Source organism: Lactobacillus gallinarum DSM 10532 = JCM 2011, assembly GCF_001434975.1.
Lineage (GTDB): Bacteria > Bacillota > Bacilli > Lactobacillales > Lactobacillaceae > Lactobacillus > Lactobacillus gallinarum.
This window is the reverse complement of the sequence record NZ_AZEL01000050.1, coordinates 28008-85678: the sequence shown is the minus strand read 5'-3', so window position 1 is coordinate 85678 and position 57671 is coordinate 28008. Positions and strand designations below refer to the sequence as shown.

The window sequence follows — 57671 nt, the reverse complement described above, 5'->3', positions numbered from 1 at the left end:
TTTGTTTTTGAATTATTGTTGGTTCGGTTTTATGCTCTTTGAGCAATATTTGTTTTATTTTTTCTTGATACATTATTGTGTTAATTGTCCATACTTCTGTTTATATTGACTAATGGTTCCGTTATACGCGTACATTGTAATGCCTTTTTCTAAGCCAGAAACATCCTTTACGCGTCCGTTAGTTGTATAACGCCAAAATGAATACTTTAATTTATTGGGCGCTTTTTTATCCGTCGACATAAATAACGTTGCTGAATCAAAGTAATGGCGATACTTTTTATCAAGCTCCACCATTACCGTTTTACCTCGTTGCTGCAACATCTGGGTAAATTTACTCATTGATTTCAAATACTTTTTGCTAAGTCCAGCTACCGGAATAATTAAAATAGGTAAGCTGCCTGTATTATTCCCTACTTGGTTAAAAAAGTAACGATAATGCTGCAAGGCAGTTGATTCATTACTATATGAGATTTCACTACCAAAAGCGAGCTGTGTACCCAAAATTTGATCTCGATAGGATAAATAATTTTCATCAAAATAAGATCTGCCTTGTGTTGCCTTCAAATAGACAAATGAAATGCCATTAGACTGTAACTTATGCAGATCTACATAATCTATGTCCTGATTCAGTTCGATCCCGATCGGACTAGAATTAGAATCCGGTGGCAGTGTTGTTTGCTTTTTAAAATTAAAAAAGCCAATCAAAAGAAATGCAATTGCTAAAATTAATAAAGTCAAGATTGCAGGTAAAGTATATTTATGATGATACCTTTTCATGACTTTTCCTCCCGCTAATATTTTAACCAAAAATGCGAATCATACCAACCCTTGATATTTCATGTGCTAAAATAATTTATATATTAACTTTTTTAAGGATGGTGAAAATGTGAAAAGACAAATTTCTTTTGGACAAGCTCTCGCCACAGTAATTGGTTCAGTTATCGGAGCCGGAGTTTTCTTTAAAATTGGAACAATTACGGCCCAAACTGGCAGTAGTTCAACCACAATTTTTGTATGGATATTAGCCGGAATAATTTCGATTGCGTCGGGACTAACAATTTCTGAAATTGCAGCGAGCTTAAAAATTAATGGTGCGATTAAATATTTGGATTATACCTATGGCCGCGTCTGGGGCTTTTTATTTGGCTGGGCACAAATGATTGTTTATTTCCCCGCACAAATTGGAGCATTGAGCTCGATTTTTGGTGTTCAATTTGTTTCACTATTTGGCATTAATGCCAAATATGCCAATCTAATAGCAATCTTTCTTGTATTATTTTTACTAGCTATTAACCTAATTGGCACAAAATTTTCCAGCAAAATGCAGTCAGTTATCACCATCTTAAAAGTGATTCCAATTGTTTTGATTATCATTTGGGGATTCTTCAATCAAAATAAAATTGCAGCTCCCATCTTTCCATTAACAGTTGGAAATAATATTTCTTTTCCTAATGCCATCAGTCAAGGATTACTATCTGCCCTTTTTGCTTTTGAAGGTTGGATCGTTGTCACCAACTTGGCCAATGAGGTCAAAAATCCTGAGAAAGATTTATCCCGTGCAATCATTTTGGGTTTGTCTGCCATTACTTTAATTTATGTTTTAATAAATTATACTTTTTTAACGGTCTTGCCAATTCATGACTTAGTAAACAATAATAATGCTGCCTTTGAGGCTTCGATGAAATTATTCGGTCAATTCGGCGGTAAATTAGTGACTATAGGTATTCTGATCTCCGTTTACGGTGCAGTTAATGCCTTCATGTTAACGGGGATGCGTACACCATATATTCTGGCTCAAGATAATCTTTTACCATTTTCAAATAAAATTGGTAAAGCTAACATTCACACTGGCGTGCCGGTCATGGGAGCATTGATTGTAGATGCAATTGCAATCGTGATGATTTTACTAGGTAACTTCACAGTCTTGACAGATATGCTGGTTTTCGTCATGTGGACCTTTAATACCATGTTAGCTATTGCCGTCATTATTTTAAGAAAACGTGAACCCGAATTACGGCGGCCATTTAAAGTTCCGTGGTACCCAATTATTCCAATCATTTCAATCCTAGGTGGTATCTTTATCGTAGTTTCCACTATTATTAATCAATTCATTTTATCAATCATCGGAATCGGATTAACTTTATTGGGTTTGCCAATCTACTTTTATATGCAAAAACAAAATAAGGAAGAACTTTAACGGTTCTTCCTTATTTTTTATTTATTCACATATTTTTGAATAACTTCAGGCTTTAATACTCCAACATAAGGGATGTTTCTGTACATGTTCAAGAAGTCCAAACCATAACCTACTACAAATTCATTACCAACTTTTGAACCGTAGTATTCAAGGTCAACGTCAACATTTCTGCGAGCTTCCTTATTAAGCATTGCACAACACTTAACGCTCTTCGCACCACGTTTTTTGATTAAATCCTTCATAAACTTCAAGGTCAAACCAGTATCGACAATATCTTCCACAATCAAGACGTCACGATCTTTAACATCTGTGGCTAAATCTGTCACGATCTTGACCTTACCAGTCGATTCAAAACCATCACCGTAACTAGAAACATCGATAAAATCTAATTGATGAGCGACATCCATCTGACGAGTCAAATCTGTTAAGAAATAAATAGCACCCTTTAAAGCACCAACTACTAATGGCTTCTTACCTGCATAATCTTCAGTTAGTTGCTTACCTAAACGGACACACATTTCATGAATGTCATCTTCAGAAAATAATTTATGATCAATAATATCGTTGATATTGTCGGCTTTAACCAATTTACCTACCCCTCAATCCAATTTATGTTTAAAACTCTTATTATTAAGAAATTATAACATCTTTGTACAAAAAAAGCGTCTTAAATGACGCTTCTTCTGAATAGTTTCTATTTCTTACTATTTTCTGTTTTTTCTTTGGCTTTACCTTTAGCATTAATTGGAGCCACGATAAACCAACGCATAAATCCTTGCTCAATACTATCAAGCGTAAATTTATAACCTTCTAGTTCAATCGTTTCACCCTTCTTAAGGTTAGGATAATGTTCCATCATATAACCACCAATAGTAATGATGTCACTATCTTGAAACGCCTTCAGATCTATATGGAAGTAACGTTCAAAGTCATACAAAGTAGTCTTACCAGAAACATGGACATTACCTTCTTTATCTTTGATGATGTAATCATCAGAAACATCATCAATTTCATCTTTTACAGAACCAAAGAGCTCTTCGTAAATATCCTTATCAGTAACAATACCACTTGTACCACCGTATTCATCAACAACCAAAACAATTGGAGTGTGCTTAGAAATCATCAAGTGCAAAATATATTGAATTGGCATTGATTCAGGAACAGTAATGATTGTTCTGATAATTCTAGTTACTGGAACACTGCTATCAACTTGGCTTTGTTGGACAATATCGTAAGCATAGACATATCCTACTACATCATCCTTATCATTATCCCTAACTACTGGAAAACGGCTGTAACCCTCTTCTAAGTATTTTTTAAGGGCATATTCGATAATATCAGTAGAATCAAGGACTGATAAACGTGTTCTATCAGTCATGATATCTTTAGCTACTTTATCGTTTAATTCGAAGGCCCGTTCCATGTATGTGAGGTCTTCTTTATCAAGCGAACCACCATGCACCGCATTACGTGACAACTTAATAATTTCGGATTGAGAATAAACCTCATTTTCTTCATCAGCTGGGGCAAAACCCATTAATTTCAGAATTCCATTAGAACTAGTATTAAGCAGCCATACAAATGGATAAACAACCGTGTGGAAAATGTGAAGTGGTGTAACAATTGCCATCATCATCTCTACAGGTTTATCAATAGCAATATTCTTAGGAACGACTTCAGTTAATACAACTTCCAAATAGGTTAAAAGAATCACACCCAAAATCGCACTCACTGACTTAATAAGCGATTCATTCATTGGAGTTAAATGAAATGCATCCGCTAAAATAACAGCAAATGTATCAGCTGAGAACCAACCTAAAACTACTCCGACAAGAGTAGTACCTACTTGCGTGGTTGAAAGATACTCATTCAAATTATGCGTCATGTGAAGCGCACGTTGTAGTTTCTTTTTATTGCCCTGACCCTTAGCCAGCATATCTTCAAGTTTACTAGGTCTGGTTTGTACTAAAGCAAACTCTGCAGCAACAAAGAATGCAGCAACAACAAAAATTAACAAAGTTGCAACTAAATTAGTTGCGATCTGAGCTGGACTCAAAGCATTATCACCTTTTTTATAACTTAATTACTAAAACCTATTTTACCATTTATTAACTATAATAGTTCAGTTTTGCACAAGTGAAATTGGTTTATTTTGTTAACTTATAAATTTTGTCAAAAGGCACACGTGCTGGAATAAATTTCGGATCATTAATTTCCGCATTTTTATCGATATAACCGATTGCAATAGCCATACCGACTGCTTCATCTTCAGGAATCTTAGCGTATTTTCTAACAAGATCTGGATAAGAAACCATTGAGTGAGCTGGCATAATCCCCAATCCGCGGTTAATAGCTAAAAGCATGATACTCTGTGCAAAGATACCCAAATCAAATACTGACCAAGCTGGTGATTTCTTAGGTACTGTTAAGAAAATAATAGCTGGGGCATTAAACATTGTTTTGTTAGCATGTGAAAATAATTGCAACTTGTTTCTAAAGAAAAAACTTTGAGATGCACCCATAGTAACCATGTTTCTACTTGGGAAAACATCCCAATCAAGTGACAACATTGAAGCAAAATCTTCATCTGGCTTAATATCATTATCATTATTTTCAATTGAAGCTTGTTTAAATTTCTCTAAGGGATCCCCTACTAACACATATGCTCTCCAAGGCTGTGAATTAAGCAATGAGGGTGATTGTTGTGCCTTTTTAATTATTTCGGCAATCGCATTTTCAGGAACTTTTCTATTAGTAAATTTCCGAGTTACATGTTCTTTTTGAAAAACTTCTTTAAAATCCATTGTTATTCTACCCTTCTAAAAAATTATTCTGTTTCATTCATGCATATTATAGTTTAACCGGTCTAGGTTATCTTTACTCTTTTTTGCCCTCAGCTTTTTTTCTTTGAGCTTCAATTTCTTTTAAGTGGGCACTCATTGCTAAATCATTTTTCCTCATAGCTATAAAAGCAGTAATGGTCAGCTCTAATCCGCCTACACAGATTAGTAGCAAACCAACTGGAAATAAATATAATGCTCCTTTAGGAATAAACGAGGCCTTAATTACCCAACACAAAATTCCAATCAGCATCAAAATAATTCCTATAAGCACCGCTTTTGTATTTGGTCGATATCTTTTCATTATTTCTCCTCATCTTTTCTCTGCTTCTATCTTAACAAAAAAATCCTAGCTTCACCTTAGAAGCTAGGATTTAAAACTACTTTTTTATTAGTCTTATTAAGATTTTATTTGAGAGGGAAAATGACTAATTAAATTCAATAGTTTGTACTTTTTGGGAATGCTTAACAGCACCCTTTTCAATTGGAGTAACTGACTTTACAAGATCCATGTTGGTATAAACTACGATACAACTGTCATCGTAGCCTTTGTCAGTGATCATTTGGAAATCCATTGTGGCTAAAGGCTGACCCTTTTCAACTTTATCGCCTTGGTTAACACTAACTGTAAATGGAGCACCTTTTAATTCAACTGTATCAAGACCTAAGTGAATTAAGATTTCTAATCCATTATTTGTCTTGATTCCAATGGCGTGTTTAGTTGGAAAGAGTGTAGAAATAGTACCGTCAACTGGTGCATAAATTTGATTATCTTGTGGTTTAATTGCAAAACCATCACCCAGCATCTTGGTTGAGAAAACATCATCTTTTACATCAGTAATTGGCATAATGTCGCCATCAACCACTGCATCTACTTCCATACCTTTATTCTTCTTAAAGAAATTAAACATAATTTAAACCTCTAGATTTCTAAAATTCAAGTAACAATATCAACATAAAGCATAGTACCGATAAAACGGCCGCTACCAGTGAGATAGCAATTACTACTGGACTAATATTATCTTGTGTCTTTTTTAAAGTTTTGGCTTTATACATTCCCAAGATGGCTAAAACACCACAGAGCAAGTTGCCAACCAAAATTTGACCAATGAGTTGACTTACCATCAAAAAGCGATAAGTTTGTCGATTAATCAAAAATTGCTTTTTATTTAGCAGCAAATAGTAGCCGAGAACAAAGTCAACGATTGCAATAATAGTAACGATTGCCACAGCTGGCTGCTTAATAACGATCATTTTGATCGATTGATCCGACGCACCGCTACGTAACGCTATCAATGCCCAGAATAACAGCGGAGCAATGAATAGGATGTACGAATACCAAGTAAGAATCTTTTTAGTATCCAAATTCATGCTTCTGGTCATTCGATCAAAAAAGTTTTCAACTTTTTGTTTACTAATTGCCCACATTGACTTCTACATCCTCTCCTTGGCTCTGTTGCCAAGCCACATATTCACTAACAAGCAAATCAATCAAATAATATGCTGGAGTAAAGGCTACTTTGCCACTCTTATAATCGGCATCATCAGTAAAGGCAATTGTTGGGAAATAAATATTATGCTGAACAATTGAAGCTAATTTATTCTGTTTCATATTAGTAAATGAAACATATCTAAATTTATCGTTTACCAATTCAAGCTTGGTAATTTCTTCATTAATTGTCTCATTATCACCCGTAAATGAAATTACGAATAAGATATCGCCTTTTTTAGCAAAGCGGCTAACCGCCTTTAATTCATCAAGAGCTGACGGTAAAACTGTTGCATGCTTGCCAACTATAAATAGTTCGTGAGCTAGATACTGTGCAATCAGCTCCTGCTGCCAACCAGTTGAATAGATGTAGACTGTACTAGCATCGTCTAGATCATGATATAAGCTATCAAAATCACGTTGCTTAAAATACTTCAAAACGTCATCATTTACTCGACTGAGTTCTCTTGCAAAATTATTTTCAATTTTGATTGGCTTTTGCTTTGATTCAGCCAATTCTGCTAAATCAAATTTCAATTCGCTGTAGCCAGTTAAGCCTAACTTTTTACATAAACGAAATATTGCTGATTCAGATACATAGAGCTTCTTCGCTAATCTTGCAAGGCTTAACTTACTACAGTCTTTCGGATTATTTAAAACAAATTGAATTATCTGTTTTTCAGAATCGTTTAGTTTATTACTATTTTCATAGACCATCGATCTTAAATTTGCCATATTTACCTGTGTCCTTATCAATATATAATTTATATATTAATAATACCACAAGCGCTTACAGTTATAATAATTGTTTCATCTGATCAACAACTTGATCGGCATCCAATCCAACAACAATGTCAATTTCGTTGTTGTCCTTGTGTTGAACTTCATATGAATCTGCGATCTTCTTGAATTCAGAATCTGGAGCAACTTTCTTAGTGTCAAAGACGTGAGTTCTTACTCTAGTTGAGCAAGCAATTACATCCTTAATGTTTTCGCCACCACCAAGAAGGTCAACGATACCTGTAGCTCTCTCAATGTATGGATTATCTTGTTCAGTTGAAACCTTAGCGTCACTGCCGCTTTGTTGCATCAATTGAGTCATTTCGTCCAAAACTTGAGGAACGTCAAGACCAACAATAACTTGTAATGCTTTACCGTGGTGAACAACGTTAACGGCCTTGTTGGCCTTAAATTGTGAGTCTGGAGCAACCTTGCTTGGATCAGCAACAGATACACGTAATCTAGTAGCACATGATGACAATTCAGTAATGTTTGAAGCACCACCTAATAAGTCAAGGTATGCAGTAGCTCTTGCGATGTAAGGGTCGTTTGCATCCTTACCTGCTGCTTTAGCAGCCATCTTTTGCTTGTATTCTTTCTTGTTGATAAGTTTAACGTCTTCGTCATCAGCTTCACGACCTGGAGTGATGTAGTTAAACTTCTCAATCATGATCTTAAATACGAAGTAAGTAATAATACCGAAGATAATACCAACGATAAATTGCATTACATATGTATGCCAGTGGTTTTCCCAAAGTGGTAACCAGTTCATTGATGCAATACCAATGGCACCGTCTGACATGAAACCTCTTAAACCAAAGGCCCACATTACAGTGTTCATAGTAGCTGACAATACTGAGTAAATTACCCAAAGTACAGGAGCTGCAAACAAGTAAGTAAAGTCGATAGGTTCAGTAATACCAGCTAATACTGAGGTTAAAGCAGCTGGGATAAGCAAAGCTGAAGTTTGCTTCTTCTTGTTCTTCTTAGCAGTTGCGTAGAAGGCAAGACAGATAAATGGTACTAAGAATACCTTTTCGTTACCGTAAAGTTGGAATCCTTCAACTGAAGCGATTTGTGAAAGTGGTTTAGTACTTGCAGCGTATTCAGCAAGGTGCTTCAACCAGTATGGTTGCAAACCGCCGGCAACAACGGCTGGACCGAATTGGAATGGAATGTATACCAAGTGGTGAAGACCAGTAGGAATCAATACACGGTTCAAGAATTGGTAAATCCAAACACCGATAAATCCACTATCTACGATGAAGTGTTGCATGCTGGTGATACCCATTTGAACTTTTGGCCAGCCCCAGCAAGTAATGAGTGCTAAAGGAATCATTACAAAGAATGCTAAAGCGTAGACATAAGTTGAACCTTGGAAAGTACCAAGCCAGTCAGGCAACTTCTTGTCGAAGTACTTGTTGTGTAACCATACAACGATCAAAGCAACAACCAAGGCACCTAAGATACTAGTGTCAAGAGTCTTGATACCAGCAATGTTAGTTAAACCGTGGTTAGTAGCGTTAGCAACAATTTGAATCTTGTCAAAGTTAGGAATGCCAAATGCTGCACCCCAGTGGGTAAGCATTGCACCGATGAAGTAGTTGTAAGTCAAGTAAGCAATAACTGCTTCCATGGCTGCTCTACCTCTAGCCTTATTAGCTAAACCGATAGGCAAACCTACAGTAAACAAAATACCTTCTTGGTTGAAGACTGTCCAACCACCAGCTGAAATTGTGTCCCAAACTGAGTTCCATGCCGTCCCTGGATTAGCAATTGAGCCAAACAGAGTTGGGTTATTGAATAAACTTCCTAGAGCTACAACAATACCCGCAAACGAGAACAGCATAACTGGGACGAACATTGCGGCCCCAAACCGCTGAAACTTTTGCATCATAATAATTTACCCCTGAAAGAAAAAATCAAACTAAATCAATTGTTTCTTGTATTACACCTAATCTATTTCACCAAATCTAACTAGTTGCAAGGTGCTCATACAACTAGATCTTATCTAAATATTTCTCCTCTAGATAATTGATTAAGATAGAAAATCTAAGTGATATCAAATTCAGATTTATCTCTATCTCAGCAGCTAGCTTACATTCTTATTTATACCATAGTTTTTCTTTTATGTAAGCGTTTTTAAAAAAGCTGAAAAGCTGTTTCAAGGTATTAAAATAATATTTCATCGCCTGAAATATATTTCAGATATTTTTTTAGCATATTTAATCAAATGAAATATTTTTGTGCCCTTTATAGCGTATGTTCAAGCAAAAAGTTTACATGCCAATTTAGTTTGTCAAGAAATATGCTATTTATTTTATTATTTATATACATATTAAATGTATGCAAAATATTTCATTTTCATACGCTTCATGTTTAGGTATAATGAAAGCGATTACCAAAAATAAGGAGCTCTTTATGGCAATTAAATTTATTGCATTAGATACAGATGGAACTTTGCTTGATTCAAACGGTAAAATCTTACCTAGCACGAAAGAAGCAGTTAAAAAGGCATTAGATCAAGGAATTAAAGTCGCATTATGCTCTGGTCGTCCTATCGCAGGTTTAAAACATTTTATGGATGAATTAGGCATAGTTGGGCCTGATCAATATGCAATCACTCTAAATGGTGCAATTACTATAACTGCAGATGGTCAAGTTATGACTGAAGATTTGGTTTCAAACAAGTTTTATCGCAAAATGTACGATTTCGGTAAGAAACATCACATTCCATTCAATGTCGTATCTCCTGATTCAAAGATCATTACTGGAGATCATGACGTTGATTTGATGATCTACACACAAGCTTACGAAAATTCTGCTACATTATATATTCGCCAGCCGGATGAATTGCCTGCTGATTTTGAAATAGCTAAGGGATGCTTTGTAGGCAAAGAACAATTAATTGATCAATGGGAAGAAAAAATTAGCCAAGAATTTGAAAAGGATTTATATGTAGTTCGCGCTGATTCATGTTTTCTTGAATTATTGCATCCTGGCGTCAGCAAAGATAACGGCTTAAAGGAATTAACTGAAAAATTAGGAATTAAGCCAGATGAAGTAATGGCAATTGGTGATGAGCGTAACGACTTAACGATGTTTGAATTTGCAGGAACAGCGGTCTGCATGGGTAACGGCAGTCCAGTCGCTAAAGAACACGCTGATTATGTTACTGCTTCAAATGATGAAGATGGTATTAGTAAGGCTTTTGAAAAATTCTTATAAACGAAAAAACTGGACTTAGCATATGCTAAATCCTGTTTTTTTATATTATTCTAGCCTAACAAGCGCTCAATATTTTCATATATGACTAATTTTCTCTTGCCCGTCATCATCCAAATCGCAATAGCTACTGGAACTACAATTGAAACAAGCGAGCTGACCCAATCACTAAGAGTGCCTGACCAAACCTGTGCTTTAATTCCACCATTAACTGCATAATTCAAAAAATCAACGCCAAAGTGATACAGCATCGGTAACCACAATTTGCCAGTATATAAATATAGGATAGCTAGAACTAAGCCCAACGCTGCGGCATAGATTACTTGGTTCAAGGTCGCCGCAAAATCCTGACCGCCTAAATTAGTAAAATGCAACAAGCCAAAGACAACCGCACTAACAATCACAGTGATCTGAACTCGATATTTACTGTTAGCAAAGCCAACTATCAAAGCTAAGATCGTCAAATAGCGGTTGGTTTCTTCAAAGACACCTGCTTCTAAGGCTCTACAAAACGATGCCCAAGTTGGTTTCAACGGATCAAAATCTGGTTTGAATAAGATTTCTACTAGATTATTTCCTTTTTCGCAAAACTCTGCCCAGAAGGCAAAGACAATACAGAATAGAAGTAATAAGATAAATGTCACATTCGACCAGTTACTAGACTTATGCCATTTTAAATCAGGATTGAAGCTAAAGCCCCAACATTTTGCAATCAGCATTGCTGCTAAAAATGCAGCTACTCCAGCCATCAAACCGAAAGAAATCAAGACGTTAATCCTTTGCGGCTTTAATTCAATCGCTGTCGATGACAAGAGCACCATGTCAAAGTATCAAGCTGCAATTAAGCGGCCAAACCAATTTTGCATTTGCCCTATCGCTACCACTGCGACTGGTAAGTCCATTACTAGCAAAATAAGTCCAAATAAAACGATAATGCCTAATTTAAAACTGACATAACACAAAATATTGTGAAAAAGTATGTACCACGTCACCGATAAAATTGCAGGCATGATTATAATTGCTAACCAGCGAGTGACTGCTGACTTCTTTTTTAACCAATTAAAAGCTAAAACCAGCACTGGTAAAATACTAACCACAATACATAGTCCTGCTGTAGCTAGATGTACTTAAAATTGCCATACACCACCCAAAGCAGGATGACGATAGCTATTTCCCATCTGAAGTAAATATTCCACTTTCTTAAGTTCATTTTCTTTCTCCTTTATCTCAAGATTATTATCTAGCTTTCTAGTAAAGGCAGAAATATAACTTCAAATCCGGTTAATTTTTAGTCAAATTCGGTAACTATTTTGTTTCAAATTATAAGTGTTTATCATACCTTTCATCACATAGGTATAGCGACGAGAAAACTTGATTACATCCCCATTAGGAAAGCTAATCTCCTTTTTCTTTAAATTGATTTGTGCAATATTTTTCGGATTTACCAAATATGATTGTGATACTTTCTTTAAAAACTCATTTTGCTGATCAATGTTCTTAATATCGCCTGCAAACTCGGCAGTGCCATCATTACGCACCAAACACAGCTTGTGTGGTGCCCTGGTTGTTGAAATATGATAGATATCATCAATATTAACGTTGCGAATGATCCTGCCTAAACGATAAGAAAACGTCATCTTCTTGCTAAAATTAGCCTTAGCTAAATTATTTACAGCATCCCGTACCGTCTCATTCAATCGCTGCTGCAAATCAGAATTACTTTTGTTGATATAGTCAATCGACCCGATACGCCGTTGATAGGTCAACTCCATGTATTCGTCATAAGCAGTTACAAAAACAATTTGTGCTCGCTGATCTAACTTTGTAATTTCTTCAGCTAGATCCACACCGTTTATATCGTCCTGGTTATCGCCTAATTCAATATCTAAAAAATAGATTCCGCCGTCTAAGGGATGTTCATTTAGATAGTTCAAGACCTCATTTGCATTTTGAGCAGTCGTACCGATTTCAAGTTCAACTTCTTCGGGCTGCATCATTGCCGCAATTCCCAATTTCAAAGCTAAATTACTTGCTTGCGCAAGATCATCATCACAAATAATCACTTTATATTTCATTTCTATTCCTAGTCAATTACCATAGTAAAATTAAACCAATTATCTTTTTCACTATATTCAATAAACATGTTGTCATATTGATCATTTATTGCTTGAACATTAGCTAATTGCTCGCTTTCTTCAATAGCATTATCAAAGGCGATGCCAATAATCCGCACTAAATCAAACAATTTCACGTTTTTAGGTAAAACTTTAATCTCTTTTTCGCATTCAAAAGAATACTTGATTCCTAATTCATTAGCTTGGGCTAGTTTATTCACAACCAAACTTTTAAGTGCATCATTATGTAAGTGATTCAAATTTTAAAAATGCCAACTATTTTCATCATTAATCTGTTTTTCCGTATACTGTGCCAATTCTTGAACTAATTTTTGATCATGATTATTCACAGCTACTGTCCGCATCGTTGCTAGTAATTTCAAATAATCATGCTTAAATCTGCGCAAACGATCTTCACTATCTTCTAAATCATGTAAATAGAGCTTAAAGTTGCGCTGTTCCTGCTTTTTTAACAATTTTTTCTGTAGCTGTACACTTGCAATATAGACTGCCACAATAAATAGAGACTGCATTTCCATGATCAAAATCCCAAAAATTTCAGCTGGTAATTTGATTTCTGGCACTCGCATAATATTGACAATTAATGCGCAAGCATAAAGATAGACTACTAGCCAGTCAGCAATCCGGCGATTTTCATTAGTTAAAAATTGATGAATCTGATAACGCCATTTTTTCAAAATTAGATACAAAATAGTTAAAACTACCGGATAAAACAAGAAAGCAAAAATTATTGGCAAATAGGAAAAAACATAATTGCTCATTAAATAAGTTAAGATTAAAACCGAGTGAATTAAGGTAATTGCTGCAACAGTTAACAACTTACCTGCTCGTTTGTAAAAGTAACAGTAATAAAGAGCAATAGTTGTAACGGGACTGATAATATTGCTCCATTCTGAGATATACTCTGCAATTACTTGATTGCAAATAAAAACGACCAATGCAAATATTAAATCTCGCTTTTTAAATTTGACATTAGTAATAGCGTAAAAAAATATTAGCTCTAGTACTACAAGAACTACCGCTCCTGTGTAATAACCTAGATCGTATGATGAAATATTTATTTCCCTTTTCCTCCTACTATTTATTACTCTTCACTTTAGCATTATTTGCAAAGGTATAATTGTACTGATTCAAATTCGGTTATTTTTCAATCAAATTTGGGCAAAAAATAATCACTACCGAAATGATAGTGATTATTAATTATATTTATTTGTTTGCACATAATGCCGATTAAACAACCAAAGACAAATTATTGCCAATATCATTAATGGCAAAACTGCTAAGAAGACTTTGACAAGTGAAATGTTATGCGAGCCTGTATTAGAAGTAAGAATCACAGGTTTAAAGTCGATGAAGAAGTGTAATACCATACACCAAACGATATTATTCGATAATAAGCGCAAATATATCAAAATTATTCCGGTAGTAAAAGCGAAGATGACTTGGCCAACAGTAGATTGTAACGGTTGGTGCGTGAAGTTAATTAAGTGCATACAGCCAAATAAGATTGAACTGATCAACCCAGCTATCAAGAACCGATTCTTGTTGTGATAAAAGAAGCTTAATAAGCTATTAAAAAGCAAGCCGCGAAACAGCAATTCTTCGATTACCCCTGCCATCAACGCTATCACAAACATCGAAATAATTTTATTGATCGCCATATGAGTAATTTGCATAATAGACGCCAGCAGAATCGAAATGATATATGGCACACCCACTATCAATAAAATCCAGCTCCAAATTTTTTGTGCTTTTCCAGACTGCATTCTTGTTTGTAATACTTTAGCGGTACGACACAAATGCAGCAATAACGATGCTAAAACTAGGGTTAATACAATTATCAATAAATCCTTGATATACCAGAGCCTTGATAAATGCGATACTAGCGGCCATAACGCATATATTACCGTTAACACCACAAAGCTGACTAGCATCTTCCAGCTATTTCTTTTCCTTGCATTCTCATCATCTAAATCTACATAGCTGCTTAAAGCTAATTCATTTTCCTATTTCTAATTATTCAAATAATTAATTAAGCCTGGCAAAACTTTTTCTGCCTCTTGCCGTCCCACATAATAGACACGCTTAATTTCATTCTTGTCTTGCTCAAGCGTTCCAATATTTAATGCCTCTGGCGGTCTAATGACGAAAGTTTCTCCAGTATTTTCATCCGCTTCAATATTATCTAACACGGCGTTATAGTCTTCCGCTCTTGTAGCCAATTTATCAAGCACAGCTGGATACTCACGCAATAATACCCTTTCAACCGGAAAAAGCTTGCTTTGCTTCTTTCTGTACTCCTTAGGCTGCGTTGTAATCACGATCTTTTTATCAAAATTATTTTTCTTCAAAAAGCCATATGGAATCGAGTCTGAAACGCCGCCATCAAAGTAGTAATGACCGCCAATAGCTACAGGATGGGCAAAAAATGGAATGGATGATGATGCTCTGATCCATTCTAAATCTACATACCCCGCATCCCTCAACTTATGGTAAACCGGCTCACCTGTTGCGGCATCCGTTGCCACGCACCAAAAGTCCATTGGATTAGCCATAAAAGTCTTTTTATCAAACACATCTAACTTATCTGGTAAAACGTGATAACAAAAGTTAGCGGCATATAAATTGCCTGATCTGCGCCATGACTTCCAACTAGCGTAATACGGCTTACCCGTAAAACGCAGATTATAACGCAATACTCGTCCGATCTGCTCTGACTTCATATTAACGCCAAACGCTGCACCCGCCGAAACGCCAATTGCACTATCAAAACTTATATTATTTTCCATTAAGACGTCGAGCACACCCGCGGTGAAAAGTCCACGCATGGCTCCGCCTTCTAGTACTAAACCTGATTTCATATCTACCCCTACAAAAAAGACCTATGTTTTTCGACATAGGTCTAATTTATTCTTATTTAGAAATTACTTCAAGCCCTTCCATTTCCATTCGGTAACTTCTGGCATATCCTTACCATTATCACGAATGTATTGGTGGTGCTTTTCAAGTAAATCATCCATGTGACTAATGAAGTCAGCGTTCTTACCCTTTAACTTAGCAACGCTTTCAACAGCGTCCTTTGCAAGGTCGAATCTATCAAGGTGATTCAAGACACGCATGTCAAATGGAGTGGTAATGTCACCATTTTCTTCGTAGCAGTGGATGTGAACGTTGTAACGCTTACGGTCGAACCAGATTGATTGCATCATGCTCTTGTAGCCATGCCATGCAAAGATTACTGGAACATCCTTTGGGAATAAGCGGTCAAATTCTTCATCAGAAATAGCATTCTTGTTGTCCTTTGGTGACATTAACTTCATCACGTCGACAACGTTGATGTAACGGATCTTAAGATCTGGGAACTTGTCGTGCAAAATGTCAATGGCTGCCAAAGTTTCGATAGTTGGTTCAGTTTCAGTTGAAGCAAAGACAACATCTGGCTTTGCACCCTTATCAGTTGAAGCCCAGTCAATGTAGCCTAAGCCCTTGTCAACCAACTTTTGAGCTTCTTCAATTGAGAACCATTGCGGACGAGGTTGCTTTGAAGTTACCAAAACGTTGATGCATTCACGATCCTTAAAGGCCCTGTCACCAACAGCAAGCAAAGTGTTAGTATCTGATGGCAAGTATTCATGAATCAAATCTGGACGATTCTTTTCGTATAAGTGAGTCAAAATACCTGGATCTTGATGAGTGTAACCGTTGTGGTCTTGTTGGAACACAGTTGAGGTAGCAACAAAGTTAAGTGATGGGTAATCATGACGCCAGTATTGTTCCTTAGCTTTTCTAAGCCACTTCATGTGTTGTGTAAGCATTGAGTCTACTACACGACCAAATGCTTCGTAAGTTGCGAAAAAGCCATGACGACCAGTTAATACGTAGCCTTCAAGGAAGCCTTCATCTTGGTGTTCTGATAATTGTGAATCGATCACACGACCACTTGGAGCCATGTTTTCATCATTTGGTTCGTGGATTTCTGGTTCCCATTGACGCTTTTGGTTATCCAAAAGTTGGAACAAACGGTTTGACTTAGATTCATCAGGACCAAAGCCGCGGAAAGTGGTTGGGTTAAGCTTAGCAACCTCATCTAAGTATTTAGCCCATTCAACCATGTCTTGAGCTTCCATTGAACCTGGCTTGTCAAACTTAAGAGCAAAGTCGCGGTAGTCTGGCAAGTTCAAGCGCTTAGGATCCTTACCACCATTAGTGATTGGGTTCATTGCCATACGGTGGTCGCCTTCAGCAGTGTTTTCAGTAACAATTTCCTTAGGTGAACCATCTTCGTTGAATAATTCTTCAGGCTTGTAGCTTTCAAGCCAATCAGTCAACATGTCGGCATGCTTCATATCACCTTGTGAGACAGGAATTGGAATTTGGTGTGCTCTAAATGAGTTTTCAATTGGGTTACCATCAAGATCCTTCTTTGGACCAGTCCAACCCTTTGGGCATTGGAAGATGATCAATGGCCAGTGTGGCAAACTTGCATCGTTATTTTCACGAGCATGCTCTTGAATGGCCTTGATTTCTTCGATTACTTCGTCCATGGTCTTAGCCATTTCTTCGTGGACTTGCATTGGATCCTTTTCACCATCGAAACGGCCACCCTTAAATACTGAAACAAAGTGTGGATCCCAACCCATACCGCGGAAGTATTCAGTCAATTCTTGATCGCTCATTCTTGAAACAATAGTTGGGTTAGAAATCTTAAAACCATTAATTTGCAAGATTGGTAATATTGCGCCGTCAGTAATTGGGTTGATGAACTTGTCACTGAACCAACTTGCTGCAAGCGGGCCAGTTTCAGCTTCACCGTCACCGATTTCAACAGCAGCAATTACATCTGGATTATCTAAAACTGCACCAACACCGTGAGATAAAGCGTATCCTAATTCCCCACCTTCATGGATTGAACCTGGAGTTTCAGGAGCAGCGTGAGAAGCAACACCGCCTGGGAAACTGAAACGCTTGAATAATTTAGCCATACCTTTTTCATCTTGGGTAATTTCTGGATAACGTTCAGTATATGAACCATCAAGGTATGAGTTTGAAACCATTACTTGGCCACCGTGACCTGAGCCTTCAATGTAGAACATATCCAAGTCATATTTCTTAAGTACACGGTTCAAGTGTGCATAAATAAAGTTTTGTGGAGCAATAGTACCCCAGTGACCAATAGGCTTGGGCTTTATGTCTTCAGCAACCAACTTATGCTTTAACAATGGATTCTTCATTAAGAAGAGTTGTCCAACAGATAAGTAATTTGCAGCACGCCAGTAAGCATCGACGCTCTTTAAGTATTCTTTTGAATCGTAATTCGTCATTTTTCCTCCTTTGAGCAAGTTTAAGCGCTCTGTTTTGTAATCCTTTTCTTTATACCTATATCATACCAATTACTGATGAAAAGTCAATCATTTTTATAATTGGATCCTACCAATTTAAATAAGTCTTTAGATTTAAATCAGAATAGCCTTATCCTTGAACTAATCAGTTTTTTATAATGAAATATAAGTGTTTATGTTTTGATATACTTAAAAGTACTGATAAATAAATGCAAAATGCTGATCAAACAAATACGGCTACCTGTAAAAATGCTAGACTAATTCATGGAGAGAGAAAAATGACTCAAGAAGAACGATTAATTCAAATCAAAAAGCTATTGAAAGAAAAACATCAGCTTTCAACTAGAATAATTGCCCAACATTTTAATGTATCTTTTGATACTGCACGTCGTGATGTAATTCATTTAACGACAACTGGACAGGCAATCCGAGTACACGGCGGGCTGATGGAGGTCAATCAAAATAGCGTACCTGATTTTTTAACTAGAAATGAAGTTCAATCACCAATTAAATTGAAAATGGCAAAAAAAGCTAAACGATTCGTTCATCCTGGTCAATGTGATTTTATTGGTTCTTCAACAATTCTAAAACAACTTTGTCCCATGCTTAACGGTATCGATATGCAAGTAGTTACTAATTCAATCGACAATGCTTTAAGCATGTTAACAACCGAAGTCCCTTCTGTTAGATTGCTAGGCGGATTAATCAACAAGTCGCAGCGCTACATTTACTCAAAAGTCGCTCTTGAAACAATTTGTAAGATTCATTTCAATACAGCTTTCATTGGCGCTTCTCGTATTAGACCAGATGGTGTATATGCGCCAAAAATGGAAGACGCAGAAGTTGTACGTACGGCAATTGCACGCGCTAATCAAGTTGTTTTAGTAGCAGAAAAATATAAATTCACTAACGATTCATCTTCTCCATATATGTCTGCTCCATTGGACAAGGTGGATGTCTTAATAACAGATACTCCTTTAACCAATGAGCAGAGAAGTTGGTTTAATCCTAAAACACAAATCCTACCGGTTTTAAAGGAGTGATTATGATGTTCGGCATTTTTAAACATAACTCAGATACCAAAGAGGTCTATCAAGATTTAAAAAATTTCTATAATAGTTTTTTCAGCAATATTTATAATGAAATGAATATTGGACGCTATCGTCCTATTCGCGATGCTATTGGACTGGTTATTAACAAATTCGATAGTAATGACCATCCACTTGAATATACAAGTAAGTTAGTAATGTATATTCAAGCCAAGGTAGCATTGAATCATTTACATTTAACCCTTGATCAAGAAAAAATAATGAAAAACTTAATAGAAAAAACAAAATATTTAAATCTTTCTTACGTTTATTTAAGTCCAATTGATTCAGCAGAACAATTTGTTAAGATCTAAAGTGAACAGTGTATCTGCTCTAGATCAAAAAATGAAATCCAAAAAGCCGGGTAGAACATTTACTCGGCTTTTTACTTTATAATAGTAAATAAATAGAAAAGATATAGATTTTATAAAAAGAGGACAAATTACATGAGCAAATTACCTTTTAAAGTTATTGCCGTAGACATGGATGGTACATTCATGCGTGATAATCAAACTTTTGATCATAAAAGATTTGACCGAATTTTAGATCAAATTCATGAAAATAAAGCCCACTTTATTGTTTCAAGTGGTCGACCATATTCTCGTTTGAGAAAAGATTTCACTGGATTTTTAGATAGAATTGACATGATTGCCGACAATGGATCACTTCTTATTCAAGATGACAACATTATCAGCACTCACCTATTAACTCACAAAACTACAATGGAATTACTAGAATTTATTCAAATTCATTATCCTGAGAGTTCCGTCATCGTCACTGGCATCAATAACTCATATACAACGATGGATGCATCCCCTGCCTTTAAGCAAACCATGAACTTCTACTATCCTGATCGTGTGGAAGTACCCGACTTAATGACCGCCGTAAGTCCCCATGATCAAATTACTAAACTAACTTTGAGTTATCGATATGATTTTTCAGCAGAATTAGAAAAGGAATTCAATGCCCACCACGCAGAAAAAATCCACTGTACTTCAAGTGGATTCGGGCTAATGGATATCGTTCCTTATAGCGTCAACAAGGGTATCGCGTTAAAATACTTTTTACGTTACTTCGATGCTAAGCCTAGTGAATTAATTGCGTTTGGCGATGGCATGAACGACAAAGAAATGCTGGAACTCGCCGACTATAGCTATGCTATGGAAAATGCTGAACCTGCACTTAAAAAAGTCGCTAAATATATTGCACCAAGCAATAATGATGATGGTGTTTTGCAAGTGCTAGATAAATATTTGAATGAGTAAAAAGAAAATAGGACTTTCACAATAAAAGTCCTATTTTTTCTTCGCACTTATGCACCTTTTAACTATCTAACAATACATTATTTTGGCAAATTTAGACAATTCTACTCTATTATATGCACCATTTTTTCTACTTTCTGGATGGGGATCTAATCCGATGATAGTAATATCTCTTCGATTAGGGCCGTAAACCCAAAACATTCGCCGAGCTTCACTATTATTATTTTCTAAATAAGACTGCCAAACTTTCATGCCGTATCTAGCTGATAAAGAAGATATTTCATGAGTACGTAATCCAGGATATTAAGGATCTTCAGATAGCGATTTTAATGCTTTTCCCCATTTTTTGTATAAAACTGTATCTTTTTTACTAATTGAACCATTCCGATAACTTACCTGTAATTCCTGCCATAATTCAGCCATCTGGGGAATACCCATTTTGATTTTAAACCGCATTCTAAAAATCTGATAAGTCTACTGGAGCAGACACTTTTCCTTTCTCAAAGTTAGCAATAGATTCATCCATTACTTCCAGAGCCTTATTTGAAACATCTTTTGGCTTAACCAATTCTCTAGGTTCTAAAACTAAACATCCATTATCATATTCCTTAACATCATAATATTTAAATTTAGATTTACGTAATGTTATTCTCTTTTTACTATCTGTATGAGCAATGTAATTATTAACGACTTGCATAATTAAGCCCTCTCTTTCCGTGGGATTTCCCACTAATATTATATCATATTTACGCTAGTCAAAAAAAAGCAGTCATTAAATGGCTGCTTCATATAATATTTCTATTTCCCCAAATTAACAAAAGTATTGAAATTCATGTAGTGATAATGAACTCGCATGTTTGACACTTCAAACGGCGTTCCATCATCTAAAAAGAAAATACCTTCCATAACACCAACTGGCTCATTTTCTTTTAAATGCATCTGCTTTTGATCTTCAGCATTCGAAGGCTCAACTGTAATATTCAAAAATGCCTTAGTTACAGTTTTGCTTTGTTCATCTTCCAAATAATTAAATAAAGAGCTCTGCAACGTTTCAGGCTTCAATTCCGGCATAATTTTAATAGGTAAATAACCTGTTTCAATCAAAAATGGCTGTTCATCGAGTAAACGCAGGCGCTTGAATTCATAAACAAAAGCATTTTCATTTAAAAATAAGTCTTCCGCAATTTCTTTGGTAGCTTTAATCACCTGAAAATCTAACAGTTTTATTTGCTGCTTTTTACCAGGCACCTTAAAACTATCAGTGATTCCCAAGTTCGAGCCGTCATAACGAAACATCGCCTGATTTTTCAAATACAGTGGATTAATAAACGTGCCACTACCTCGCTTTTTAAAAACGATCCCTTGTTGGGCCAATAATTCTAGGGCTCGTTTCATCGATGAACGACTAACGTCATAATGCTTAGCTAAACTACGCTCATCGGGAATCCGCATCCCATTATATTTATTATTTAAAATATTTTGTTTAATATCCTGCATTACTGTCCGATAAACATAATCTGCCATTATTCTCTTCCTTGATCAGAATTTTTAATACTATCAATAAACCACTTTGAAAATTGCTCTAGATCTACATCTGTTGCAATTTCTGCATTAGCATGTTCTTGATCCATAAAATTAATTACACTTGCACCATATGTAAATTGACCGCGCAATTCAATCTCTACGTTAGCTTTTTTCAGGGTAAACATTTCCGGATGAAGTAAAATTCCCACAGCTGTCGGATCATAGATTTTAATGCGAGGATCACCATCTGGCTCATGAATGTGTGAAAATAATGAGTAAAGCATGTTGCCGACTTCACCGCATTCCTTTACCTTACTCATTTGATCTTGGGTTAAATGAGCCTTATTGCCGATTTCAAGGGGAGCCACTTTAATTGGCAAACCACTGTGAAAGACAACTTGAGCAGCTTCAGGGTCTCCTGCAATATTGTATTCTGCAAGTGGACTGTGATTGCCGCGACCGATGTTACCACCCATGATCACGATTTGATCAATATTTTTCTTTACTTCTGGATATTGTTTAAAAAGCAAAGCATAGTCAGTTAACGGTCCAATTCCAAGTAAAGTAACTTTTTCAGGACTATTCTTAATTTCTTCAGCCATCACAGTTGCAGCAAGGCCTGGCTTAACCAAACTGCGATCTGCTTCTTCAAAATCAAAGCCAGCGATACCAGTTTTACCATGTACTGATGCGGCACTAATCATTGGTGCAACTAATGGTTGATTAGCCCCCACTACTACGGGAACCTTGGTGTGCAAAAACTTTTCTAAATTCAAAGTATTTTGCAAAGTATATTCAAGTTGAACATTTCCCCAGGTTGGCACGATCATTCTGACATCAAGTTCTTTAGCAAAAAGGCTGACCGTCATTGCTGCAATATCGTCAATTCCTGGATCTGTACTAATAATTAAAGGTTTCTTATTCATAAATTCTACCTCTTCTAAGCGTATTAAGTATATTTATGATAACAAAAAACCGACCAAATAAAAAAGTGGTTCGATCTAATCTAACTGAAAAAAGCCTAGCTTGGCTAGACTTTTTTCAGTTACTTTTTAGTTTGTTTCTTAGGTTTAATTCGCTTAATATAGCTTTCTTGATGCTTGCCTAAGATCAATGGTACTCGTTCTACCACTGTATCTGCATACTCTAAACCAAACCAAGAAGCTGGGTTAGAAGATAGATTTTGCAGCCAGACTCTAGCCTCGACCATAAACTTCTCATAACCAGTCAATTTAGTTAATGGACTAATTACATCATTAACAATGACGAAGGAGAAGTCACCTACATCTCTACCAGGAGTAGTAGTGAATCTTTGTAGTTGAGCCTCAATAGTACCATCTGCAATCAATTCATGAACAATTTGCCGTAAGTAGACGTTAACGCTAGTTTGCTTTCTAAAACCTAGATAAAGCTGAACGTTGATTACGTTCTTAGTACCGTACGTATTTACTGCATATTCTGCGGTATATGGTTCGTTTGTTACATTGACAGTAACAAACCAATAGGCTTTAGCACGTTTAGGTCTTTTATCCAAAATTGAATAAAGTATCTCACGCTTAATGAACTTATTATACTTAACCTTTGCCATATAAACAACATTAGTGGCATAAACAGGGTAATCTTCGCAGTGGCTTAAATCTGTCAGCATTTCTGTATACTCGTCTAAACGAACGTAAGCATTCTTAGCTTCACGCTTATCACGAATCTTATTTCCATAAAACCAAACATACATGATTGCCAAGATAAAGCCAGCAATTAAAACAGTTACGTAACCGCCATGTAAGAATTTAGTCAAACTGGAGATTAAGAACATCCCTTCAATAAAAGCAAATGCAATCAAAAAGATCAAGCGTAAGTAAAGTGGTTTGCCTTTTTTACCCAAGTATTCAAACAATAATATTGTAGTCATCAACATAGTGACAGTAATTGCCAAACCATATGCTGCTTCCATGTGGTGTGAAGTTCTGAATAAGAACACAATTGCTACAGTTACCACACAGATCATTTTGTTAATTGATGGAATATAAATTTGTCCTTTTTCAGTTGAAGGATAAATAATATTCATTCTTGGTAAAAACTTTAAACTGCTGGCCTCAGCGACCAAAGTAAACGATCCAGTAATCAATGCCTGGGAAGCAATGATAGCTGCGATCGTAGCCAAGGCAATGGCAAAAAGACGCAAATTGCTAGGAACAACTTCAAAGAATGGATTGAAGTCACCATTACCAGCATGATAGCTAGCATTATGCAAAATCCAAGCGCCTTGGCCTAGGTAGTTTAATGAAAGACAAACAAATATATATGGCCAAGAGCCCATAATATTCGCTTTACCTACGTGTCCAACATCCGAATATAACGCTTCAGCACCAGTAGTAGCCAAGAAGACAGAACCCAAAATTAGGATCCCGACTTTATTAGCTGGACTAAACAAAATTCGAATAGCATAAATGGGATTAATCGCTTCCAAAAGACTCCAATCATGGCTCAAGTTAACAATGCCAACTACTCCTAAAAAGGTAAACCATACCAGCATAATTGGACCAAATGCTTTACCAATAACGCTGGTTCCCATCCTCTGAATTGAGAATAGAATTACCAAAATGATGATAGTAATCATAATTACAACTTCTTGAGAAGGAACCGGAATCACATCACCAAAGCGCATATTCTTTAACCCTTCAATCGAAGTGGTAACGGTCACTGCTGGTGTCAAAGTACCATCGGCAAGCAGAGCTGCACCACCAATCAGAGCCGGGATAACCAGCCACTTGGCTCTTTTTCTAACTAAAGCATAAAGAGAGAAGATTCCTCCTTCGCCATGATTAGTTGCCTTCAAAGCAATCATGACATATTTGACAGTAGTCAACAAAGTTACTGTCCAAAGAATTAACGAGATTGAACCAACGATCAATTCTCGATTAACGTTGGCAATCCCGCCATTTTCAGTCACAATTGATTTCATTACATATAACGGACTTGTTCCAATATCACCATACACAATACCTATGGCAATCAACAATCCCGCAAAACTCATCTTTTGCTTTTTAGTAATTTTATTCATGTCTAATAATCCTCTACAACATTTAAAAATAAAATCTTCACTAGTATAGATAATTAATCCAGTGTTTACAATAAAAATATATTTTTAACAAAAGATATTAAAAAAGACAAAATAAAAAATGGTTAAAGTTAACCATTTTTGCTAAAAATTATTATTTAATCTTATCTTCAATTGTGCCGTCGCTATGAGCAATGATTACCTCATCACACATATCAAGGAATAAACCATGTTCAACTACACCTACAGTACGGTCAAGATAATCGGCTAAACCATGTGGTGCTGGAACTGGATCGGCAGCCAAATCAATAATGTAGTTGCCATAGTGCGTGATGTAACGCTTATCGCCATCCATTCGCCATTGTGGCTTCAAGCCTTCTTGCTTAAAACGCTTAAAGTTTTGTTCACAAGAAATAGGCAATACTTCAACTGGCAAAGGAAATCCACTTAATCTGTGGACAAGTTTTGATTCATCCACAATCCAGATAATCTTTTTAGAATTAATGGCAACATTCTTTTCAAGGGTTAAGGCACCACCGCCGCCCTTAATTCCGTCTAAGTTGTCGGCAACACGATCAGAACCATCAACAGTTAAATCAACTTGATCAACATCAGCTAATTCACTAACTTTAAAGCCTAAGTCTTCAAGTTGCTTTTTACTTCTATTACTGGTAGTAACGATTGCTTTTAACTTTAAGCCATCATTATCCTTGCGCTTGCCTAAAGCATCAATAAAGAAAGCAACGGTTGAACCAGTACCTACGCCTAAAATCATGCCAGATTTTACCATGCTTGCTGCCTTCTCAGCAGCTTCTTTTTTCAAGCGATCTTGTTCTGTTTTATCCATTATTCATCGTCCTCCATTGCATTTTCTACTTCTTTGGCAGTAGGAATTGAAGGTTGGGCACCTAAACGTTGAACGGCAATTGATGAAGCTCGACTAGCAATTTCAGCGGCTTCTTCAAAGTTGGACAAGTCTGCTTTTAAATTGCTTGCCAAGTAACCAATAAAGGTATCGCCTGCACCAGTGGTATCAGTTGCCTTAACCTTGTAAGCTGGTACCAAAGTTTCAATATCTGCAGATGAGATATAGGCACCTTTATCACCATACGTAATTACTACATTTTTTACGCCAAGAAGATGCAACTTTTCAGCATTCGTTGCCAAAGTTGAATTATCCTTTATTTGGATGCCCGTAATCTTGGCACTTTCAGTTTCATTTGGCGTAATAATATCTGTGTATTGCAACAATTCTTCCGGAATTTTATCAATAGCAGGTGCAGGATTTAAAATTGTGATTTTTCCTGCCTTTTTAGCCAACTTGAAGGCCTCAATTGTTGCTTCAAGTGGGGTCTCGAATTGAGCAATCACACAATCTATATCTTTAAACAAATCACTAGCAGCCTGAATATCCTCTACAGTTAATTCATAGTTAGCACCATGATCAATAATGATATCATTTTGTCCTGCTTCATTAAGCGTGATATAAGCATGACCGGTCTTGCTTCCCATCGTGGTTTGAACATAGGTAGTGTCAACGCCATAGCTCTTCAATTGATGGGTGATATAACCGCCTTCGCTGTCTTCACCGACACGATTAATAAAATAAGTCTCTGCGCCACTTTTAGCCGCAGCGATAGCTTGGTTTGCACCTTTACCACCACCAGCAGAGGTTATTTCTGTGGCATTAATTGTTTCACCTGGTTTTGGAAAGTCCTTTACGTGCAATGTAGTATCAACATTGCTTGAACCTATAACTACAATCTTCTTCATGAGCATCCCTTCTTAGAAATGTATTTAATCATTTCAATTATATCAAAAAAACGCATTCAATCTCGCGAATGCGTTTTTTGACATTTTAATGTAAAATACCGCCATTGACGAAGCCCTTAAGTCGCTCTGCTTCCCATTTTAAAGTATCGGAATCATCGACTTGCGAGATCTTATAGCCAACAAAATATGGTGAGGCATAAAAACGTGGAATAATCTTGCAGCAAGTTCCTTTGCCATCATTAATCGGATAAAAGAATAAGTTGTATGAATCTACACCGTGTGACAAAACAGAACGCATATATTGTGCACCTTTTTGGATTAAATCTGCCCACGTTTCTAAATTGGTATTATCTTGAGTTAAGATATTTACTTCTTGATAGCCTTGAATCGGATAAGCTGAAAGATTCATCTCTACTGAACCAGATCGACCAACCTCAAAGCCTTTGAAATTGTCAGGTCCAATATCGTGATAGCCATCTTTATGGTAAAGCCCAACAATCTGCATGTGGGGATGCGTTAAAGAACCATCAGATTTAGGACCAAAGTTTTTATACCAAAGAACACTTTCATAGCGGCCTGAGTTATTCATCTTTTGAAAACATTTCAGTCCAAACTTCATTAATTCTTGATTGTCTTCGCGTGTATAAGTTGAAATATCACCTTGGTGATCGCTTGATTCAATCAGAATTGTTTGGTCAGTATCCTGTAAAGTTGGATATTTATTCTTTAACCAAATTTTATCCCCATCTTTTTCATAGATATTGGTTAAATGTGCAACGTCACAGAAGGGGCAACCTGCATTTTGGTTACCCTGACGATTACCATAATCATAATCATAAGGCTTACGTTTACCGATTGAATATTCATATACTAAAGGATTTTTGTCCATATTTTCCACCTGCTAAAAATATTTACTTACTTTCAATATTAGAATCATTATATTTCGGTGTCAATTATGAACAATATTATATTTTATCTGTGAATAGTACGCTTATCTATGCGTAAACTACCTTTGAAATATAAAAAAGCGAAAGGCAGAAAAAATGAAATTTTACAAAAAAATGGCACTAATTGGAGCTTCCGTTTTAGCAGTTGCCAGTCTTAGTGCTTGTTCAAACAACAATAGTAGTTCTAAGAGTTCTTCTAAGATTCCTACTAAAATTAGCAAGAAGACAACGATTAACTTTTGGTACTCATTAACTGGTACTTCTCAAAGTGCTTTAAAGAAGTTAACTAATGACTTTGAAAAGAAAAATCCCAACATTCATATTAAGTTGCAAAGCCAAGGTGGTAACTACTCTGACTTGCAAGCAAAGCTTGTTTCAGGTTTGCAATCACCAAAGGACTTGCCAACTATTACGCAAGCTTACCCAGGTTGGCTTTACAATGCGGCTAAGAACAACATGCTTGTTAACTTAACTCCATACGTTAACAACAAGTCAGTCGGCTGGGGCTCATACAAGAACAGTGGAATTAAGAAGGCACTTTGGGATGGTGCCAACATTGGCGGTACTCAATACGGTGTACCATTTAACAAGTCTGTTGAAGTACTTTTCTACAATAAGACTTTGCTTGATAAATATGGCGTAAAGGTACCAAGCAACATGAGTCAACTTGCTAGTGCATCTGCTGAAATCTACCGTAAGAGTCACCACAAGGTACGCGGTATGGGCTTTGACGCACTTAACAACTACTACATGATGCAAATGAAGGAAACTTACGGCAAGGACTTCAACAAGAACTTGAACTTTGCTGCTAAAGATTCTGTAAAAGCCATCAACTACTACGCTAACGGCGTTAAGGCTGGCTACTTCATGCAAGCTGGTACACAAAAGTACATGTCAACTCCATTTAACAATGGTCAAGTTGCCATGTTCATCGGTTCAACTGCTAACGAAGCCTACCTTAAGCAAGGTCTTAAGAAGGGTTACGTTTACGGCGTAGCTGCTCGTCCAAGTCAAATGAATGTACAACAAGGTACTGACATCTACATGTTCAAGAAGGCTAGCGCAATGCAAAAGGCTGCCGCATTCAAGTACCTTAAGTTTTTAACTTCTAAGTCATCACAACTTTACTGGGCAAAGCAAACTGGTTACATGCCAGTTAACACTGCTGCTTTGAACGACTCAGCTTACCAACAAGCTAAGAACAGCAAGATTCCTGCAATTTTGTCTAAGACTTCAAAGAAGCTTTACTTCTTACCTGTAACTAAGAACTCAATTACTGCATATGACCAAGTTAATGTAAATATGCAAAATATTTTGGCTAAGGCAAGCAAGGGTCAAAACTGGACCAGTGATATTAAGACTGGTAAGGCTAAGCTTGACGCTTCTTGGAAGCAATAAAGATAGACTAATTTAGATAATTAAAAGGACATCCCCCAAGGAAAGAAGGGATGCCCTTTTTTATGTGGTCAGAATGTCGGACTCTGAATTATTCACTCAAAGCCTACTTTAAATTAAACCATTAAATCCAAATTTAGTCTGCAAAATTCCCACTACTGGGAAATATTTTCTACCTCAACACATAGCAAGTATTATCCTTACCCAAATCATACTGATCAAAGAGCTTACCAATCTCCACATTAAAATTCTGAATCAAATCATGCTGATTCTCCGCACTAAACTTCTGTGCAAACTCCTTAATCGCCGCATCCCTACTCTTCTCAAAATCTTCCACCGACTCTGCTCCAAGCACTGCAGCACTAATATCCGACTCCTCGGACAAAAACCGTAAATCATGATCAAAAACCAACTTATAACCATAATGATCATCATCGTTCTTCAAATAAAAGACAAACTCCACCTCATCAGGGTCCTTCTTCATTTGCCCCGTCAATTCCTTGAACTTCATAAAGTTCACGAAGAAATCATAAAAGTCGCCATAAAAATCTTCATCGAAATGATCAATCACTTTATCATTAATTACTTGCTTTGCTGCTAATTCATCTAGTTTCACTTATCTTCATCCTTTAACAATTCATTCTTAAATAGTTCAGCCAACTTCACCAGACTCTTATGATCTGGATAACGCTTCGTCAGCTCATCTATCTTCTCCGTTGCCATCTTCTTAATCTCATCGCTAGAGCTGATTTTTTCGATAAAGTCCGTCAATTCACCCGACCGGCTAAGCAGCTTATGCTCACTGCGGCTTTCTGCTAAAAACGCCTGGTCAATCTTACGCAACTTCAAGCTGCCATCCGGATTAAACTGGTAGCCGCCCCACATGTGCTGCTTAATCGGCTGCATTGGCTCACTATCAACATAGCATAACTTACCAACCATATGGTGCGTTTCCGTAATGCCCAAAGTTACCGGATCATAAATATCCACATAGTTAAAAATCCGTTCGCGCATCTGTACTACACGTCTTCTCTCCTTCGGTGTAAGCAATAACCAAATATTGGTACCTTCATACAAATAAGCTGCCGCTATCACCTCCGGATGACTGCAATTAGCCAAAGCAAACTGTGCGTTAATTGATCCCAGTGAATGGCCATAAATATAGAATCTGCTTCCTTTAAATTGACTAATCACATGATTCAAGAACTTACTGGCCGTCTTCAACTGACTCGGAATGCGTCTTTCGTTTGATAGCATCGCTCTTAAAATCGGGATATTCGTCTTAAACCATTCATCACGCCAAGTCTGCGGCGTGCCTTTTTTGATACCATAAGATCCCTTAAACAGGATCGTAATTTCACTAAGATTACTAATGACGAACGCACTCATCCCGTCTTTAGCATGTTCTACCCGGCAAACAACGCCAACATGGTATTGGCCAATCGTTATGCTATCGCCTAATTGCAAATATTCATAAGATTTCTTAGTTAATTCGACCCGTTCACGGTCGGTTAATTGTTCATTTACGCCCATAATATTTTTCCTAATAAAAAAACTAACCCTTACCACCATAGTAGCATGAGTTAGTTTTTTGAATAAGATTATAACCACTAATTGTTGTACTTCTTTTGTAAGTAGTTGGCCACTTGTGATAAGCAGAAGCAGATGATGAAGTACATTACAGCGATGATCACGTACATCGGAATCAAGTAAGTCGTGTTTTGACTGTAGATGATTTGTGCGTGGTAAAGAAGTTCTGACAACACGATGATCGTTGCAAGTGAAGTATCCTTAACCAGTGATACGAACTGTGACAAAAGTGCAGGAATCATGTTGTGCAAAGCTTGTGGCATGACAACGTGATACATTGCTTGGCCATAAGACATACCGTTTGAACGGGCACCTTCCATTTGACCTGGATCAACTGAACCGATACCTGAACGAACGATTTCGGCCAACATTGCACCTTCGAAGATTACCAAAGCCGTAATCGAAGCCGACGTTGGATTCGTGACAATACCTAATTGTGGCAAACCAAAGTAGGTAAAGAAGATGATCAAAAGCAATGGCAAGTTACGGATAATATCAATGATAAAGCCAACGATTGCTGAAAGATATTTAATCTTCATGTAGCGGATCAAACCTAAGATCAAACCCACTACAAAACTAAGCGCAATTGAAATAAGTGATACATAAATCGTTACCCAAAGACCTTGTAATAAGAAGCGGATATCGACCCATGAATAAGCATGAATAAAAGTTTCCATTTTCTATCCCCTTCCTATTTAGCCAATTTCTTTTCTAGATGACGCATGTAGTAGCTGAGTGGCAAAGTCAAGATCAAGTAGAAAAGACCTACGATAATATATGTATCAATGGTTTGGAAAGTTGAAAATGCGATCAATTGTGCTTGATACATCAAGTCAAAACCAGCTACAAAGGCCAAAACTGAAGAGTTTTTAACTAAGTTTACAAATTGGTTGCCAAGTGGTGGAATCACGATCTTCATGGCTTGAGGCAAGATAATGTAACGCATTGCTTGCACATAAGTCATACCGTTTGAACGGGCACCTTCCATTTGACCTTCACCGATTGAGTTAATACCGGCACGCACTGTTTCAGCGATAAAGGCTGAAGTATAAAGTGTTAAACCAATTGTACCGGCTTGGAAACCTGACAACTTAACGATGTAACGCGGAACGATCAAGTAAAAGATCATTACGATAACTAGCAATGGAATGTTACGGAAAATTGCGATGTAAATCTTAGCAATCACGCGGCCAAATTTTGGCGGAGCTACTTCAAGCAGAGCGAAGAACACACCCAAAATCAAACTGAATACCAGGGCTATGGTACTACATAAAATAGTATTCCAAAAACCTGTCAAAAAAGCGCCCCAGTTATTGGTAATAATTTGCCACATTATTTCAATACCCCCTTAAGACTAAAACCAGGAATTCCTGCGAACCACTTCTTGAGCAAACGGTTGTAAGTACCATTTGCTTGAAGCTGCTTAAGAGCCTTGTCAATGTGATTTGCCATGTCAGTTTGACCCTTGTCAACAGCGATACCATAAGGAGCATCACTATAAACACCGCCGACTAACTTGTAGCCCTTGTTTTCTTGGGCGATACCAGCAAGAAGACCATTATCAGTAGTCAAAGCCACACCTTGGTTAGCCTTAAGTGCTGACATCGCTTGACCATAGTCATCATATTGAAGCACACGTGCCTTTGGTGCTGACTTATGCACATCATCAACTGCAGTAGTTCCTTTTACGGCAAGTACAGTTTTATTATTCAAATCTTTAACGTTGGTAATTTTGCTATTGTTGGGTACAAGCAAAGATGAACCAGCTGGGAAGTATGGCTTACTGAAGGTTACTTGTTTAGCACGCTCTGGCGTAATGGTCATAGTTGCTAAAACCGCGTCCACGTTACCGTTTTTAAGAAGTGGAATTCTAGTGTTGGCAGTAGTAGTAACAAAACTTGCAGTACCCTTTTTACCTAACATTTGCTTAGTTAAAGCCTTAGCCAGGTCCATTTCAAAACCTTCAATCTTACCGGTCTTAACGTTGGTCAAACCAAACAATCTGGTATCTGCTCTAACGCCCCAAACAATATGCTTATTTGCTTCTACCTTTTGGTAAACATTCTGATCCTTATGGCCACAGGCTGATAAAGTGAAAGCCAGCAGCACTAGTAAAGGTAAGAAAAGATATTTTCTTAATTTTTTCATGGCACGCCACCTTAGTCTTTAGAAATAATCTTGCTTAAGAATTGACGTGCACGTTCAGTATTTGGATGATCGAAGAATTCACCTGGATCACGGTCTTCTAAAATGTGACCTTGATCAAAGAAGATCAAACGATTACTTACTTTTCTAGCAAAGCCCATTTCGTGAGTAACCACAACCATAGTGATACCTTGTTCAGCAACATAGCGCATAACTTCAAGAACATCTTCGATCATTTCTGGGTCCAAGGCACTAGTTGGTTCGTCAAACAAAATAACTTTTGGATCCATGGCAAGTGATCTAGCGATGGCAACACGTTGTTGTTGACCACCTGACAATTGACGTGGGTAAGAATTGATCTTATCAGCCATACCTACTCTTTCAAGGTATTGCATGGCAATCTTACGGTTTTCGTCGTCTGGACGCTTCAAAACGATCTTAGGAGCGAGCATAACATTTTCAAGTACGGTGTGGTTGTTGTAAAGATTGAAGTGTTGGAACACCATGCCGACGTTTTTACGAATCTTGTTAATGTCTGTCTTTTTATCGGCTAAGTCATGACCAGTCACAATAAGTTGTCCACTGTTGATTGGTTCTAAGCCGTTCATTGTTCTAATTAAAGTACTCTTACCAGAGCCTGATGGACCAATAATTGAAACCACTTGGCCTTCATCAATTTTCAAGTTAATATCTTTCAATGCATGAAGTTTTCCGTAGTATTTGTCAACATGCTTAAATTCAATAATTGCTGTCATGGTTTCTATCTTTCCTCCATTTTTTGTAATAATATTATTCTACCTTTTTTTAAGGCAAAACTAAACCTATATTCAAGCTAAAATGATACATTTGTACATAAATTTGCTATTTTTATTCGCTTTTGAGCAAAAATATCTTTTAATTGCCGAATGAAAGCAATTTCAATTTAGCTTTTTTACGAATTTGTTCCAAGAAATGACTATGGCTCTTTTGAGTATAAAAAAAGCCTTCATCCCTTGTGCAGGGACGAAAGCTTTCCGCGGTACCACCCAAATTGTCTATCAAAAATAGACCTCCTCATAAAGCACACTCATGCTTTACCGGCGTGGTAACGTACCGGAGACGTCTCAACCTACTATAAGAATTGTTAGTTCGGCGAGCTGCTAAAAGTGTTATTCAATAATTCAGGGTCTACTGGCTTCCCACTAACGCCAACTCACTGTAAGAATGGACTATCTACTCTTCTTTTTCATAGCTTTTTAATTTCTTTATATGTATTTAACAGTATTTTGCTTAAAAAAGCAAGTAATATTTTTACATTTACGGATGAATCCGTTTTTAATGCAAATTTTTACTGTTAATATTCGGAAAATGCTTTAAAATGTTATTGATATGTAGAAAAATAAAGGAGTTATCTATGGGAAAACTTGAAAAACCCGTTATTATCGGAATTGCTGGTGGTTCAGGAAGTGGCAAAACTACCATTGCCCACGAGATTGCAGACAACATTAACGACAATGATCATGACCGCATTATGATCATGACGCAGGATTCATATTATAAAGACAACACCGGCATATCAATGGAAGAAAGGATGAAGATCAACTACGATCACCCTGACGCTTTTGATATGCCACTGCTTGAAGCACAACTTAATCAATTGATGCACAGAAAGCCAATTGAAATGCCAACTTATGATTTCACTGCTCACACAAGAAGTGATGAAACCATTCACGTTGAACCTGCCGACATCATTATTCTAGAAGGTATCTTAGTTTTATTTAACGAAGACATCCGTAACTTAATGGATATCAAGGTTTACGTTGATACTGATGACGACATTCGTTTTATCCGTCGTCTTGAACGTGACATGAAGGAACGCGGCCGTTCACTTGATTCAGTTATCAACCAATACCTTGGTACGGTAAAACCAATGTACAATCAATTTATCGAACCAACTAAGCGTTACGCTGACATCATTGTGCCAGAAGGCGGAGAAAATGATGTGGCAATCGACATGCTTACTACTAAATTACAATCAGTTTTAAACCAATAAAAAAATGGGGCTAAGCTCCATTTTTTATTTTTTTATTATTTGGATTCTTCAGATGCATGACTATCACGCAAAATCCGATTATACTTTTTAGCAAATACGAGAATCAATACAATTCCTGACACAATATATAATGCAGCCGCAATAATATAAGCATTGGCATAACCTTGTTGCGTCTTCAAAAGATAGAATTCAGTAAATAATCCATCGATGACGCCAACAACTGACAATGCAATTTCAATTACCGCACTAAAAGCAGGACGCATATCCTTATCTACTAAAATCATTTGTACTTCTTGTTGTACAGGCATAGAGGAATTTGCAAGGCCTGAACGGAAGAATAAAATTGTGCCTACAACTGCAAATAAAGCGGCACCCGTTCCGAGCATCTTGGCATTGGCCATTACTAACATTAATGGTGCACAAATGATTGTACTGATCGCAATCGTCATAATTGAACCTAACTTCTTAGCCAAATAAGGTGCAAAGAAGTAACCTACAAAGATGGCAACGGTTTGTAACGTATTAATAGTTGAAGTTATTCCCCGTGGAATATGTAAAATATTATTCAAATAAATTGGCACGTATTGGATAAACAATCCAGCACCTAATTGGACAGCACATAAATAAAGTACCCAGACAACCGTTTTATAGTTAACGCGTCGTTTGTAAGTTGTCATTTTCTGCTGCAATGTTTCTTTTTTATCTTTACTTTCAGTTGAACGATAATCAATTGGCTTATCTTTAATAAATAAAGCGAGAACAAAGGCATAAAGGTAATCACAGCTGTAATAATATTTACCCATTTATACGCGCTAATATAATTTGAAAGCATTGCCCCTTTCATTGCATTTGAATCGGCTGACAAATTTGAAGCTGTCTGATAACTGATACTTTGTAATTTACTAAAAATAAATACAACGGCTTTACCACCAATAAACATCATGATACTTTCAGCGATTAAGTTAACCACCATAACTACAGTAAACATTTTCGTTCTTATTTTGCTAGGAACATAAGATGTTCACAGCAGTGGGTACATTAAATCATAAACTCCAATTGCCGAAGAAGATACGTCACGTGGAATATGCAAATAATTATTTAAATAGATTGGCACATAGACAGCGATCAATCTCGCACCAAGTTGTACACCCGCAATATAAACAATCCACATAATGGTTCGTTTATTAAGCAACTTTTTGTACATTGCAGTTTTTTGAGCGGGTGTGGTACTTTCTTCACTTGTTTCTGAACGATAGTCTCGTGGTACATCATGAATGAATAAAGCTAAAATGAAGGCTAACATCGTTACAGCGGCGGTAATAACGAGCAAAATCCGATAAGCATTAGTATAGTTTGCTAATACTTGGCCGTGCATTAATTCTGGCCGTCCTGATGCAATAGATGCATCCCGATATGAAGTACCTTGAAGTAAACTAAAGAACCAAACAACTGCTTTTCCACCAAAGAAAGTACAGATCGTTTGAGTAATCAAGTTTACAATCATAACGACAGAGAACATTTTAGTTCTAATCTTCCCTGGTACATATGAAGTCCACATCAACGGATACATTAAGTCATAAACCCCAATTGCGGTCCATGAAATCGTATATGCAATCATAATGATAATTTGATTGGTAGTCACACAAGTTAAGGCCATAAAAATAGCAGTCATTGGTGGCAATACCAATAAGATATTTCTATAACCATATTTGTGAACAGTAGCAATCATTAAAGACATCAGGATCGCCGTTGCGGCATTAAAAATATTAAGTCCTGAAATTAAGTGTGGCGCAACAATCTTATAGTAAGAAAGTGCAGCATCATTAGTAATACCAGTAACTGCGCCTAAAATACCATAAATCCATAAATAAATAATGACATTTTTACGATATCGCGGATTCCAATTTTTTATCGCTTCCGCTTCTTCTTCCTTTTCTTCACTTGTTCGTCGAGTCAAAAAACCCTTCTTTTCATGAAAACGTATACGCATATCCATATTCATTTTAGCACTCACCCATTATTAATTCAGTATATACGTTTTAGATAAGGCTTATTTGATTCTCGGCTTTAATGTTTTATCAAACAAATTAGTAATTAATTTTACTAGTACTCCATCAAAAAGAAGGGCTGAAATCATGCTAGTAATGAACATTGCGATCTGCAAGTTGACACTATAATGACTCCATCCAAATAAGAAATATGATGGAATAAAACCACCTAAGTTAGCAAAGAAGGCTCCTGTTAAAACGCTCTTCCAAGAAAATCTTTCATAACGTTCTTTTTTAGGGAAAAAGCCAATTTCATTTGTAGCACCCTGAATTAACCCTTCAAAAATAGTCAGAACACCCCATTGGCCACCAATTGCCATCTCAACTGTTGCCGCTAATAATTCACCAATCGTACCTGAGCCTACCGTAGGGACAAAATACATTGCAAGTGGTGCAGCCATATACCAGAGTCCAGTAAAGATATTGTCCACAACCGGTGCATATCCAGTCGGTAAAAAGCTAAGTTTAACCAAGTTATACACATTATTAAAACCATAAGTGTAGATAACTCCCATAATGATCCCAATTAAGGCAACTAAAATAATTGATTTAACATTCCACTTTGCTGATCGTGTAAACATAAAAATGCTCCTAACTAACTATTACAGTCAGTAGGAGCACAAAGATAATCGATTTCATCGCACTTTCCTTAACGCAAGTATTACCTTGTTCAGGTTCAAGGGTATGTCTCAGCCTTTCAGCACCCCTAGTGACTTTTTTATTCAACTATTGTCAGTATACCACATTAATCAAATGCCATTTGGTCAGTATAAAGTTTGTAATAAAAACCTTTTTCTTTTAATAAATCTTCATGACTTCCTGACTCAATTACATTACCATCTTTGAGTACAACAATCTTATCAGAATTTAAGATTGTCTTTAGTCTATGTGCAATTACAAAGCTAGTCCGACCGGCAATTACCGCATCCATCGCCTGTTGAATCTTTTCTTCGGTTACCGTATCCACATTCGAAGTAGCCTCATCCAAAATCAGGAAATCGGGATTAATCAAAATAGTCCGTGCAATTGAAATTAATTGCTTTTGTCCTGTTGAAAAGACAGAACTACTATCATTCACCTTGGTTTCATAACCATCCGGTAAACTTTCAATGAAGTCATGAATATCTGCCTGTTTTGCGGCACTAATTACTTCATCCATCAACGCGTTTGGTTTACCGTAACGAATATTATCTGCAATTGTACCAGTAAACAAAACAGAATCCTGTAATACAATGCCGATATTATTCCGTAACGATTCAAGCTGAATATCACGCACATCGACCCCGTCGAAGGTTACCTTACCTGAGTTAACATCATAAAAACGATTAAGCAGATTCATGATCGTAGTCTTTCCTGATCCGGTTGGTCCAACTACGGCAACAGATTGACCCTTATTTACTGAAATGTTAACTCCATGCAAGATTTCTTTATTTTCATCATAGCCAAAATGGACATTCTCTAATTTAACAGCTTTTTGCAAACCGTTAATCTTTTTACCATTTGGCACTGCATCTTCGTCTTTTTGTTCTTCAACCGTTGCCAATCTTCTAGCACCTGTTAACGCCAACTGAATCATAGAATAAATAGAAGTAATTTGGGTTAATGGTTGGAAATAAGTCTGCGAATATTCCACAAAAGTTACAATTAAGCCCAAACCGATTGCTTGACTAACTTGACCGGAAATAATCATCCAAGCTCCCATCGCGATAACAATGGCTAAGTTAAGCAAATTTAGTCCGTTCATTAATGGAAAAAGAATGCCTGAGTAAAATTGTCCCTTAAACATAGCATTTCGAACTCGGTTGTTATAGGTCTTAAAGTTTTCTATAGATTCTTTTCTTAAATCATTGGTAATAATGATTTTTTCACCATTAATCTGCTCAGTAATATAACCATTCAAATCTCCGATTTCATCTTGTTGTTTATCAAGATAAATGCGAGCCTTTTTCATGATTAATACACTAACAATCAGGATTAATGGTGTGGTCGCAATTGTAGTCCAAGCAAGTTGTTGGTTGACCATAAACATGATGACAATCGTCCCAATGAACATTATTCCTTGGGAAATAATTTCAAAGATGGCGTTGTTCATTGCGTTAAAGATATTATCCAAATCGGAAGTAAATAAAGAAAGTAGCTTACCATCTTGATGCGTGTCAAAATAGCGCACTAACATACGTTGAAACTTAGCAAATAAATTTTCACGCATATCGTTAGTTGAATCTGCATTGAATTTGGACATAACCATCCATGCGATGAAAATTGCAACTTGACTTAGAACGTAGAACAAGAGCATTGACCATAATGCACTATAAAACGTATTTAAACTAGCTGTGCCTTTCTTTAAATCGGCTAAATAGTTAGTCAAATCAGTCACAGCACGGCCTAAAAACGTTGGAGCAATTACTTGTGCACCACTTGATAGCAAAGATAGAAGAATTACAATAGCAATGCCTTTTTTATATGGTTTTAGATACTTAATAAAATAGCGAATAGCTTTTCTTGTATCACTCATTATTTTCCTCCTCTCTTGCCCTTTTGTGTCTTGAAGATTTCTTGGTAAACAGGTGATGTCTTCAATAATTCTGCATGAGTGCCTTGAGCAACCAGCTTACCATCATCTAAAACTAAAATCGTGTCTGCATGCACAACTGACACAATTTTTTGCGCAATAATAAACGTCGTTGTATCTGGTAATTCATGTTCTAAGGCCTGTTGCACCTTCTTTTCAGATTCTGCATCAAGTGCAGAAGTGGAATCATCTAAAATTAAAATTGGTGTTTTAGCAACTAATCCTCGTGCAATAGAAAGACGTTGTTTTTGACCACCGGAGAAATTGGATGACCGCTCTTCTACCTCATGATCAAATGAATCATTATATCGCTCAATAAACTCAGATGCTTGAGCCATATTGGCCGCTCTTTGTAGTTCATGCATTCTAGCTCTAGAATTTCCTTGACGCAAATTAGAAGCGATCGTGCCAGAGAACAAAATCGCACGTTGCAAAACAAACGCTACAGTTTTACGCAGAGCCGTTTCATTAACATCTTTCAAGTTATGGCCACCAATTTTAACCTCACCTTTGGTTGGATCATAAAGACGCGCAATTAGCTGCGCCAAGGTTGATTTACCTGAACCTGTAGCACCAACAATACCAACCATTTGTCCTGGCTTGATCTTAAATGAAATATCTTTTAGAGTTTCATCTTCACCATCAGGATAAGTAAATGAGACATGATCAAATTCAACAGAACTGCCTAATATATCAGTAGACGCATTTTCATTGAATTTAATATCCGGTTCCGTATCCAAAATTTCTTTAATACGGCCTAAGGAAATGTTACCTCTGGCAAATTGCATCATAGTCATTCCGGCAATCATGATAGTCCACAGAAGTGTTAATATGTAGTTAACAAATGGACTGACGACTGCTACATCAGTTGGATGAGCTGCAATACCTTGTCCAATTAGATAAACTACCAGCGTAATTACTAAATACGCAATAAGTTGAAAGGCCGGCATAATCGTAGAGAACCAATAACCAATCACAATATTATAGTTGTTCAAACGATCTGAAGTCTGATTAAATTTCTTTATTTCTTGAGGACCTTGATTAAAAGATTTTACCACTCGTACACCTTGCAGAGTTTCCTGTGCTCGACCCGAAATCTTATCCATTGTTTTTTGAAATTTATCAAACAAACTGTTCATTTGTTTTAAAACATAAATACCAAAACCAATGATCAAGGCCACCATTATTACAGTTGCCCACCAAAAACGTGGAATAATTACAATACAGAAAATAAAAGATCCCACAATTAAAATAGGCATTCTGAGCAATTGCATAAAGAGTTGCATCAACATGTTCATGATCTGATTCATATCGTTGATCAAACGCGTGGTCAATGATCCCGCTGAAAAGTTTTCAATATTACCAAAAGAAAAACTCTGGATCTTAGCATAGATTTCTTCACGTAAGTCACTAGTCACTCCTTGTGCGATTCTAGCGGCATAGTAAACGTTGAAGACACCCGAAATGATGGCTACAATGCCTAATACAACTAAGATGATACCGTCGCGAACAACGATATCTTTTTGATCCAACATAATTGCTCGTTGAATATTTTCTAGCAAACGCGGTTGATATAATGTTGCAAAGGCGGAAACGATGATTGCAACAAGGGCTGCAAAAATATCTTTCTTGTAATGCTTAAAGTGCGGTATTAAGATTTTGAATGCTTGCATTTATTACTCCTTTCTTCATTAAAAAAATCCCAAAAGGTATTGCCCCATTCTGTTAATAAATCAGTTAAAAGCTGCATCTTTTCAGAGCCAAGTTTTTGAGCAGTCCGTTCTTCTAACTTAAATAATGACTGCATCTTTTGCTTAGCATACTTATTTCCGTCAGCAGTCAATTCGCAAAAACGTACTCGCTTATCTTGAGGATCCACGCTCATAATAAGATAGCCTGAATCATGCAATATTTTTATTCCCTTATTAATGGATTGTTTGGGTAAATCAGTTAAACCAACTAATTGTTTTTGCGTTAATTTTTTACGTAACAGCAATTCATATAAAATTACTGATAAATAATCTGAGAGTTCATGATCTTGATCCCACTGCTGGTAGGCCCTATTTCCATGAACTATGGCCATATTCAATTTTTCCGACTCACTTATTTTCATTTGTTTCACCTTCTTATTTAGTCTCTACACATACCAATAATATTAGTATATACAGAGACTATCATCAAGAAGATAAATTTTCATTTTTTCAGAATAAATTGGTATAATAAAAAATTATTATAAGAAGTTAGGAAGTGACACCATGAAAAAGAGATTTTTTCTTTCAACTTTACTAATTGGAATAGCGCTTTTTACACTATCAGCTTGTGGACAAAATAAAAATCAAAATGTCTACCAAACGGTGAAATCTACTAAAACAATCAATTGGGGTGTTAAGGCAGATACGCCGTTGTTTGGATCAATGAGCATCAAAACTGGCAAAATCAATGGTTTTGAAATTGATCTTGCTAAAGCATTGACCAAAGAAATGCTAGGTAAAAATGCTAAGGCAAATTTTGTTACTACAACGGCAAATACTAAAATTCAATTATTAAAGAATAGAAACGTAGATGCGGTAATTGCGGCGATGACCATTACACCTGAACGTGAAAAACAAGTTGACTTTAGCAAGCCTTATTTCCCTGCTGGTCAGTCAATTATGGTTGCCAAAGATAGTAAGATTAAAAATGTTAAGGATCTAAATAATAAGAAAGTTTTAGTAGTAAAAGGAACAACTGCTGCCGATGCAGTTAAAAAGTTTGCTCCAAAAGCAGAAATCCTCCAATTTGATGATTATGGTCAAGCGTTTGCTGCCTTAAAAGCTGGACAAGGTAATGCTTTTGTAACTGATAATGGTATCTTAGTTGGTATTTTACACGACAGTTCAGGTTATAAATTAGTCGGCGGAAACTTTACCAATCAACCATACGGAATTGCTGTAAATAAAGGTCAGACCGAAATGGATAAACAAATTAATTTAGCTCTGACCAAGCTAGAAAAAAATGGCACTTACAATCGCTTGCTTAAAAAGTGGTTCGGCAATATTCCTGGTTTTAATGTAAAAACAGCTGAAAAATATTAATGAAAAAAAGATTAGCTATAAATTCATAGCTAATCTCTTTTTTTACTAAGCAGTAATGTAATCAAGCAAAACAAACATTACATCTTTATTTTCTTTTGGAACACCATGAGCAATTATTTCTTGTGGTGTCTGATGCAAATCATTATTTTCTAATGCATATGCTCCATCATTAATAGCGATCTCTCGCACATTGTCTTCTTTAGGTTCAAAATGGAATTGCAATCCAATTACCTTATTTCCCAGTAAATATCCCTGATTCTTTACTAAATCACTTGAAAATAATAATTTAGCTTCTCTAGGAATTTCACTCATTTGCTGATGCCAATGAAGTGCTGTTAATTTTTCGGGAAGTTCAGTAATTGTATGATTTTGTAAATATACTGGAGCCCAACCGACCTCTTTAGCTGGTGCATCGAGTACCCGATATCCCAATGTTTTAGCAATCTGTTGACTACCAAAACAAATACCTAAAATTGGTTTATGAGCATCAAGCATTTGCTTAATTAACACCCGTTCATTTTCTACCCAATCCAATTCATCGTTAGGACTATTAGGACTTCCTAATATCACCAACAAATCAGTTTCATCAAGCGTAGGTAAAATACCAAAATCTGCTGGATGATAAACAAACATTTCATGGTTATGTTCATGGCACCAATCTTGAATAGATCCAGGGCCCTCATTAGGTGCATGTTGCAATACATTAACGCGCATTTCAATACTTCCTTTAACGTTGATTATCTACACTATAAAAAGCTCGCCAAATTTCTTCCATTCTAGCCAAACGATGCCAGTCGGCTTGCTGACACAATTTGTATAATTCATAAACAGGATCATAATCAATTGTGTCATTTTTGTTTTCCTTCAAATAGGCCAGCACAGTCTTAATCAGCATAAATCTGAATTTTTCTATTTCATTGCGATTAAAATATTTTTCATAATATTTAGTTATTAAGAAATTAATTGTAGAATTTGATGCTTGCTTTAAAGTTGCGGGATTTTTACGGTAATTGTTTAAATCATCTGTAGAAATACCCGTTTCTTTACTTAACTGTGACATTTTAATATTATCATCTGTTACTAATCGTTTAGCCTTTTCTACATCTGTTAAAAGGTGTGGCATAACCATATGAGGAGGTATTTGACGCTTATTCAACTCATTAATTATGTTCATAGCAGCTCGTTGCATTGTTCGATTGCGGCATCTCGATCAAGATTACTATTCTTGATATGTCCCACGACAAAGGTATGATCCGACACCTCATACTTTTTAGTAACAGGATTAAAAAAATTACCTATTACATTATTTACTACAACTTCTTTTGTACTTGCATGATCATAATTAAAAGGTATATTTTCCAACTTACCTGTGACAGAAGAAAATGGTAAGTTATCTATCGTAAAAACTTGAACGTAAACATCGTATTCCTCCTTATTATCCATATCAGAAAAATGCTTATCATACATTCTTACTTCACGATCTTGAATAAAATCTTCAAAAATAATCTGCTCTTTCATTAACAACTTTCCCTATTCCCAATATAATATTTTTCTTATATTAATATTATAAACAAAGAACAACTCTTATAAAGCTAACTTTTTTAATTTTATTTTACTTTTCTACTTGTATTTTTAACACAAAAAAGGATTCTTTTCATCTGAATCCTCTTAATTTTAATATATTTTTTTAACTTGTTCCTGAATACTGTCTTTATCCAAGAATTCATCATAAGTAGTATCTTGTCTGCTGACGATTCCTTTAGGGCCAACTTCGATGATATGATTGGCAATTGTTTGAATAAATTCGTGATCGTGAGAAGTAAATAATATTGAACCAGGATATGCTACCAAAGCGTCGTTCAAAGCAGTAATTGATTCCAAATCAAGGTGATTAGTTGGATCATCCATAATTAATACGTTAGCCGGCTCAAGCATCATTCTAGACAATTGACAGCGAACTTTTTCACCACCAGATAATACTTTAATTTTCTTCTCAATTTCTTCCCCACTGAAAAGCATTCTTCCTAAGAAACCACGAAGGAATGTATTATCATCTTGTTCCTTAGTCGCATATTGTCTTAACCAATCTAAGATAGTTAAATCATCGTTATTAAAGTTTGCATTTAAATCACGAGACATGTAGTTAAAGGCTGTAGTCTGACCCCAGGTAACAGTGCCTGTATCTGGCTTAATTTTGCCGGCAATAATATCAAGCAAAGCGGTTGTTGCTAAAGCGTTACGTGATAAAAATGCAACCTTGTCACCGGGACGAACTATAAATGAAACATTATCTAAGATCTTTTCACCATCAACTGAGTATGAAACGTTTTCTACCTTAACCAAATCATTTCCAAGATCACGATGCATTTCAAATTTAACAAATGGATACTTTCTTGATGATGGTTTAATATCATCCAAAGTAATTTTATCAAGTTGCTTCTTACGAGAAGTGGCTTGACGTGACTTAGACGCATTAGCTGAGAAGCGGGCAATAAATTCTTGCAGCTGCTTAATCTTTTCTTCTTTTTTGGCATTCTGATTAGCTGCTAATTCATTAGCCAACTTACTTGATTCATACCAGAAATCATAGTTACCAACATAAAGTTGAATCTTGCCACGATCAACATCACACATTTCAGTACATACCTGATTTAAAAAGTGACGGTCGTGTGAAACTACGATCACAATATTTGGATAATCAGCCAAAAAGTTTTCTAGCCATTCCACTGTGTGAACATCAAGACCGTTAGTTGGTTCGTCAAGTAAAAGAATATCTGGATTACCAAATAAAGCTTGAGCTAAAAGCACCTTAACCTTTTCTGATTCAGGCAATTCTTTCATTAACATCTGGTGTTCACTTTCAGGAATATCTAATGACTGTAACAATTTAGAAGCATCAGCTTCAGCATTCCAGCCATCAAGCTCTGCAAACTTACTTTCAAGTTCTGCCGCCTTAACACCATCTTCATCACCAAAATCAGGCTTAGCATAAAGCGCATCTTTTTCCTTCATTACTTGATAAAGTTCTTTGTGCCCTTGAATAACCGTATCCATAACGGTGAAATCTTCAAAAGCAAAGTGATCCTGGTTAAGACTAGACATTCTTTCATTCGGATCAATGCTGATTGAGCCTGTCGTTGGTTCAAGCTTACCTTCTAGCAATTTAAGAAAAGTAGATTTACCAGCGCCATTTGCACCAATCACACCGTAACAATTACCTGGGGTAAATTTTAAGTTAACATCTTCATAAAGTGTACGGCCGCCAAATTTAAGACTTAAGTCGGATACTGTAATCAATCGTTATACCTCACTATTATTAATTTAAAAAAGTTAAAATTATGTATCAGTATATCAAAAAAAGCAGATCCAAATGAAGTATGAATCTGCTTTTTTTACTTTTAATTAAAATTTCTTGAAGCTATCCAATTTTTCCTGGGTAATATCACGAATAATTGCAGTAGCTAAATCAACGGATGCCTTAAAGTCTTTGTAACTGCTGAAGCAATATGGGGAATGCTCGTAACGCACTGGAATACCGATGACAATTGTTGGAGCACCGTTTTCGTAATAGATTGCGGCACCATCTTGTCCCCCGCCAGTTCTAACCGAACGAGTGTATGGAATATTATTCTTATCAGCTAAGTCACAGGCATATTGTTGGAACTTAGGATTTGGCAAGAATGTAGTATCCATATCACGAAGCATTGGTCCACGCTTCAAACCAGTTTGAGAGAGCCAATCTGGGGTAAAAGTATCATCAGCTGGGCAACTTTCAAGCACTAAGCAAAGGTCTGGCTTGACCTTTCTAGCCGTCACATAAGCACCACGAAGACCAACTTCTTCTTGACTGGAAAGTGCAGCGACTACATCAAAGTTAGTCTCTTCACCTTTCAAATTATCAAGCACATCAATCATCGCACCAGCACCAAAGCGGTCGTCAAAGTCTTTACCAAAGAAAAGACCTGACTTTTCATGATATTCACACTTAACATCGACAAAAATTGGGCAGCCTGTATCGATCTTGTAATCCTTAATAGTTTCTTCTCTACTTGATGAACCAACATCAATGGACATATCTGCAACATCCGGTACATTGTTACGCTCTGCAGCCGTCATGAAGTGAGGCGGTTTAGTAGCAACTACACCAGGAATATATTCACCATCACGATTTCTAACTTTTACCCTTAAAGCTGGAATATTATATTTAACCCAGCCGCCAAGTGGAACAAATTTTATTAAACCGTTGGGACGAACAGCTTGAGTGATAAAGCCTACAGCATCGGAATGGGCATCAAGTTGGATTACTGGCCGAGCACCCTTATTCTCCTTTTTAGATGCATAAACATTAAGCATCCCGTCTACTTCAATGTTAGCCGTCTTTTTTGCATAACTAGTAAAAAGTTTAACGAATTCTTCTTCAAAGCCAGAAGTACTATTGGCATCGGAAAATTCCTTTAATATTTGGATTTCTTGTTCTTTTTGCATATTTTTCTCCTAAAAATAAGAATACTATTATCTCTAATCATAATGTCCAAAGCGAATCTTGTCTATTTTCAAAAATATCAAAAATCTCTGCTAAAATTAATATGTTTAGTAAGGAATGATTACATGAAAGAAAAACCAATTTGGCAAAGAAATTTATTTGTTTTATCAATTGCCGTTTTTATTGCAGGTATTGCCTTCTCTGAAGTTATGCCGTTTTTGCCGTTATATATTGACACCTTAGGTAATTTTAGCCACCAACAACTTAACTTTTGGTCTGGTTTTATTTATTCAGGGACCTACTTAGTTTCGGCACTTATTTCTCCATGGTGGGGTAAACTTGCTGACAAAAAAGGCAGAAAGCCGATGACTTTACGTGCATCACTAGGAATGGCAATCGTTATTGGCTGCATGGGATTAGTCACTAATGTTTACCAGCTTTTTATTTTGAGAATGTTGCAAGGTGTATTTGCTGGATTTGTTTCTAACTCGAATGCATTAATTGCCACTGAAACTCCTAAAGAAAAATCTGGTCAAGCACTGGGAACTATGGCTTCAAGTTTTACTGCTGGTAACTTGCTTGGACCATTTATCGGTGGAGCTTTAGCCTCAATCTTCTCTTACCGCGTAACTTTCTTTATCACCGGTGGTTTGCTATTAATTTCATTTTTCCTGTCACTATTCTTTGTTCATGAAACAGACTTTAAACCAGTGACAGAAAAGAAGCTCGATAAAGCCAGCGGTATTATTAAAGAGTTACGCAGTCCACAACTTATTTTTGGATTGTTGCTTACAACTTTAATTATTCAAGCAGCTAATAACTCAATTAACCCAATCGTATCTTTGTACGTTAAACAATTAATGGCTAATCATGGCAATGTCGTCTTTGTTTCAGGGGTTGTAGCAGCACTCCCTGGTATCGCAACTTTTCTTGCGGCCTCAAGATTTGGAGCACTAGGTGACAGAATAGGAACTCACAAAATTATTATCAGTGGTTTTATCGGCGCTGCAATTCTGTTCTTTTTAACAGCTTTCGTTCAAAATACTGTCGAACTGGGAGTATTGCGTTTCTTAGTTGGCTTTACTGATGCATGTCTGTTCCCACAAGTTCAGACTCTTCTTACCAAAAATACCCCAGCTAAAATTACTGGCCGGATTTTTTCTTGGAACCAGTCAGCCATGTATGTTGGTAATATTTTTGGACCGCTATTAGGATCAACTATTTCAGGTTTAACTAGCTACAGTATGGTCTTCATTGTGACTGCAGGAATTGTCGTCTTCAATTTGATTTTATTTAAATTCAACGTAATTAATAATTTAAATAAAGAATAAGAAAAAAGCTTGAGTTGTCTCAAGCTTTTTATTCTGCCACTTTTTTACCTTCGTGACGATTATAAAGATAATTAACTACATATGCAGCTAACAATAAAACAAGCGAAACAATCATAATCTCTCTAATTCCGCCATAAAAAATTTTCCTCATTGTTGGTAATAAATGAACAGGCAAACTTTTAGCTGATTCCGCATCACTCAGCTTGTTCATCATCGTCATCGTAATACCAGGGTGGCCAGCAATTCCACGACCCAAAGCCAGGTTCATAATTACACCATAAATAGCCGCCATAATAGTTTGAGCAAGAATTCTAATCAAAAAACTTAATGAGGTGGCTGGAGCCATATCCTTTTCACTAGCATCAACTTGTACTTTAATCTGCAAAATAACAAAGATTGAACCAACACTAAAACCCGAAAAAGCAGCAATCAAGGCTAAAATCTGATATGGCGTATTGATAGGAGCAAGAATCAAACCAACTGCGGTTATTCCCATAATTGTCAGATTGATAATTAACAACCAATAGTTACTTACATGTCTCAAAAAATATGGCGCAGTTTGAGAACCAACAATGTCTACAATTGAATTAGGAATTAAGGTCACCCCACCAACTAAGGCAGATGCCCCTAAAATTGCCTGAGCCCACATAGGTAAATAAGTATTAACAGCAATGTATGATCCCCAAGCTAAAGCAAAGATTAAGAAGTCTCCTACTAATGCCTTATTAGTAAATACACTCAATGGTACAATGGGACTTTTTGCTTTTCGCTCTGTTCGAATAAAGACTACTAATAGCAAAAGACCAAGAATAATAAAATCTAGTACCATCAATAGGCTAACCATTCCTAACAGCTGTACGCCAATTAAGAATGAAGTTAATCCAGTAATTAAAGTAAAAGCGCCAAATTTATCAAACTGCGTATCCTTATTAGGTTTACGAATACCTTTGTAGTAAATAATACTCAAAGCAATCGCAATTAGACCTAGTGGAACATTAATATAAAAGACCCAGTGCCAAGACAGCATATCAACAATCCAGCCGCCGACTAACGGTCCCGCAATACTGGCTGCACTAAAACTTGCCGCAATATAACCCAGGATTACAGTTCTTCTCTTAATATTAGGATAGATATAGCCTACTATTACGTAAGGAAGCGAACCCATACCTCCGGCACCAACGCCCATTAAAATTCGGGCAACCAAAAAGAAATAGATATCCGGGGCAATCCCCTCAAGAAGTGAACCTAAAATAAATAAAGCCAAGGAAAGTTCAAAAGCAAATTTATTGCCCATCCGCTCTCCTAACTTGCCCCAAATAGGAACTGAAACTGACATCCCTAATAAGAAACAAGCTACAATCCAACCCATATACTGAATACCATGCAAATCAGACACAATCGCTGGAATTGCAGTATTAATAATCGTTGCATCAAGTCCAGACATAATATTGGCTAATAGCAACGCTACTGTTACCATAAAAAGCTGTTTTTTACTCATCCAATTACCCTCTAAATCCTTTATCTAACTATGTATCACATACTATTAACTTCTATCAAGATTGTCAAAATGAAAATCATTTTCATCATTTTACTTTAATCATCTTGACAAAAATTTGCTTTGCTAGTTTAATATAAGAAAAAATAGTGATGACCTTTAAAGTTGGTCCCGTGAGGCTAAGAAGGAAATCTGCATTAACTAGGCTTTTTTGTGCTAGTAATAACAGAAAGACCATCTTGGACTCCGTGTTCAGGTGGTCTTTTTCTTTTGGTCATCTAGAAAGGATTTATATGGCAAAAGAAATTATTGATGCAATCGGTATTAAACGTGCATTGATGCGAATGACTTACGAAATTGTCGAACGTAATAAAGGAACCGAGAACCTAATTTTAGTGGGAATTAAGACTCGTGGCCTTTACTTAGCACAAAGAATCGCAACGAATTTAAAAAATCTTGAAGATGTAGAAATTCCTGTTGGTGCAATTGATGTTTCGCAATACCGTGATGATTTACCCGAATCGCAAAAAGAGAAAGTAATTCATGACCAACAACTAGATTTTGACATTACTGATAAAAATGTTGTTTTAGTTGACGACGTACTTTTTACAGGTAGAACTATTAGAGCAGCTCTTGATGCGTTAATGGATCAAGGTCGTCCTGCCAAAATTAATCTAGCTGTTTTAGTAGATCGCGGTCACCGTGAATTGCCTATCAGACCTGACTTTATTGGTAAAAATATTCCTACTGCAATGAATGAGGAAGTTAAGGTCTCAATGACTGAAGTCGATGATAAAGACAGCATTGAGTTAATTAACAAATAGGAGTTTGAATGAATGAGTAAAAAAGAGAATTTTAGAAATCCAGACGCGATTTTAGACGTCTACGAAAAGCCCGAATTTGGCCAAGGCGTGCTCTTGTCCTTGCAGCACATGTTTGCCATGTTCGGTTCAACTGTACTAGTGCCAATTTTGATCGGAATTAACCCAAGTATTGCCTTGCTTTCTTCCGGAATCGGTACCTTGGTCCACATGATCTTGACTCACTTCAAGATTCCAGCATACTTGGGATCAAGTTTTGCTTTCGTTGCTACTATGCAAGCTTTGATGAAAGCCGACGGTTATCCCGCTGTTGCTCAAGGTGCGATTGCCTCTGGTTTAGTTTACGTTATCGTTGCCTTAATCATTGCTAAGGTTGGTTCTGGCTGGGTTAACAAGGTCTTGCCACCAATCGTTGTAGGACCAATTATCATCGTTATTGGTTTGTCTCTTGCTACGACTGCTGCCAATGATGCGATGATGAACAACCAAAAGTATGATTTAACCTACTTTGGTGTTGCCATTTTCACATTAGTCATGACTTTGGTCTTCCAAATGTGTTTCAAAGGCTTCACGAGCTTAGTTTCAATCATGCTCGGCATCATCTGTGGTTATATCTTAGCCTGCTTCTTAGGCATTGTAGACTTCTCAGGTGTTGAAAAAGCCGCTTGGTTCTCTATTCCTTCACTTGATGTGATGGGCATTAGCTACCACTTCAAATGGTATCCAGCAGCCATTTTAGCCATGGCACCAATTGCCTTCGTTACGATGACGGAACACATGGGACACATTATGGTGCTTAACTCATTGACTAAGCGTAACTTCTTTAAAGATCCTGGTCTTCACAGAACTATGATGGGTGACGGTATTTCAACGATTATCGCCGGTTTCATCGGTGGTCCTCCTACAACTTCATACGGTGAAAACATCGGTGTGTTAGCTATGACTAAGGTGCACTCTGTTTGGGTCCTTGCCGGTGCCGCAGTTTGTGCGATCATCTTCAGTTTTGTTGGTAAGCTTGCTGCGTTAATCGAATCAATTCCAATGCCAGTAATTGGAGGAATTTCATTCTTACTCTTTGGTACAATCGCTTCTAACGGTTTGAAGATCTTAGTTGACGATAAGGTTGACTTTGGTGAAAAACGCAACATGTTAATCGCTTCAGTTATCTTGGTTATCGGTATCGGTGGTGCCTACCTCCAACTTGGCAACTTCCAATTAACTTCAGTTGCCCTTTCAACCATTATCGGTATGATCTTGAACTGGGTTCTTCCTAAGAAAGCTGCCAGTGAAAAGGCACTTGAAGAAAAGAATAAGCAAAAGCAAGATGGTAAGATTTACCAATAATTAATATTAAGCAAAAAGCAGTTAGCTATCACTAACGATAACTAACTGTTTTTATTTTTATCTAAAACTTTCAGCAATCTCTGGGTCCATCTCATCTTCTAAAACGCTATGTCCTTGATCCAGTGTCTTAATCTTTGCCATGTCTTCAGCATCAATCCCAAAGTCAAAGACATCGAAGTTTTCAGCTAATCTTGCTTTATGAACAGATTTTGGAATTACAACATAATTTCTTTGCAAGAACCATCTAATCATCACTTGGGCTGTAGTCTTACCATGCTTTTGCGCAATTTCTGCTAAAACAGGATTGGTAAAAATATGCTCAGCACCTTCCGCAAATGGGGCCCATGCTTCAGGCTGTACACCTTCTTTTTCCATATATGCCTGTGATTTCCACTCTTGATTCCAGACATTTGTTTCAATTTGATTTACCGCTGGCTTCACATTATTGAAGGTAATTAAATCAGCTAACCGTTCATTCCAAAAACTGCTAACACCGATTGCACGAATGCGGCCTTCTTTGTATAAACGTTCCATTGCCCGCCACGTGCCATAATAATCGTTATAAGGCTTATGAATTAGATACAGATCAAGATAATCTAGCTGCAATTTCTTCATCGTCTCATCAAAAGCCTTGAGCGTTGCATCATAGCCGTAATCGTCGACCCAGACCTTGGAAGTGACGAAAATATCTTCTCGAGGGACATTACTGTGCTTAATTGCATCCCCCACAGCTTGTTCATTGCCGTAAATTTGCGCAGTATCGACTAGACGGTAGCCGACTTCAAGTCCATCTTCTACGACTTGCTGCGTTTGAGCTAGATCATTAATTTGATAAACGCCAAAGCCAAGGCGCGGCATTTTTACGCCATTGTTTAAAGTTACATATTTTTCCATGATGTTATTCCTTATTAAGAAAAAAGAGTAAAACCACAACGGCTTCACTCCTCCATTATTTTTCAACTTTTGCCTGATAAAAGCCGAAGCTCATCTGACGCAAGGTATCAATGAAGCTTTCCTTATCCAGCTTCTTCCCTGTCGTTAGCGCCTCAAATTCTCCATCAGGATCTTTCAACTTTTGATCCGTTCTATGGAAACCATTCCGCTCATAGAACTTAAGTCGGCTAACTCGCTGTTTATAATTCTTCGCCTTTGAAGTTACTGGCTCAATATCAATCACAATTTGCTTATCTGGAAAACGATCTTCAAGCATGGTCAAAATCTTGGAACCATAGCCTTGGCCGCGCAATTCTTCATTGATTGCCAAGTAGGTCAAATAAACCGTCTTATCGTTTTCGGCATAATAAGTAATGCCGCAGAACTGATCTCCATTGTAAATTGCGTGAAACTTAACATTACGGTGTAGTGACATTGCTAAAAGAGAAAACATTGAGAATCTTTCCCATGCAGGAAAGGCCTTCATGTATAAATCTTTTGCGTCACGGTATGCTTTTGTGCCCCATCGGGCGGGTTTCGAGTCTAAAATAATATCCTTCTTTTCTAATTAAAATCACTATTAAAACTCAATACCATAATAATAACAGAAAAACTGCCGCATGACGCGACAGTTGCTCTGTTTTTCACAATATTTTATTGTCTAAATCAACTTATACTTCTTCATCAATTCTTCAACATAAGTACCCTTAACCTTCTTGAGTATCCCCTTAATTACCAACTTCTCAGGCATTGGTAAATCAAAGTCTTCAAGCTTCTTTTGATCGTTCAAGTAGTACATCGCATTCATCAACATTCTGACATCAAAGGCAGAAGCGAATACTTCAGGTACGCCACGGTCGATATCAAGCAATGTGTAGACAGCTTCCATCGCGGTTCTAACTGAATATTCAGTAGTAAAGACAGTGTCTCTTGGAGTTTCCGCAAAGTTACCAATGAAGGCTAAGTTCTTTGAATGATCTGGCACTACCTTTGGTCTATCGCCTAATGCTCTTGGCATAAAGTATGAAGTAATGTATGGCATATGTGCTGGAATAGTAGTTGCAGCTGCAGCCATTTCAGGAATTCTTTCTTCAGGAACACCCATGTGGTAAAGCCATTCTTCACACAATTCGATACCATTACAGTCAGGCATAGTCTTTTCAACATAATTACCCTTAGTGTCTGAGAACAAGCCATAGAGCCAAACAATCAATTCATTTGGCTTTTGTGCCTTAAAGTGTGGCTGACGACTAATTGAGTAACCTAATAACCAGTTAGAATCCTTAATTGTAGTTGGTCCACTAGTAACAATTGAACCACTGTGTGGATCTTTCTTATTAACTGCTTCAATAAATGGCACAATATCATCATTCTTAAAGGTAATTGTAGCTGACATTCTCCAGTTAGCCTTTGGAATATCCCTGCAGAAGACCTCTGGATGACCAAAGTCTTCATCTTGAGCAGCCAAGTTCTTCCATAATTGCCAGCTAGCACCTAATTCATGCTCTGCTGGAGCTGGGTGGAAGTTATCACCATAAGTAGTGCTTTCAGTGATAGAACCGTTAGTGACAAAGACAAGATCGTTTTCAGTTAAATCAATTGTCTTTCTTTCACCTTTTTCAGTTAAAACAATTTGCTTGGCAACTTTTTTACCATCTGAACGGTTAACAAAGATGTTATCTACTACAGTGTCGTAATGGAATTGAACGCCATGTCCTTTCAAATATTTAACCATTGGCAGAATTAATGATTCATATTGGTTATACTTAGTAAAGCGAAGTGATGATAAATTCTTCAATGTAGCAACGTGTTGAACGAAACGCATCAAGTAGCGACGCATTTCCATTGCACTTGCCCATGGTTCAAAGGCAAACATAGTTGACCAGTAAAGCCAGAAGTTGGATTGGAAGAATTCTTTGGTAAAGACTTCGTTAATCTTCTTATTTTGCAAATCTTTTTCAGGTGTTAAGCAAAGGTCGATGATTTCCTTTACTGCCTTAGGTGTTAACAAAAGTTGACCGTCAGTTGGTAAAGCTTCACCGCGATTGATGATGACACGGGTTTTAGCATAGCTTGGATCTTTTCTATTCAAGCGATAGAATTCATCCAAAATTGATTCACCTTCATGTTCGGTTGAAGGAATTGATCTGAATAAGTCCCATAAGCATTCAAAGTGTGGTTCCATTTCACGACCACCACGGATGATATAACTTTCTTTTTCTTTATTGTAAATACCATCCATTGAACCACCAGGAAGGGCTAATTCTTCAAAAATGTGAATTCTATTGCCCTTCATTTGTCCATCACGAATCAAGAATACAGCGCTGGCAAGAGCAGCTAATCCTGATCCAACAATATATGCTGATTTTTGATCAACGTCTTTTGGCTTTTCAGCCTTTACAAATGCTTCATAATTACCATTGCTATAATGCATAATTTACACTTCTTTCAAATAATCGTTACACCTGTAACTATTTACAGCTATAATAATAGTGTAAGCGATATCATTTGTCAAATTAAAACTAATCAAAGGATGATTTTTTATGAATATGAAAAGTCTGCACACGCAGCAACAGATAGAAGAAGCCTTATTTTCTTTATTACAAAAAAAGCCTTACGCCGAAATTTCCATTGCAGAAATTACGCGTAAAGCTCATGTTTCTCGTACTTCTTTTTATCGTAACTATAGCCAAAAAAATGACGTACTAACGCTATTTTTGGCTAATCAATATAAAAAATTTATTGTTGATATCAATGAACATAAACTAAAGACATTGACCAAACAGCTAATTGTTTATCTGACATTTTTTAAAGAAAATCCTAAAGTCATGAAAATCTTGTTAGACGCTGGTTTTGAAGGCAGTCTATTAAACTTTCAAACTCGCTATTTGAAAAAACTGCTTGGTGTCTACCACCCAGACTTAAATTTACCAGATTATGCAGTCGCCTACCAATCAGGCGGAATTTATATGCTCTTAATTTGGTGGGTTAAGCAGGATTATCAAACTCCACTCGAAGATTTAATTAATTATGCGGAAAAACACATTATGCTTTAATGTCTTATTATTGCAATTTCTTGCGCTTTTTACCAAAGTTAAAGTAGAAATTCAGCACAAAGGCAATGATTAACAAAATTAACGATACCAACATAATTTCTTTGATTCCGGCATGGAAAATAGTTCTCATAGTTGGTACTAAATTCTGCGGCAATAATTTTGCACTTTTGGCGTCACTCAATTTATTCATCATGGCCATCGTAATACCTTTATGCGTATGAACTCCACTTGCTAAGTTCAAGTTCATAATTACGCCGTACACAGCTGCCATCACAGTTTGTGCCAGGATTCTAATCAAATATGACGTTGAAGTAGCTGTAGCCATATTCTTTAATCCAGCATCTAGCTGCACTTTTAACTGCATAGCAACGAAGATAAAGCCAACACCAATTCCTGAAAACGCACCAATAAACGTCAATATCTGTACTGGCGTATGAATATCTGCCAAAAACAACCCGACGGACGAAATCATCATCGCAATGATTCCAATTAAAGCCAATTTAAATGTTGTCATATGTTCTTGAATAGCCGCTACGCTTTGGGAAGCAATGATTTCTACGATTGAGTTAGGAATCAGAGTCATCCCACCTAAAAGTGCAGATAAACCGAGTAATGCTTGAGCCCACATCGGCATATAAGTATTAACAGCAATAAATGCACCCCAAGTGAAGGCAAATAAAAGAAAATCACCGTCTAAATCTTTATTTTTAAATAAGGATACCGGAATGATTGGATTAGCCGCATGATTCTCACGAATAAAGAAGAGAACAATAAACACTAGACTAACAATAGTCAAGCTAATGACAATCCAGTTAGCTGTTAACCCAACTAGTTGAACGCCCATTAAGAATAAAAGCAATCCAATAACTAATAATCCGGCACCAGGAATATCGAGGACTGGTGTTTTTTCTGGTGTAACAGGCTTGTAGTAAACAAGACAGATGATTAATGCTATCAAACCGATTGGAATATTAATATAGAAAACCCAGTGCCATGAAAAGGCATCGATTAACCAACCACCAACCAATGGTCCTAAAATAGCAGCTCCATTCCAGCTTGCTGTTAAGTAGCCTAATACCTTAGTTCTGGTTTTAATATTTTTAAAAACATAACCGGCAATGATATAAGGAAGAGACCCCATACCACCAGCACCGATCCCCATGATGAATCTAGAGCATAAGAAAAAGATGATATTAGGTGCCATACCTTGTAAAGCAGAACCTAAAACAAACAAAATCAGTGAAATTTCAAAGGCCTTTTTATTAGTGATTTTCTCGCCTATCTTAGTCCAAATTGGAATTGAAATAGACATCCCTAATAAGAAAATAGCAACAATCCATCCCATAAACTGAATTCCATGCAAAGCTGCAACAATCGCCGGAATTGCGGTATTAATAATCGTCCCATCAAGTCCTGACATAACATTACCTAACATCAAGGCAATGGTGACCATCGTAATTTGTTTTTTATTCATTCAAATTTCCCCTTTAAAAAACAAAAACTCCTATTATCAGCGATAATAAGAGTAAAAAAATATGGAGGATACAGGGCTCGAACCTGTGACCTCCTGCTTGTAAGGCAGATGCTCTCCCAGCTGAGCTAATCCTCCATTATGGGGCGGAATGTGGGATTCGAACCCACGCATGCTGGATCCACAAACCAGTGTGTTAACCCCTTCACCAATTCCGCCATAAA

General features: G+C 36.7%; 61 protein-coding genes, 2 tRNA genes, 1 riboswitch and 1 other annotated feature (1 of these 65 only partly in view). Of the genes, 12 read left to right on the top strand and 51 right to left on the bottom strand.

Going from position 1 to position 57671, the window contains the following annotated elements:
* On the bottom strand, positions 1 to 73 hold the start of the coding sequence (locus FC37_RS06975) for a DEAD/DEAH box helicase (protein ID WP_025005462.1). The gene continues 1163 nt to the left of window position 1, outside the view; only the first 73 of its 1236 coding nucleotides appear in the window; the start codon lies at positions 71 to 73; its stop codon lies off the left edge, out of view.
* Complete coding sequence (locus tag FC37_RS06970; RefSeq protein ID WP_025005461.1) at positions 73 to 777, bottom strand: GH25 family lysozyme; 705 nt, start codon at positions 775 to 777, stop codon at positions 73 to 75. Before FC37_RS06970 ends, FC37_RS06975 begins: the two co-directional genes overlap by 1 nt.
* Before the next feature lie 109 nt (positions 778 to 886).
* On the opposite strand from FC37_RS06970, the gene FC37_RS06965 reads away from it, so the two are divergent.
* Positions 887 to 2197 (top strand): APC family permease, encoded by a 1311-nt coding sequence (locus FC37_RS06965; protein ID WP_025005460.1) that lies wholly within the window; start codon positions 887 to 889, stop codon positions 2195 to 2197.
* Positions 2198 to 2214: 17 nt separating this feature from the next.
* On the opposite strand, the gene hpt is transcribed toward FC37_RS06965, so the two are convergent.
* From hpt to FC37_RS06925, 8 genes are all read right to left on the bottom strand, one after another.
* Positions 2215 to 2784: a hypoxanthine phosphoribosyltransferase gene (gene hpt, locus FC37_RS06960; protein ID WP_025005459.1), complete on the bottom strand. Its 570-nt coding sequence runs from the start codon at positions 2782 to 2784 to the stop codon at positions 2215 to 2217.
* 107 nt (positions 2785 to 2891) lie between these two features.
* A complete protein-coding gene (locus FC37_RS06955) occupies positions 2892 to 4253 on the bottom strand; it encodes a hemolysin family protein (protein WP_025005458.1) in 1362 nt (453 codons plus the stop codon).
* A 91-nt stretch (positions 4254 to 4344) separates the two neighbouring features.
* Positions 4345 to 5001: a nitroreductase gene (locus FC37_RS06950; protein WP_025005457.1), complete on the bottom strand. Its 657-nt coding sequence runs from the start codon at positions 4999 to 5001 to the stop codon at positions 4345 to 4347.
* A 73-nt stretch (positions 5002 to 5074) separates the two neighbouring features.
* Positions 5075 to 5341, bottom strand: a complete 267-nt coding sequence (locus tag FC37_RS06945) for a hypothetical protein (protein WP_025005456.1) — start codon at positions 5339 to 5341, stop codon at positions 5075 to 5077.
* Between the two features lie 124 nt (positions 5342 to 5465).
* Positions 5466 to 5948, bottom strand: coding sequence for a PTS sugar transporter subunit IIA (locus FC37_RS06940; protein ID WP_025005455.1), 483 nt, complete (start codon positions 5946 to 5948; stop codon positions 5466 to 5468).
* A gap of 19 nt (positions 5949 to 5967) precedes the next feature.
* On the bottom strand, positions 5968 to 6465 hold the full coding sequence (locus FC37_RS06935; protein WP_025005454.1) for a hypothetical protein: 498 nt from the start codon (positions 6463 to 6465) through the stop codon (positions 5968 to 5970).
* Complete coding sequence (locus tag FC37_RS06930) at positions 6452 to 7261, bottom strand: MurR/RpiR family transcriptional regulator (protein WP_025005453.1); 810 nt, start codon at positions 7259 to 7261, stop codon at positions 6452 to 6454. The genes FC37_RS06935 and FC37_RS06930 overlap by 14 nt, the downstream gene beginning before the upstream one ends.
* A gap of 61 nt (positions 7262 to 7322) precedes the next feature.
* On the bottom strand, positions 7323 to 9203 hold the full coding sequence (locus FC37_RS06925; protein WP_025005452.1) for a PTS sugar transporter subunit IIBC: 1881 nt from the start codon (positions 9201 to 9203) through the stop codon (positions 7323 to 7325).
* A gap of 524 nt (positions 9204 to 9727) precedes the next feature.
* Between FC37_RS06925 and FC37_RS06920 the strand changes: the two genes are divergently transcribed.
* Positions 9728 to 10534: a Cof-type HAD-IIB family hydrolase gene (locus FC37_RS06920; protein ID WP_025005451.1), complete on the top strand. Its 807-nt coding sequence runs from the start codon at positions 9728 to 9730 to the stop codon at positions 10532 to 10534.
* Positions 10535 to 10584: 50 nt separating this feature from the next.
* Here the strand turns inward: FC37_RS06920 and FC37_RS06915 are convergent, their stop codons facing one another.
* From FC37_RS06915 to FC37_RS06885, 8 genes are all read right to left on the bottom strand, one after another.
* Complete coding sequence (locus tag FC37_RS06915; protein ID WP_236697298.1) at positions 10585 to 11352, bottom strand: CPBP family intramembrane glutamic endopeptidase; 768 nt, start codon at positions 11350 to 11352, stop codon at positions 10585 to 10587.
* A gap of 9 nt (positions 11353 to 11361) precedes the next feature.
* Positions 11362 to 11628, bottom strand: coding sequence for a hypothetical protein (locus FC37_RS10825; protein ID WP_236697297.1), 267 nt, complete (start codon positions 11626 to 11628; stop codon positions 11362 to 11364).
* Positions 11629 to 11823: 195 nt separating this feature from the next.
* Positions 11824 to 12606 (bottom strand): LytR/AlgR family response regulator transcription factor, encoded by a 783-nt coding sequence (locus FC37_RS06910; RefSeq protein WP_025005450.1) that lies wholly within the window; start codon positions 12604 to 12606, stop codon positions 11824 to 11826.
* An 8-nt stretch (positions 12607 to 12614) separates the two neighbouring features.
* Entirely contained in the window at positions 12615 to 12866 is a 252-nt protein-coding gene (locus FC37_RS10820; protein ID WP_236697296.1) for a GHKL domain-containing protein, read from the bottom strand.
* Between the two features lie 42 nt (positions 12867 to 12908).
* Positions 12909 to 13604: a hypothetical protein gene (locus FC37_RS10815; RefSeq protein WP_236697295.1), complete on the bottom strand. Its 696-nt coding sequence runs from the start codon at positions 13602 to 13604 to the stop codon at positions 12909 to 12911.
* Between the two features lie 258 nt (positions 13605 to 13862).
* Positions 13863 to 14342 (bottom strand): CPBP family intramembrane glutamic endopeptidase, encoded by a 480-nt coding sequence (locus FC37_RS06895; protein ID WP_162148727.1) that lies wholly within the window; start codon positions 14340 to 14342, stop codon positions 13863 to 13865.
* Between the two features lie 336 nt (positions 14343 to 14678).
* Positions 14679 to 15527: a patatin-like phospholipase family protein gene (locus tag FC37_RS06890; RefSeq protein WP_025005448.1), complete on the bottom strand. Its 849-nt coding sequence runs from the start codon at positions 15525 to 15527 to the stop codon at positions 14679 to 14681.
* Positions 15528 to 15590: 63 nt separating this feature from the next.
* A complete protein-coding gene (locus FC37_RS06885; RefSeq protein WP_025005447.1) occupies positions 15591 to 17987 on the bottom strand; it encodes a phosphoketolase family protein in 2397 nt (798 codons plus the stop codon).
* A gap of 296 nt (positions 17988 to 18283) precedes the next feature.
* Between FC37_RS06885 and FC37_RS06880 the strand changes: the two genes are divergently transcribed.
* The 3 genes from FC37_RS06880 (at position 18284) to FC37_RS06870 (ending at position 20358) form a co-directional block, all read left to right on the top strand.
* Entirely contained in the window at positions 18284 to 19048 is a 765-nt protein-coding gene (locus FC37_RS06880) for a DeoR/GlpR family DNA-binding transcription regulator (RefSeq protein WP_056945571.1), read from the top strand.
* Between the two features lie 5 nt (positions 19049 to 19053).
* Positions 19054 to 19407 (top strand): bacteriocin immunity protein, encoded by a 354-nt coding sequence (locus FC37_RS06875; protein WP_025005446.1) that lies wholly within the window; start codon positions 19054 to 19056, stop codon positions 19405 to 19407.
* Positions 19408 to 19539: 132 nt separating this feature from the next.
* Positions 19540 to 20358 carry a Cof-type HAD-IIB family hydrolase gene (locus tag FC37_RS06870; protein ID WP_025005445.1) on the top strand — a complete coding sequence of 273 codons (819 nt, stop codon included), beginning with the start codon at positions 19540 to 19542 and terminating at the stop codon, positions 20356 to 20358.
* Between the two features lie 66 nt (positions 20359 to 20424).
* Here FC37_RS06870 and FC37_RS10585 read toward each other — a convergent pair whose 3' ends face one another.
* The 8 genes from FC37_RS10585 to FC37_RS06830 form a co-directional block, all read right to left on the bottom strand.
* Positions 20425 to 20607: a hypothetical protein gene (locus FC37_RS10585; RefSeq protein WP_198995868.1), complete on the bottom strand. Its 183-nt coding sequence runs from the start codon at positions 20605 to 20607 to the stop codon at positions 20425 to 20427.
* Between the two features lie 205 nt (positions 20608 to 20812).
* Positions 20813 to 21052 (bottom strand): hypothetical protein, encoded by a 240-nt coding sequence (locus tag FC37_RS06860; protein ID WP_025005444.1) that lies wholly within the window; start codon positions 21050 to 21052, stop codon positions 20813 to 20815.
* A 101-nt stretch (positions 21053 to 21153) separates the two neighbouring features.
* Positions 21154 to 21879: a GntR family transcriptional regulator gene (locus FC37_RS06855; protein WP_025005443.1), complete on the bottom strand. Its 726-nt coding sequence runs from the start codon at positions 21877 to 21879 to the stop codon at positions 21154 to 21156.
* Complete coding sequence (locus tag FC37_RS06850) at positions 21879 to 22805, bottom strand: nucleoside hydrolase (RefSeq protein WP_025005442.1); 927 nt, start codon at positions 22803 to 22805, stop codon at positions 21879 to 21881. Before FC37_RS06850 ends, FC37_RS06855 begins: the two co-directional genes overlap by 1 nt.
* Positions 22806 to 22924: 119 nt before the next feature.
* On the bottom strand, positions 22925 to 24940 hold the full coding sequence (locus FC37_RS06845) for a KUP/HAK/KT family potassium transporter (protein ID WP_025005441.1): 2016 nt from the start codon (positions 24938 to 24940) through the stop codon (positions 22925 to 22927).
* A gap of 151 nt (positions 24941 to 25091) precedes the next feature.
* Positions 25092 to 25784, bottom strand: a complete 693-nt coding sequence (gene rpiA, locus FC37_RS06840) for a ribose-5-phosphate isomerase RpiA (protein WP_056945570.1) — start codon at positions 25782 to 25784, stop codon at positions 25092 to 25094.
* Complete coding sequence (gene rbsK, locus FC37_RS06835) at positions 25784 to 26710, bottom strand: ribokinase (protein ID WP_025005440.1); 927 nt, start codon at positions 26708 to 26710, stop codon at positions 25784 to 25786. Before rbsK ends, rpiA begins: the two co-directional genes overlap by 1 nt.
* Positions 26711 to 26795: 85 nt before the next feature.
* Positions 26796 to 27599 (bottom strand): DUF4931 domain-containing protein, encoded by an 804-nt coding sequence (locus FC37_RS06830; RefSeq protein WP_025005439.1) that lies wholly within the window; start codon positions 27597 to 27599, stop codon positions 26796 to 26798.
* A gap of 154 nt (positions 27600 to 27753) precedes the next feature.
* On the opposite strand from FC37_RS06830, the gene FC37_RS06825 reads away from it, so the two are divergent.
* Positions 27754 to 29055 (top strand): extracellular solute-binding protein, encoded by a 1302-nt coding sequence (locus tag FC37_RS06825; RefSeq protein WP_025005438.1) that lies wholly within the window; start codon positions 27754 to 27756, stop codon positions 29053 to 29055.
* A gap of 169 nt (positions 29056 to 29224) precedes the next feature.
* On the opposite strand, the gene FC37_RS06820 is transcribed toward FC37_RS06825, so the two are convergent.
* From FC37_RS06820 to FC37_RS06795, 6 genes are all read right to left on the bottom strand, one after another.
* Entirely contained in the window at positions 29225 to 29668 is a 444-nt protein-coding gene (locus FC37_RS06820) for a hypothetical protein (RefSeq protein WP_025005437.1), read from the bottom strand.
* Entirely contained in the window at positions 29665 to 30585 is a 921-nt protein-coding gene (locus FC37_RS06815; RefSeq protein WP_025005436.1) for a DUF2974 domain-containing protein, read from the bottom strand. Before FC37_RS06815 ends, FC37_RS06820 begins: the two co-directional genes overlap by 4 nt.
* A gap of 77 nt (positions 30586 to 30662) precedes the next feature.
* Positions 30663 to 31319 (bottom strand): amino acid ABC transporter permease, encoded by a 657-nt coding sequence (locus FC37_RS06810; RefSeq protein ID WP_025005435.1) that lies wholly within the window; start codon positions 31317 to 31319, stop codon positions 30663 to 30665.
* Between the two features lie 14 nt (positions 31320 to 31333).
* A complete protein-coding gene (locus FC37_RS06805; RefSeq protein WP_025005434.1) occupies positions 31334 to 31975 on the bottom strand; it encodes an amino acid ABC transporter permease in 642 nt (213 codons plus the stop codon).
* The gene (locus tag FC37_RS06800; protein WP_025005433.1) at positions 31975 to 32790 is read right to left on the bottom strand and encodes a transporter substrate-binding domain-containing protein; all 816 of its coding nucleotides are present in this window, start codon (positions 32788 to 32790) and stop codon (positions 31975 to 31977) included. Before FC37_RS06800 ends, FC37_RS06805 begins: the two co-directional genes overlap by 1 nt.
* An 11-nt stretch (positions 32791 to 32801) precedes the next feature.
* Positions 32802 to 33542, bottom strand: a complete 741-nt coding sequence (locus FC37_RS06795; RefSeq protein WP_025005432.1) for an amino acid ABC transporter ATP-binding protein — start codon at positions 33540 to 33542, stop codon at positions 32802 to 32804.
* 240 nt (positions 33543 to 33782) lie between these two features.
* Positions 33783 to 34025 (bottom strand) — a binding site (T-box leader).
* Positions 34026 to 34180: 155 nt separating this feature from the next.
* Between FC37_RS06795 and udk the strand changes: the two genes are divergently transcribed.
* Complete coding sequence (gene udk / locus FC37_RS06790) at positions 34181 to 34819, top strand: uridine kinase (RefSeq protein WP_025005431.1); 639 nt, start codon at positions 34181 to 34183, stop codon at positions 34817 to 34819.
* Between the two features lie 35 nt (positions 34820 to 34854).
* Here the strand turns inward: udk and FC37_RS06785 are convergent, their stop codons facing one another.
* From FC37_RS06785 to FC37_RS06760, 7 genes are all read right to left on the bottom strand, one after another.
* Positions 34855 to 35550 (bottom strand): MFS transporter, encoded by a 696-nt coding sequence (locus FC37_RS06785; protein WP_236697299.1) that lies wholly within the window; start codon positions 35548 to 35550, stop codon positions 34855 to 34857.
* Positions 35493 to 35807 carry a hypothetical protein gene (locus tag FC37_RS10810; protein WP_236697300.1) on the bottom strand — a complete coding sequence of 105 codons (315 nt, stop codon included), beginning with the start codon at positions 35805 to 35807 and terminating at the stop codon, positions 35493 to 35495. Before FC37_RS10810 ends, FC37_RS06785 begins: the two co-directional genes overlap by 58 nt.
* A 33-nt stretch (positions 35808 to 35840) precedes the next feature.
* Complete coding sequence (locus FC37_RS06780) at positions 35841 to 36776, bottom strand: MFS transporter (RefSeq protein WP_201779646.1); 936 nt, start codon at positions 36774 to 36776, stop codon at positions 35841 to 35843.
* A gap of 93 nt (positions 36777 to 36869) precedes the next feature.
* The gene (locus tag FC37_RS06775; RefSeq protein WP_025005430.1) at positions 36870 to 37448 is read right to left on the bottom strand and encodes an ECF transporter S component; all 579 of its coding nucleotides are present in this window, start codon (positions 37446 to 37448) and stop codon (positions 36870 to 36872) included.
* A 47-nt stretch (positions 37449 to 37495) separates the two neighbouring features.
* Positions 37496 to 37585: riboswitch (TPP riboswitch) on the bottom strand.
* A gap of 27 nt (positions 37586 to 37612) precedes the next feature.
* Entirely contained in the window at positions 37613 to 39382 is a 1770-nt protein-coding gene (locus tag FC37_RS06770; RefSeq protein ID WP_056945569.1) for an ABC transporter ATP-binding protein, read from the bottom strand.
* Positions 39382 to 41112, bottom strand: coding sequence for an ABC transporter ATP-binding protein (locus FC37_RS06765; RefSeq protein ID WP_025005429.1), 1731 nt, complete (start codon positions 41110 to 41112; stop codon positions 39382 to 39384). Before FC37_RS06765 ends, FC37_RS06770 begins: the two co-directional genes overlap by 1 nt.
* A complete protein-coding gene (locus FC37_RS06760; RefSeq protein WP_025005428.1) occupies positions 41091 to 41552 on the bottom strand; it encodes a MarR family winged helix-turn-helix transcriptional regulator in 462 nt (153 codons plus the stop codon). The genes FC37_RS06765 and FC37_RS06760 overlap by 22 nt, the downstream gene beginning before the upstream one ends.
* A gap of 142 nt (positions 41553 to 41694) precedes the next feature.
* On the opposite strand from FC37_RS06760, the gene FC37_RS06755 reads away from it, so the two are divergent.
* Positions 41695 to 42513: a transporter substrate-binding domain-containing protein gene (locus tag FC37_RS06755; RefSeq protein WP_025005427.1), complete on the top strand. Its 819-nt coding sequence runs from the start codon at positions 41695 to 41697 to the stop codon at positions 42511 to 42513.
* A 45-nt stretch (positions 42514 to 42558) separates the two neighbouring features.
* Here FC37_RS06755 and FC37_RS06750 read toward each other — a convergent pair whose 3' ends face one another.
* The 5 genes from FC37_RS06750 to FC37_RS06735 all read right to left on the bottom strand — a co-directional run bounded on the left by FC37_RS06750 (position 42559) and on the right by FC37_RS06735 (position 46998).
* Entirely contained in the window at positions 42559 to 43227 is a 669-nt protein-coding gene (locus FC37_RS06750) for a type 1 glutamine amidotransferase (protein ID WP_025005426.1), read from the bottom strand.
* Between the two features lie 13 nt (positions 43228 to 43240).
* Positions 43241 to 43702, bottom strand: a complete 462-nt coding sequence (locus tag FC37_RS10980) for a hypothetical protein (RefSeq protein ID WP_338107505.1) — start codon at positions 43700 to 43702, stop codon at positions 43241 to 43243.
* Complete coding sequence (locus tag FC37_RS10975; RefSeq protein WP_338107504.1) at positions 43684 to 44031, bottom strand: hypothetical protein; 348 nt, start codon at positions 44029 to 44031, stop codon at positions 43684 to 43686. The genes FC37_RS10980 and FC37_RS10975 overlap by 19 nt, the downstream gene beginning before the upstream one ends.
* 156 nt (positions 44032 to 44187) lie before the next feature.
* A complete protein-coding gene (locus FC37_RS06740; protein WP_056945568.1) occupies positions 44188 to 45810 on the bottom strand; it encodes an ABC-F family ATP-binding cassette domain-containing protein in 1623 nt (540 codons plus the stop codon).
* Between the two features lie 105 nt (positions 45811 to 45915).
* A complete protein-coding gene (locus FC37_RS06735; RefSeq protein WP_025005425.1) occupies positions 45916 to 46998 on the bottom strand; it encodes a M42 family metallopeptidase in 1083 nt (360 codons plus the stop codon).
* A 123-nt stretch (positions 46999 to 47121) separates the two neighbouring features.
* On the opposite strand from FC37_RS06735, the gene FC37_RS06730 reads away from it, so the two are divergent.
* A complete protein-coding gene (locus FC37_RS06730; RefSeq protein ID WP_056945567.1) occupies positions 47122 to 48327 on the top strand; it encodes a multidrug efflux MFS transporter in 1206 nt (401 codons plus the stop codon).
* Positions 48328 to 48355: 28 nt separating this feature from the next.
* On the opposite strand, the gene FC37_RS06725 is transcribed toward FC37_RS06730, so the two are convergent.
* Positions 48356 to 49825, bottom strand: coding sequence for an MFS transporter (locus FC37_RS06725; RefSeq protein ID WP_056945566.1), 1470 nt, complete (start codon positions 49823 to 49825; stop codon positions 48356 to 48358).
* A gap of 290 nt (positions 49826 to 50115) precedes the next feature.
* Here FC37_RS06725 and pyrR point away from each other — a divergent pair, with 290 nt between their 5' ends.
* Positions 50116 to 50646 (top strand): bifunctional pyr operon transcriptional regulator/uracil phosphoribosyltransferase PyrR, encoded by a 531-nt coding sequence (gene pyrR, locus FC37_RS06720; RefSeq protein ID WP_025005423.1) that lies wholly within the window; start codon positions 50116 to 50118, stop codon positions 50644 to 50646.
* Between the two features lie 12 nt (positions 50647 to 50658).
* Positions 50659 to 51987, top strand: coding sequence for a solute carrier family 23 protein (locus FC37_RS06715; RefSeq protein WP_025005422.1), 1329 nt, complete (start codon positions 50659 to 50661; stop codon positions 51985 to 51987).
* Positions 51988 to 52044: 57 nt separating this feature from the next.
* Here FC37_RS06715 and FC37_RS06710 read toward each other — a convergent pair whose 3' ends face one another.
* The 3 genes from FC37_RS06710 to FC37_RS06700 all read right to left on the bottom strand — a co-directional run bounded on the left by FC37_RS06710 (position 52045) and on the right by FC37_RS06700 (position 55354).
* Entirely contained in the window at positions 52045 to 52881 is an 837-nt protein-coding gene (locus FC37_RS06710) for an aldo/keto reductase (protein ID WP_025005421.1), read from the bottom strand.
* 55 nt (positions 52882 to 52936) lie between these two features.
* Positions 52937 to 53470, bottom strand: a complete 534-nt coding sequence (locus tag FC37_RS06705) for a GNAT family N-acetyltransferase (protein WP_255404982.1) — start codon at positions 53468 to 53470, stop codon at positions 52937 to 52939.
* Positions 53471 to 53581: 111 nt separating this feature from the next.
* Positions 53582 to 55354 carry an oleate hydratase gene (locus FC37_RS06700; protein ID WP_025005419.1) on the bottom strand — a complete coding sequence of 591 codons (1773 nt, stop codon included), beginning with the start codon at positions 55352 to 55354 and terminating at the stop codon, positions 53582 to 53584.
* A 109-nt stretch (positions 55355 to 55463) separates the two neighbouring features.
* Between FC37_RS06700 and FC37_RS06695 the strand changes: the two genes are divergently transcribed.
* Positions 55464 to 55976, top strand: coding sequence for a TetR/AcrR family transcriptional regulator (locus tag FC37_RS06695; RefSeq protein ID WP_025005418.1), 513 nt, complete (start codon positions 55464 to 55466; stop codon positions 55974 to 55976).
* 7 nt (positions 55977 to 55983) lie between these two features.
* Here FC37_RS06695 and FC37_RS06690 read toward each other — a convergent pair whose 3' ends face one another.
* From FC37_RS06690 to FC37_RS06680, 3 genes are all read right to left on the bottom strand, one after another.
* Positions 55984 to 57450, bottom strand: coding sequence for an MFS transporter (locus tag FC37_RS06690; protein WP_025005417.1), 1467 nt, complete (start codon positions 57448 to 57450; stop codon positions 55984 to 55986).
* A gap of 62 nt (positions 57451 to 57512) precedes the next feature.
* A tRNA-Val gene (locus FC37_RS06685) sits at positions 57513 to 57585 on the bottom strand.
* A gap of 4 nt (positions 57586 to 57589) precedes the next feature.
* Positions 57590 to 57665 (bottom strand) — tRNA-His (locus FC37_RS06680).
* Between the last annotated feature and the right edge of the window lie 6 nt (positions 57666 to 57671).

Bases quoted from the DNA above. Each gene is read 5' to 3' on its own strand.
- FC37_RS06970 (WP_025005461.1), bottom strand. From the start codon at position 777: ATGAAAAGGTATCATCATAAATATACTTTACCTGCAATCTTGACTTTA.
- FC37_RS06950 (WP_025005457.1), bottom strand. From the start codon at position 5,001: ATGGATTTTAAAGAAGTTTTTCAAAAAGAACATGTAACTCGGAAATTT.
- FC37_RS06945 (WP_025005456.1), bottom strand. From the start codon at position 5,341: ATGAAAAGATATCGACCAAATACAAAAGCGGTGCTTATAGGAATTATT.
- FC37_RS06940 (WP_025005455.1), bottom strand. From the start codon at position 5,948: ATGTTTAATTTCTTTAAGAAGAATAAAGGTATGGAAGTAGATGCAGTG.
- FC37_RS06935 (WP_025005454.1), bottom strand. From the start codon at position 6,465: ATGTGGGCAATTAGTAAACAAAAAGTTGAAAACTTTTTTGATCGAATG.
- FC37_RS06930 (WP_025005453.1), bottom strand. From the start codon at position 7,261: ATGGCAAATTTAAGATCGATGGTCTATGAAAATAGTAATAAACTAAAC.
- FC37_RS06925 (WP_025005452.1), bottom strand. From the start codon at position 9,203: ATGATGCAAAAGTTTCAGCGGTTTGGGGCCGCAATGTTCGTCCCAGTT.
- FC37_RS06920 (WP_025005451.1), top strand. From the start codon at position 9,728: ATGGCAATTAAATTTATTGCATTAGATACAGATGGAACTTTGCTTGAT.
- FC37_RS06915 (WP_236697298.1), bottom strand. From the start codon at position 11,352: ATGGTGCTCTTGTCATCGACAGCGATTGAATTAAAGCCGCAAAGGATT.
- FC37_RS06910 (WP_025005450.1), bottom strand. From the start codon at position 12,606: ATGAAATATAAAGTGATTATTTGTGATGATGATCTTGCGCAAGCAAGT.
- FC37_RS06895 (WP_162148727.1), bottom strand. From the start codon at position 14,342: ATGCAAATTACTCATATGGCGATCAATAAAATTATTTCGATGTTTGTG.
- FC37_RS06890 (WP_025005448.1), bottom strand. From the start codon at position 15,527: ATGAAATCAGGTTTAGTACTAGAAGGCGGAGCCATGCGTGGACTTTTC.
- FC37_RS06885 (WP_025005447.1), bottom strand. From the start codon at position 17,987: ATGACGAATTACGATTCAAAAGAATACTTAAAGAGCGTCGATGCTTAC.
- FC37_RS06880 (WP_056945571.1), top strand. From the start codon at position 18,284: ATGACTCAAGAAGAACGATTAATTCAAATCAAAAAGCTATTGAAAGAA.
- FC37_RS06875 (WP_025005446.1), top strand. From the start codon at position 19,054: ATGTTCGGCATTTTTAAACATAACTCAGATACCAAAGAGGTCTATCAA.
- FC37_RS06870 (WP_025005445.1), top strand. From the start codon at position 19,540: ATGAGCAAATTACCTTTTAAAGTTATTGCCGTAGACATGGATGGTACA.
- FC37_RS10585 (WP_198995868.1), bottom strand. From the start codon at position 20,607: ATGAAAGTTTGGCAGTCTTATTTAGAAAATAATAATAGTGAAGCTCGG.
- FC37_RS06860 (WP_025005444.1), bottom strand. From the start codon at position 21,052: ATGCAAGTCGTTAATAATTACATTGCTCATACAGATAGTAAAAAGAGA.
- FC37_RS06855 (WP_025005443.1), bottom strand. From the start codon at position 21,879: ATGGCAGATTATGTTTATCGGACAGTAATGCAGGATATTAAACAAAAT.
- FC37_RS06850 (WP_025005442.1), bottom strand. From the start codon at position 22,805: ATGAATAAGAAACCTTTAATTATTAGTACAGATCCAGGAATTGACGAT.
- FC37_RS06845 (WP_025005441.1), bottom strand. From the start codon at position 24,940: ATGAATAAAATTACTAAAAAGCAAAAGATGAGTTTTGCGGGATTGTTG.
- rpiA (WP_056945570.1), bottom strand. From the start codon at position 25,784: ATGGATAAAACAGAACAAGATCGCTTGAAAAAAGAAGCTGCTGAGAAG.
- rbsK (WP_025005440.1), bottom strand. From the start codon at position 26,710: ATGAAGAAGATTGTAGTTATAGGTTCAAGCAATGTTGATACTACATTG.
- FC37_RS06830 (WP_025005439.1), bottom strand. From the start codon at position 27,599: ATGGACAAAAATCCTTTAGTATATGAATATTCAATCGGTAAACGTAAG.
- FC37_RS06825 (WP_025005438.1), top strand. From the start codon at position 27,754: ATGAAATTTTACAAAAAAATGGCACTAATTGGAGCTTCCGTTTTAGCA.
- FC37_RS06815 (WP_025005436.1), bottom strand. From the start codon at position 30,585: ATGGGCGTAAATGAACAATTAACCGACCGTGAACGGGTCGAATTAACT.
- FC37_RS06810 (WP_025005435.1), bottom strand. From the start codon at position 31,319: ATGGAAACTTTTATTCATGCTTATTCATGGGTCGATATCCGCTTCTTA.
- FC37_RS06805 (WP_025005434.1), bottom strand. From the start codon at position 31,975: ATGTGGCAAATTATTACCAATAACTGGGGCGCTTTTTTGACAGGTTTT.
- FC37_RS06800 (WP_025005433.1), bottom strand. From the start codon at position 32,790: ATGAAAAAATTAAGAAAATATCTTTTCTTACCTTTACTAGTGCTGCTG.
- FC37_RS06795 (WP_025005432.1), bottom strand. From the start codon at position 33,542: ATGACAGCAATTATTGAATTTAAGCATGTTGACAAATACTACGGAAAA.
- udk (WP_025005431.1), top strand. From the start codon at position 34,181: ATGGGAAAACTTGAAAAACCCGTTATTATCGGAATTGCTGGTGGTTCA.
- FC37_RS10810 (WP_236697300.1), bottom strand. From the start codon at position 35,807: ATGTTTACTGTAGTTATGGTGGTTAACTTAATCGCTGAAAGTATCATG.
- FC37_RS06775 (WP_025005430.1), bottom strand. From the start codon at position 37,448: ATGTTTACACGATCAGCAAAGTGGAATGTTAAATCAATTATTTTAGTT.
- FC37_RS06770 (WP_056945569.1), bottom strand. From the start codon at position 39,382: ATGAGTGATACAAGAAAAGCTATTCGCTATTTTATTAAGTATCTAAAA.
- FC37_RS06765 (WP_025005429.1), bottom strand. From the start codon at position 41,112: ATGCAAGCATTCAAAATCTTAATACCGCACTTTAAGCATTACAAGAAA.
- FC37_RS06760 (WP_025005428.1), bottom strand. From the start codon at position 41,552: ATGAAAATAAGTGAGTCGGAAAAATTGAATATGGCCATAGTTCATGGA.
- FC37_RS06755 (WP_025005427.1), top strand. From the start codon at position 41,695: ATGAAAAAGAGATTTTTTCTTTCAACTTTACTAATTGGAATAGCGCTT.
- FC37_RS06750 (WP_025005426.1), bottom strand. From the start codon at position 43,227: ATGCGCGTTAATGTATTGCAACATGCACCTAATGAGGGCCCTGGATCT.
- FC37_RS10980 (WP_338107505.1), bottom strand. From the start codon at position 43,702: ATGCAACGAGCTGCTATGAACATAATTAATGAGTTGAATAAGCGTCAA.
- FC37_RS10975 (WP_338107504.1), bottom strand. From the start codon at position 44,031: ATGAAAGAGCAGATTATTTTTGAAGATTTTATTCAAGATCGTGAAGTA.
- FC37_RS06735 (WP_025005425.1), bottom strand. From the start codon at position 46,998: ATGCAAAAAGAACAAGAAATCCAAATATTAAAGGAATTTTCCGATGCC.
- FC37_RS06730 (WP_056945567.1), top strand. From the start codon at position 47,122: ATGAAAGAAAAACCAATTTGGCAAAGAAATTTATTTGTTTTATCAATT.
- FC37_RS06725 (WP_056945566.1), bottom strand. From the start codon at position 49,825: ATGAGTAAAAAACAGCTTTTTATGGTAACAGTAGCGTTGCTATTAGCC.
- pyrR (WP_025005423.1), top strand. From the start codon at position 50,116: ATGGCAAAAGAAATTATTGATGCAATCGGTATTAAACGTGCATTGATG.
- FC37_RS06715 (WP_025005422.1), top strand. From the start codon at position 50,659: ATGAGTAAAAAAGAGAATTTTAGAAATCCAGACGCGATTTTAGACGTC.
- FC37_RS06710 (WP_025005421.1), bottom strand. From the start codon at position 52,881: ATGGAAAAATATGTAACTTTAAACAATGGCGTAAAAATGCCGCGCCTT.
- FC37_RS06700 (WP_025005419.1), bottom strand. From the start codon at position 55,354: ATGCATTATAGCAATGGTAATTATGAAGCATTTGTAAAGGCTGAAAAG.
- FC37_RS06695 (WP_025005418.1), top strand. From the start codon at position 55,464: ATGAATATGAAAAGTCTGCACACGCAGCAACAGATAGAAGAAGCCTTA.
- FC37_RS06690 (WP_025005417.1), bottom strand. From the start codon at position 57,450: ATGAATAAAAAACAAATTACGATGGTCACCATTGCCTTGATGTTAGGT.